The organism is Rhizorhapis sp., from assembly GCF_035276005.1.
GTDB lineage: Bacteria > Pseudomonadota > Alphaproteobacteria > Sphingomonadales > Sphingomonadaceae > Rhizorhapis.
In genome coordinates this window covers 57,672-115,342 of sequence record NZ_DATEMB010000011.1, presented here as the reverse complement: position 1 = coordinate 115,342, position 57,671 = coordinate 57,672, and the positions used below count along the sequence as shown (strand labels likewise).

Sequence of the window (57,671 nt, the reverse complement as noted above, 5' to 3'; positions counted from 1 at the left end):
CTTGGGGAGCAGGCGGGGGAGCCGATTTGCGCCGCCTCCTCGAAATTTCGTCACCTAATCACTACCTAAGATAAGTTCGGCGGCGGGAGGCAAATAGTGGCGGAAATGAGCATTGCGGATCAGCTTGTGCACACGACTGTCCGCATCGAGTGCCAAGATGCAGGTGGACAGACCTCCAGTGGCACTGGGTTCTTCTTCAACTTTTGCCAAGACAGCGATGGTCAACACGTACCGGCGCTGATTACGAACAAGCATGTCATCAAGGGCGCGCAGATAGGTGTATTTCACCTCAACACTACGGGCGATAATGGCGATCCCGCGCATGGTGAGCACATCCCTGTTCCGATCACAGATTTTGAGAAAGGTTGGATTCCACATCCTGAGGCGGACGTGGACTTGGCAGCGTTTCCATTGGCTCCGATCTTTGAATGGGTCTTTCAGACTCGCGGTAAGCGAGCTTATCTAAAGAGCGTCAATCGCGAGTTCATGGCTCTGGCAGATGATTTGAATGAATTGTCAGCCGTGGAAGACATTGTGATGGTCGGCTACCCCAACGGCTTGTGGGACGCGCGCAACAATTTCCCTATTGTTCGTCGGGGGATTACCGCCACGCCTCCCTACGTTGATTTTGAAGGCCGGAAGGAATTCATGATCGACTGCGCTTGCTTTCCAGGATCAAGCGGCTCGCCAGTTTTCTTGTATAACATCGGCTCCTACGCCAACAAGGGCGGTGGGATTTCTCTGGGCGGACGAGTGAAATTTCTTGGCGTGTTGTGGGGTGGCCCACAACACACCGCTCAAGGGGCGATTCGGGTTGTGCCGATCCCAACTCGTAATGAGCCGATAGCGTTTTCACGAATTCCCAACAATCTTGGCTACTGTATCAAGGCCGAAAAGCTACTCGCCTTCGAGGAGCACTTCGAGCGTCTACTTAAAGCTGAGAAGGCCGCGAAGGAAAGCGGAGACATCGGCAGCGGACCCGAAACAGCAGCCTAGCCTATGGGCCGCTTTTTGCCCTTCGTTCCAGCGCGCGAACGATCTCCTCATCCACTCTATGTCGAGCTCTCGATCCATTCCGCAATCTTCTTTTTCGTCTCATCACGTCGCACACGGGCGTCGGCGAGGCTCACCTGTGGCCATCCGCCGAGGTGAAGGGTCTTCTGCTTGTCCAGGAACCGGTATTTGAAGCGCCAGAGCTTCGAGCCATTGGGCTGAATTTGGAGAATGAGCCCTTGAGAATCGCTCAGGGTCCAAGCCTTTCCCCTTGGCTTGGCGGCATTGATCTGGATGTGGGTCAGCATGGTCGTTTTCCCAGCAAGGCCGGGTCGATCCGAGGGCAACAAAAACAGCAACATTTTGTGGTTGCTGCTGTTGCCCTTGCCAGATTTCGCCGGACGGTGTCTGGCGATTCTCGGTCAAGAAATGCTGTAGAACCAGCCGCTTACTGGACGTCTCTGGACGTCGCCAGAGACAGTAGTGGTGCCCAGGAGAGGACTCGAACCTCCACGGCCTTGCGACCGCCAGCACCTGAAGCTGGTGCGTCTACCAATTCCGCCACCTGGGCACGGGGTAGGCGGCGGCGATTAGCGGGGGGTGGGGGCGTTTGTCAATTGCTCTTCGTCCGAAATTTTGATTCATCGCTCGCCTTTGCGGTTGTCAAGATGATCGCTCCTGTTGCAAGGGGGCGCCACGGCCATGGAAGGTCAGGCCTATTCCTAGGGAGCGCGCGGCGGACATGCAGTATAAGCTGGTGACTATCTTTGGCGGTGGCGGATTTCTCGGCCGTTACGTGGCGCAGGAACTGCTTGGAAAGGGCGCGCGCATCCGCGTTGCGGAGCGTAATCCCTCAGACGCCATGCACATCCGTCCCTTAGGAGGGCTTGGCCAGGTGCAGTTCGTCGCGGCCGACGTTACAAAGCCGGCTACGCTTTCCCGCGCTGTGGAAGGGGCCGACGCCGTCATCAACCTGGTCGGAATATTGAAGGGCGACTTTTACCGCGTCCATGTCGAAGGCGCTGGCAATGTCGCGCGCGCGGCAGCTGCGGCAGGTGCATCGGGCCTTGTCCATATTTCGGCCATCGGCGCTGATCCCAAAAGCCATTCCGAATATGGCCGAACCAAGGGCCAGGGCGAGGAAGCCGTTCAGGCCGCCTTTCCGCGGGCCAGCATAATCCGGCCCTCGCTCATATTCGGGCGGGAGGACCAGTTCACCAACCGCTTTGCCGGCCTGATCCGCGCAGCGCCAATCGTTCCCATCATCGCCGGCAAGACGAAGTTCCAGCCGGTCTACGCGGCTGATGCCGGCAAGGCGATTGCCCTCGCTGCGCTGGAGCCGGAAAAATATGGCGGCAAGATCCATGAACTTGGCGGCCCGCAGGTGATGAGCATGGAGGAAATCCATCACTGGATCGCCAAGGAAACCGGGCGGCACCCCAATTTCCTGGCCGTGCCCGACGCGCTTGCCGATCCGCTGATTGGGCTTACCGGCTGGCTGCCTGGCGCGCCGATCACGTCCGACCAGTGGAAGATGCTGCAGCACGATAACATCATGTCGCCTGCTGCGAAGGGCCTCTCCGCCTTCGGTATCGATCCCACGCCCATGGCCGCCGTCGTGCCCGCTTGGCTGGTCCAGTACCGCAAGCACGGCCGGTTCTCGACACACGCCTCGGCCTGACCCCTCTCCGCTCGGGCTGAGCCTGTCCAAAGCCCCTGCCTCCAGATGAAAATAGCCCTGCGGCAGGCGCAGGGCCAAGGATGGGAAGCGTTTGCCGATGGACAATGACATCCTGACCGTCATTCTGCTTGGTATTGTCGAGGGACTTACCGAGTTCATCCCCGTGTCTTCGACCGGCCATCTGGTCTTGGCAGGCGAACTGCTGGGCTTTGAAAACAAGGCGTCGGGGACATTTGAGATCGTCATCCAGCTCGGCGCGATTCTCGCGGTCCTTGTGCTTTATTGGAAGCGTTTCTGGGACGTGCTGTTGGGCCTTGGCCGCGCCAATCCGGCGGCGATCGCCTTTACCCGCAATCTGGCGCTTGGTTTCCTGCCATCAGCCGTGATTGGCCTTATTATCTACAAAATGGTGAAGGCGATGCTGGAGACGCCCATCATCACGGCCATCGCGTTGATAGTGGGCGGCATTGCCATCCTGGCGATCGAGCGCGCTGTCAAAAAGCCCCACACCTTCCTTGTGGAAGGAATGGGCTGGAAGACCGCGCTTGGCATCGGCATCATTCAGTGCCTGTCGATGATCCCGGGCGTAAGCCGGTCGGGCGCGACGATCATGGGAGCGCTGAGCCTGGGCGTCGAGCGCAAGACGGCAGCGGAGTTCAGCTTCTTCCTTGCCGTGCCCACCATGCTCGCTGCTTCGGCCTATGACCTTTTGAAAACGGGCGCCTCGCTGGGCGAGGATGATTGGACGGCCATTGCCTGGGGCTTCATTGTGTCCTTCGTGGTCGCCGTGGCCGTTATCAAATGGTTCATCGCGGTCGTAAGCAAATTCGGCTTCGCACCCTTCGCCTGGTACAGGATCGTGGCGGGAAGCATTGCATTAGTGTGGCTTATGGCTAAATAGGCCCGATACGGACCTATATCTTTGAGCGAGATGAACAAACGGTTCAGAAAAGACGTTGGACCGTTCCATATAAGGTCAGTTTTGTTGACCTAATATCCAAATTTCCCGTGACTCCTGCGGCGCTTCAAGCTATAGGCCCGCGCAACAAGGAGTGACGAGACATGGCCGAAAACCCCATGCTGAAGTTCGTAGGCACCGGACAAGCTTATCCGGAAAAGCGCGCAGCTACTGAGCGCGCGGCGGATTTCAGCGAGATTTCCCGCAGCTTTGCACTGGAGAAGGCAGAGGAGCAATCCTCGCGCTGTTCCCAGTGCGGCGTGCCTTATTGCTCGACTCACTGCCCGCTCCACAATCATATCCCCGACTGGCTGCGGCTCACTGCTGAAGGCCGCCTGCGGGAAGCCTATGAACTCAGCAACGCCACCTCCACCATGCCGGAAATCTGCGGCCGTATCTGTCCGCAGGATCGCCTGTGCGAGGGCAATTGCGTCATCGAATTTTCGGGCCATGGCGCGGTCACCATTGGCTCGGTGGAAAAGTTCATCACGGACACTGCCTGGAAAGAAGGCTGGGTCGAGCCGCTGGTGCCTGGCGCGGACCGTGGGCAATCAATCGGCGTCATCGGCGCGGGTCCTGCCGGACTTTCCACTGCGGAATATCTGCGCAAGGCCGGCTATGAAGTGCATGTCTATGACCGGCACGACCGCATGGGCGGCTTGCTGACCTATGGCATTCCAGGCTTCAAGCTGGAGAAAGACGTCGTCCTGCGCCGCGTCGAGCGGCTCGCACAAAGCGGGATCGTCTTCCACGAGAATTTCGAAGTGGGCCGCGACGCGACCATGGACGAGCTGCGCAAGCGCCATGATGCGATCTTGATCGCGACCGGCGTCTACAAGGCACGCGACATCAAGGCTCCGGGCGTCGGCACTGCGGGCGTGGTGAAGGCGCTCGACTATCTCACCGCCTCCAACCGCAAGAGCTTTGGCGACGAAGTTCCTGCCTTTGAGGACGGCTCATTGAACGCCAAGGGCAAGAATGTCGTGGTCATCGGCGGCGGCGACACGGCGATGGATTGCGTCCGCACCGCCATCCGCCAAGGTGCGAAGTCAGTGAAGTGCCTTTACCGCCGCGACCGGGAGAACATGCCCGGCTCGCAGCGGGAGGTGGCGAATGCCGAGGAAGAAGGCGTCGAGTTCGTCTGGCTTTCCGCCCCGATCGCGTTCGAGGGCACGGAGCATGTGACTGGCGTCAAGGCCACCAAGATGCGCCTCGGCGCTGCCGACGCCAGCGGCCGCCGATCGCCAGAGCCTGATCCCGGCACGGAATTCACGATGGAGGCTGACCTGGTCATCAAGGCGCTGGGCTTTGATCCGGAAGAGCTGCCCAAGCTCTTCGGCTGCGACGACCTGGCCGTCACCCGCTGGGGCACGCTGCGCGTGGATCACCGCACGATGATGACCTCATTGGACGGCGTCTTCGCGGCAGGCGACATCGTGCGTGGCGCCTCGCTGGTGGTCTGGGCCATTCGCGACGGGCGCGATGTGACCGAGCACATGCATAAATATTTGAAACAAAAGGCAAGAGAAAAACGGGAAGAGCGAGTGGCCGCCTAAGCCGTTCCCCCGGGCGTCCCGAGTGTGTCGAGGGACGTTGTTGCCAAGCCAATGTGTCTCGACTTCGCTCGACACGAACGGCAGTTGAAATGTTTTTGACCGGAAGGGTCTTTAGGATGACCAACGAAACCGAACGCCTCCGTCTCGCCCAAGGGGGCATGTATCGTCCCGAGTTTGAATCCGACGCATGCGGCGTCGGCCTGGTGGCGGCGACGGATGGCAAAGCCAGCCGCCGGGTCGTGGCCTCGGCCATCGACGCGCTGAAGGCCGTATGGCATCGCGGTGCCGTGGACGCTGACGGCAAGACCGGCGACGGTGCGGGCCTCCATGTCGACCTGCCCGTCCGCTTCTTTGACGATGCCATTGCCGACAGTGGTCACAAGCCGCTGCCCAACCGCCTTGCGGTGGGTATGGTGTTCCTGCCCCGCACCGACCTCAGCGCGCAGGAAACCTGCCGCACTATCGTCGAAAGCGAGATCATCGATGCTGGCTACACCATCTATGGCTGGCGGCAGGTGCCCGTTGATGTCTCCGTCATCGGCGAGAAGGCGCAGCGCACGCGGCCTGAGATCGAACAGATCATGATCGCGGGTCCGATGCCCGAGGAGCAGGACCAGGCGGAGTTCGAAAAGGACCTCTATCTCATCCGCCGCCGGATAGAGAAGAAGGTGATCGCCGCGCAGATCAATGACTTCTATATCTGCTCCCTCTCCTGCCGCTCGATCATCTACAAGGGCCTATTCCTCGCGGAATCGCTGTCGGTCTTCTACCCGGACCTGCAGGACGAGCGCTTTGAAAGCCGCGTCGCGATCTTCCACCAGCGTTATTCGACCAACACCTTCCCGCAATGGTGGCTCGCGCAGCCCTTCCGCACACTGGCGCACAATGGCGAGATCAACACCATCCGGGGCAACAAGAACTGGATGAAGAGCCACGAGATCAAGATGGCCTCGCTGGCCTTTGGCGAGCATAGCGAGGACATCAAGCCGGTGATCCCGGCGGGTGCCTCCGATACCGCCGCGCTCGACGCCGTGTTCGAGGCGATCTGCCGCGCCGGGCGCGACGCACCGACGGCAAAGCTGATGCTGGTTCCTGAAGCATGGCAGGGCAACAGCGAACTTCCGGACAATCATCGTGCGATGTATCAGTACCTCTCCTCGGTGATGGAACCTTGGGACGGTCCCGCCGCGCTTGCCATGACGGACGGCCGCTGGGTTGTCGCTGGCATGGACCGCAACGCGCTGCGTCCGCTGCGCTACACGCAGACCGCCGATAATCTTCTGATCGTCGGTTCCGAGGCGGGCATGGTCGTGGTTCCGGAAAGCACCGTCATCTGCAAGGGCCGCCTTGGCCCGGGAGAAATGATCGCAGTCGACCTTTCCGAAGGCGAAATCTACACCGACCGGGAGATCAAGGACCGGGTGTCGGGCGAGCGGCCCTATGCCGAAATGGTGGGGAACTTCAAGACCTTCAACGACCTCGCTCCAGCTTCCTCTGATGCGACGCCGCGCTGGAGCAAGGAGGAACTGACACGGCGGCAGATCGCGGCCAACATGACGCTGGAGGATATGGAGCTGATCCTCGCGCCGATGGTCGAGGACGCCAAGGAAGCCGTAGGCTCGATGGGCGACGACACGCCGCTCGCGGTCATTTCCGACAAGCCGCGTACGGTCAGCCATTTCTTCCGGCAGAATTTCAGCCAGGTCACGAACCCGCCGATCGACAGCTTGCGTGAACGCTATGTGATGAGCCTCAACACGCGTTTCTCGAACCTGGCGAACATCCTGGAAGATCGCAGCCGGAACGAGGAAGTTCTGGTGCTTGACAGCCCGGTTCTCACCTGTGCCGACTGGCTGCGGCTGAAGGCCTATTTCGGCGACGCAGTGGCCGAAATCGACTGCACCTACCCCGCCGATGGCGGGGCGGAGCAGCTGCGCGGCGCGATCACCCGCATCCGTGAGGAAGCGGAGAAGGCCGTGCGCGAGGGACGGACCGAAATCTTCCTGTCTGACGAGAATGTCGGCGAGGAGCGCATAGGCATGGCGATGATCCTTGCCGCCGCGGCGGTCCACACGCATCTCGTCCGCAAGGGGCTGCGCAGCTATGCCTCGATCAACGTCCGCTCGGCCGAATGTCTCGACACGCATTATTATGCGGTGCTGATCGGTGTCGGCGCGACGACCGTGAACGCCTATCTCGCCGAGGCATGCATTGCCGACCGCCATGCGCGCGGCCTGTTCGGCAAGATGGACCTTGCGGCCTGCCTCGAGCGTCATCGCACGGCGATCAATGAGGGGCTCCTCAAGATCATGTCGAAGATGGGCATCGCCGTCATTTCGAGCTATCGCGGCGGCTATAATTTCGAAGCCGTCGGCCTCAGCCGCGCGCTCGTCAACGATCTCTTCCCCGGCATGCCGTCGAAGATTTCGGGCGAAGGATATGCCTCGCTGCATCTGAATGCGAAGCTGCGCCATGACACCGCCTATGACAGCGCGGTCGTGAACCTCCCCGTGGGCGGTTTCTACCGTCAGCGTGCAGGGGGCGAAGCTCATGCCTATTCGGCGCAGCTCATGCACCTGCTGCAGACAGCGGTCGCGACAGACAGCTACTCCACCTATCTGCAATTCTCGCGCGGCGTGCGCGACATGCCGCCTGTTTATCTGCGCGACCTGCTCGAGTTCAACTATGCGCAGGAATCGATCGCAATCGACGAGGTGGAGGCGATCACCGAAATCCGCAAGCGCTTTGTGACCCCCGGCATGTCCTTGGGCGCCCTCTCCCCAGAGGCGCATGAGACGCTTGCCATTGCGATGAACCGCATAGGCGCCAAGGCCGTCTCGGGCGAAGGCGGCGAGGACAAGTCGCGCTACACGCCCTATGACAATGGCGACAACGCCAACAGCTCGATCAAGCAGATCGCTTCGGGCCGCTTTGGCGTCACCGCCGAATATCTGGGCGCGTGCGAGGAAATCGAGATCAAGGTGGCCCAAGGCGCCAAGCCCGGCGAGGGCGGCCAGCTTCCCGGCTTCAAGGTGACGGAGTTTATCGCGAAGCTCCGCCATTCGACGCCGGGCGTCACCCTCATCTCGCCCCCGCCGCACCACGACATATATTCGATCGAGGATCTGGCGCAGCTCATCTATGACCTGAAGCAGATCAATCCGCGCGCGCGGGTCTGCGTCAAGCTGGTGAGCCAGGCGGGCATCGGCACCGTGGCGGCGGGCGTTGCCAAGGCGCATGCAGACGTCATCCTTGTCTCCGGCCATGTCGGCGGCACCGGCGCTTCCCCGCAGACGTCCGTCAAATATGCCGGGACCCCCTGGGAAATGGGCCTTTCCGAGGTCAATCAGGTGCTGACGCTCAACGGCCTTCGCCATCGGGTGAAGCTGCGGACGGACGGCGGCCTGAAGACCGGGCGCGACATCGTCATCGCTGCGATCCTGGGCGCTGAGGAGTTCGGCATCGGCACGCTCAGCCTCGTTGCGATGGGCTGCATCATGGTGCGCCAGTGCCATTCGAACACCTGCCCCGTGGGCGTGTGCGTGCAGGACGAGCGCCTGCGTGCCAAGTTCACGGGCACGCCGGAGAAGGTCATCAATCTGATGACCTTCATCGCCGAGGAAGTCCGCGAGATCCTGGCCCGCCTCGGCTGCCGGAGCCTCGACGAAGTGGTCGGTCGCACCGAGCTTCTGAAGCAGGTCAGCCGTGGCGCGGAGCATCTCGACGATCTCGATTTGAACCCCATCCTCGCCAAGGTGGACGCAAGCGAGGCGGAGCGCCGCTTCAGCCTGGCGACCTTCCGCAACGAGGTGCCTGACAGCCTCGACGCACAGATGATCTCGGACGCAAAGGCCGTCTTCGAGCGCGGCGAAAAGATGCAGCTTACCTACACGGTGCGCAACACGCACCGCGCCGTCGGCACGCGCCTCTCCTCGATGATCACGGAGAAGTTCGGCATGTCGAACCTTGCCGATGGCCATGTCCATGTCCGCCTGCGCGGTTCGGCGGGCCAGTCGCTCGGCGCATTCCTGTGCAAGGGTATCAGGCTCGAGGTTTTTGGCGACGCCAACGATTATGTCGGCAAGGGCCTGTCGGGCGGCGTGATCTCCGTCCGGCCGATGGTCTCCAGCCCATTGGAAAGCCAGAACAACACCATCATCGGCAACACCGTCCTTTATGGTGCGACCGCGGGCAAGCTGTTCGCGGCGGGCCAGGCGGGCGAGCGCTTCGCCGTCCGCAATTCGGGCGCGCAGGTGGTGGTCGAAGGCTGCGGCGCGAATGGCTGCGAATATATGACCGGCGGCACCGCCGTCATCCTTGGCCGCGTCGGCAGCAACTTCGGCGCGGGCATGACCGGCGGCATGGGCTTCGTGCTTGATGCCGACGGCAGCTTCGAACGCCACGCCAACCCCGAAAGCATTGTCTGGCAGCGGCTGGACAGCGCCCATTGGGAAGCTGTGCTAAGGTCCCTCATCGAGGAACATCACGCCCATACCGACAGCAAATGGTCGGGCGCGATCCTGCACGACTGGGACCGCCGCCGGAATGATTTCTGGCAGGTGTGCCCCAAGGAAATGGTCAACCGGCTGGCTCATCCGCTCAGCGACAAGGCAGAGGTAGTCGCGGCGGAGTAATCTGCCGGGCGCTGCTTGCCGGTTTTCTCAGAGGATTGTTGCTACATTCGATAGGAACTCGAAAATGCAACAATCCTCTGACGGGCGGACGCTTCTTCTATAACCAAGGCTTTACAGCCATTGCTGAATAGCCAAAGCCCTCCCCTCTTCTATGCTGCGCAAAAAGAGGGAGGGTTGCTACTTTGGCGGAGCTGTTTCATCCGGCCCTGCGCGTGTGGATCGCGCGGCGGCGCTATGTCTTGGCAGGCCGGAAGAGCCTGCGCAATTTCGACTGGGAAAAGGGTGTGTGGATCATTCCGGCGAAACGCACAGGGCGGTTGCCGCCCTGGCTGTTTGCGGGGCAGATGGCGACCGGTCTGGCGGGATTGATGCTGTTCAGCCTTTCCTTCGACAGTATGCGGCATGCGGCAAATGATCTTGCACGATCGGCAGCGGCAAGCATGGGCTTGGAAAGCCAAAGCTGCGCCCCCGGAAATCCCCTGCCCCTCCGCTTTTCATCGCCGTAGTAAGCCTGCGGGCATTCTCAGTACCCTCCGCCACCTGCAGTCTTTCGGCAAATCGAACAATAGCACCGCATGAACGGAGCTACAGCTACTTGCGCAAAACCGGAATCACCCGTTCGTCCCGAACGTGATCGATCGACGCCCCGCTTGACGCAAGCGTGTTTCGACTTCGTTCGACACGAAAAAACCGTGATGCAGGCTAAGAGCACGTCGCTTTAGGTAGGTCGCGTCCTGATTGGCCTGCGGTGCGAAGGGAACCAGGAACACAGCGACAACGGCTCAATTTCGCGGTTGACAGCGAAAACAGCCCCATTTATGCGACCGATTTGCAATAGCAAATATAAGGGGATCCATGTTCTTTTCAGCTGCCTCGCGCGCGTTCTGCGCCACCGTTTCCCTCGTCTCGATAGCGGCGTCGAACCAAGCCTCTGCTGCTGAAGCGGACGAACGGCCCGACATCGTCGTCAATGGGGCTTCCCGGGATTATGGGGTAAAGGAGGTCAGCGCGATCAAGATCGACGCGCCGTTGAAGGACATTCCGCAAACCATCGATGTCGTTACCGAAGCGGTGATCCGGGATCAACGCGCGCTGTCGATCCAGGACATTCTCAAAAATGTACCTGGCGTTGGCTTTTCCCATGGAGATGGCCAGCGTGACCAGGTGTCCATCCGTGGCTTTTCCGCCATCGCCGACCAGTTCGTCGACGGATTGCGCGATGACGCGCTCTATTTCCGCGATCTTTCCAACATTGAACGGGTGGAGGTGATCAAAGGGCCGGCGTCGGTGCTTTTCGGACGCGGCTCTTCCGGCGGTCTGATCAACCGCATCACCAAGAAGCCGGGCGTCAATATCGGCGAGGTTGCGGTCAGCTATGGTAGCTGGGACGACCGGCGCGCCGAGGCCGATCTCGGCCTGGCCCCCGAGGGCGGCTTTGCAGCCTTCCGCCTGACCGGCGCGATCGAACGCGCCGACAGCTTTCGGGACCAGCAGTTCCTGAAGCGCGAAGCAATCGCTCCATCCGCGTCGTTCAACCTTGGCGAAAGGACACAATTGCTTGTCCAGGGCGATTATCTGCGCGATCGCCGCGTTACCGACTTTGGGATCCCCGCCTTTCAGGGCCGTCCTGTCGATGTGCTGCGTTCAACCTATTATGGTTCGGCGAACGCAAAAAAGGACGATTACAGCCAATCGCGCGTCTATTCCGGGACAGCGACGCTCAGCCACCAGATCAATGACAACACCAGCATCCGGAATGCCTTCCGCTATTATGATTACCGCCTGGACCGGCAGAACACCCTCCCCGGCTCGGTGAATGAGACGGCACGGACGGTCTCACTCAATCGCTCGACCGTGGACCGTAACGAGCACGGTTGGTTCAACCAGCTTGAGCTCTCGCACAAGATCAGCTTTGCGGGAGCCGATCACCAACTGTTGTTCGGCGTCGAAGTCGGCCGGCAGGTCAAGGATGTGCTGACCTTTTCAGCAAGCGGCATTGCCACCGTCGATCTGTTCAACCCAGTGCTGCCCGTCATCACCACCAACGGCACGCTCGCCAACGACAACCGTGGCATCTTCAATACGCTTGGCTATTATGTCCAGGATCTGGTGTCGATCGGCGATCATCTGAAAGCGCTGGTCGGCGCGCGCTACGACAGGTTCAAGCAGTCGACAGACAACCACCTGCTGAACATAGTCCCTGGCCAAAAGCATCTGTCTCGAACCGACACCAATTGGAGCCCCCGCGCGGGACTGATCTGGCAGCCGACCGAAAGCCAGTCTTACTATGTCTCATGGAGCAAGTCGTTCCAGCCTTCAGGCGAGGCTTTCTCGATTGCTGCCAATAATGCCGATATTGCACCGGAGAAGACGACCAACACAGAAGCCGGGGCCAAGTTCAATTTCTTTGATGGCCGGCTTGGCGCTACCGTCTCCCTGTTCAACCTGCGGCGCTCCGGCATCAAGGCTGCCGACCCCGCGGTGCCGACAGTCCTGATCCCTATCGGCGTCCAACGCACCCGCGGCATAGAGCTGACGGGGACGCTCAATCTGGAGAATGGTTGGCGCGCGATCGCTGGTTACGCCTATCTGAATGCCAAGATCGTCGATTCGGCGGATTCCAGGCTGATCGGCAAGCGGGCGACGATTACGCCTCGCAACGCCGCAAACCTCTGGGTGACCAAAGATTTCGGTGATCGTTTCGGTCTGGGTGCCGGAGCGAATTATATCAGCGACCGCCGCGCCGACCCCCTTAACACGGTCACCCTGCCAAGCTATTTCACCATGGACGCGATGGCCTGGTATCGCCTCGGGCCGGTGACAGCGCAGGTCAACGTCACCAATGTCTTTGACAAGCACTATATTGTGTCCGGCCACGGTACGAGCCCCCACCTGAACCTTCCGGGCGCGCCGCGCGCAGCCATGCTGACGCTGCGCTACGCCTTCATGGGTCAGAAGCAGTAAACTGATACGGGCGCTGTCTCAGCAAGGCAGCGCCTGGGACGTCCAGAGCGACGGATGACTTATGAAATGGATATTTGAATCCTGTGACCTTGCCGCTCTACGGTGAGCTGGTTTCCATGTGCCTCCTTCATCATCCGATCGGCTTCGGTGACGCTTGCGGGCTGCCGGCCATTGATTGCTCCGATGATGTCGCCCACATGAGCGCCCGCACGTCTGGCTGCCCCAGAGTTGGAAACGCTTGTAATTAAGATGGCCGGAAGTTTCCGGACGTTATCTTTGGCGGTGCCGATTGTCATTCCCAACCGTGCTGAAGCAGGCCGGGAGTGCCTGTGCGGCTGTGTGGAACTCGCGACGAGCACGATAGCGAGCACGATCAGCACAGAGGAGGAACCCAGGAACCAGCCGGAAACGGGGAGACGAAGCGTCAAGAGCGATCGACGGCGGCACTTCATGACCCAAGTCTGCGCCATTTAGCGTAACCGGTTGGTGTAGCGGCGATGAAAATGCCGTAATGTGCATGCGCCAGCCAATCCAGATGGAAGAGACCTCCGCGTCATGCTCTGGTTTGGCGTGGGTGCTAAAGCAACGGCATGGCTGACGATATGGGAAAGAGGAAAGGAAGAGCCTCTGCCCATTGCTGCATTCGCCCAATGTCCGCAGCGTTGCGTTGCCAGGCGGGCATATGCTGCACCACGACTCCTCAGCAGTGCTGCGGGAGTTGCTGCCAGCGATCGGACGCAACATTACACAAGTTTCACGAAGCGCTCATATCCTGCACGGGTCAGCTGCCGCATAAACTTGCAAGGGACTAAGTGCGGAGATTTCATGGTGCTGAAAGCCGGGGCCGGATCGAGGGTTTTGCTCCGTTGGCTGGCCGCGCGCCGGATTGTGCTGATGCCGGTTGCCATGCTTGGTCTTGCTGCCCTGACGCTTTATGCCCTGCACGTGCTGATGGCGCATGTGCACCTGAAGGATGTGCGTGCCGCATTTCACGCGATCCCCCCCGGACGGATCGCAATGGCGCTGCTGCTGAGCGTGCTGAGCTATGGCACCCTCACCCTATATGACGTGATCGCATTGCGGATCATCCGCAGGCCCCTGCCCTACAGGATCGCGGCCCTCGCCTCCTTCTGCAGCTATACCCTCAGCCACAATCTAGGCCTTTCTCTCCTGACCGGGGGGTCTGTGAGATACCGCATCTATCGCGCGGCAGGGCTCGGGGCCGCCGATGTGGCCCGCATCATCGCTTCGGCCAGTGCAGCCTTCTGGAGCGGCGTGTTTATGCTCGCTGCAATGATGCTGCTCATCCATCCTTCGATCAGCCTGCCGCTCGGCCTTTCGCCGGATGTGGCGAAAGCGGCAGCTATCGCCGTGGTGCTGGCGTTGGCCGGGATGCTGTTCCTGATGCGCCGTTGCGTAAAGGAGCTACGGCTGCTGGGCTGGGCGGTGCCGATCCCCAAGAGCGGGCAAGCACTGGCGCAGATAGCTATTGCCTGCATCGATCTTGCCGCAGCCAGCGGCGCGCTGTTCGTGCTTGTTCCCCATGCTTCTCCTGCCCTATTCCCGTCGTTCTTCCTGGCCTATGCGCTGGCGATCATCGCCGGCCTTGTAAGCCATGTTCCGGGCGGCCTTGGTATATTCGAAGCCGTCATGGTGGCGACGCTGCCCGGATTGGACCGCCCGGCATTGCTGGCGGCTCTCATCGCCTATCGCGCGCTCTATTACCTGTTGCCGCTGCTGCTCGCGGTGGCGGCTATTGCCCTCCATGAAGGCCGGACCTGGCGAAAGCCCATGAGCCAGGCCTTGAGCGGCATTCAACTGCTGGCGTCCGGGATGGCGCCTGTCATGCTGTCCGCGCTCGTCTCCTTTGGCGGCCTTATCCTGCTCATTTCAGGATCGCTGCCCGCCGTTCATTGGCGGCTGAAGGCGCTTGCCCATGTGGTGCCGATGCCCTTCCTCGACGCGTCCCATTTTGCAGCGAGCATCATTGGTGCGGTGCTGATCTTGCTTGCGGCAGGCCTTTACCGCCGTCTCGATGGCGCTTTCTGGATGACGCGGCTGTTGCTGCTGGCAGGGGCGCTTTTCTCGTTCCTGAAGGGCCTCGATTATGAGGAGGCCGCCGCCCTACTTGTCATTGCGGGGCTCCTGCAATGGACGCGTCCTGCCTTTTACCGGCGCACGGCCTTCACGGTCGAGTTGCTTACCCCAGGCTGGCTGGTCACGGTGGCTGTCGCTGTGGGGCTGTCCATCTGGATCGGCTTTTTCGCCTACAAGCATGTCGCCTATCAGAATGAGCTGTGGTGGCATATCGGCCGTCGCGGCGATGCCGCCCGTTTCCTTCGGGCAAGCGTCGCCGCCAGCGTGGTGGTGATCGGGGCCGCGCTCTGGCGCCTGCTTCGCCCCGCCGTTCCGCGCCAGAGCCTGCCCGCCAGTTGCGAAGGCCCAAGCGAGGCGGCAATGGTCATGGCGGAGCGGGCGGAGGCCTTTCTGGCCTATACCGGCGACAAGCTGTTCATTACCTCGGCAAGCGGCAGGGCTTTCCTCATGTACCAGATCCAGGGCCATAGCTGGATCGTCATGGGAGACCCGGTGGGGGATCGAGCGGAATGGCCAGCCCTGCTCTGGCAATTGCGCGAGCGCGCGGATGCGGCGCAAGGCCGCATCCTGCTTTATCAGATCAGCCTCGACAGCCTTCCCATTGCCGTGGACCTTGGCCTTACCCTCATCAAATATGGAGAGGAAGCGCGCGTCGATCTAAGTCGCTTTTCGCTGGAAGGGAGCGCAGCGCGGAGTCTTCGCCACGCCGTGCGCCGCTCGGAACGCGAAGGCGCGCAGTTCAGTATCGTTCGAAAGGAAGACCTTCCGCCCCTCCTTGATGAGTTGGAGGCGCTGTCCGGCCGCTGGCTGGCCGCGAAGGGCCAGGGTGAAAAGGCTTTCAGCGTCGGCCGTTTCGACCGGCATTATCTCAGCCGCTTCGATTGCGCCCTCATCCGGCATCAGGACCGTATTGTCGCCTTTGCCAACATCTGGCCGACCCAGACGCTGTCCGAGCTGTCGGTCGATCTGATGCGGCACGAGGCCGACATGCCCTATGGGTCCATGGACCTGCTCTTCGTGCGGCTGATGCAATGGGGGCAATTGCGGCGCTACCGCTGGTTCGGCCTTGGCCTGGCGCCTCTTTCCGGCCTTGCAGCGCGGCGGCTCGCGCCCGTCTGGGTGAAGGCCGCCGCTCTGCTTTATCGCCATGGCGAGGCTTTCTACGGCTTTGAGGGGTTGCGGGCCTATAAGGAGAAATTCTCGCCCTGCTGGGAACCACGCTTCATTGCTGGCCTGCCGGGGATCGGGATGGCGCGGGCGCTGGTCGACCTGCAGCGCCTGGTATCGGGAAGCGGATCAAGCGCCGCCGCCCACGCGCGAGTCCGGCCGCCGCTGCGGCTTGTGGTCTGACGGGCGGCGGTGCAAGACTGGGGCACTGACCCTGGCAGGATTTGGGGACGGACATGAGTCAGAAAATATTGCTGATCGAAGATGATGCAGCGACGGCCGCCTATATTGCCAAAGGCCTCATGCAGGAGGGCTATGTCGTCGATCGCGCCGATAATGGCAGGGATGGCCTGTTCCTCGCGACCGAAGCGACCCACGACATCGTCATATTGGACCGCATGCTGCCTGGCCTGGATGGCATGGCGGTTCTGGGCGCCATACGAGCCGCAGGCATGGAAACGCCCGTCATTATTCTTTCCGCTCTCGGCACCGCCGACGATCGCGTCACAGGCCTCAATGGCGGGTCCGACGATTATCTGGTGAAGCCCTTCGCCTTTGCCGAGCTGCTGGCGCGGGTCCGCCTGCTCCTCCGCAGGAGGCAAGGTACGGGCGGACAGGAAACGGCGCTGCGCTGCGAAGATCTGGAAATGGACTTGCTTTCCCGCAAGGTGAAGCGAGCCGGCCGCGCCATCGACCTTCAGCCCCGCGAGTTCCGGCTGCTCGAATATATGCTGCGCCACAAGGACCAGGTAGTGACCCGGACGATGTTGCTGGAAGGCGTGTGGGACTATCATTTCGATCCCGGCACAAATGTGATCGACGTGCATATCAGCCGCCTGCGTAAAAAGGTGGATGAACGGCAGGACCGGCCGCTCATCCATACCGTGCGGGGCGCTGGCTACCGGCTTGGGCCGGTCGTCTGAGACATGAGGCGATTGGTCCTTACCCGTTCCGTCGTTCTGCGCTTTGCCGCTCTGGTGTTTCTTTTCCAGATCTGTTCGGCGCTGTTGGTGCTGGTGATCGTCCACCAGCTTACGGAGCGGGAAATGGCATCGGCCAGCCGCTCTGTCGCCTCTGAACTGCGGGAGGATCTGAACGCTGTCTACAGGGATAGCGGCGCGGCTGATCTTGCTGAGCGCGTCAAAGCGCATCTGGCAGAAGGCAGGAATCCCAACGCCGTCATCCTGCTGACCGGGCCGGGCGGACATGCCTGTGCCGGCAATCTCGCCGCCTGGCCGCCCAATATCGCTCCTGGCACCCCATGGAAGGAAACCGTTCTTTTCCGCTCGTCGAGGGAGAATCCCGAACGAATGGTGGTCAGCGCGGAGCGGCTGCCAGGCGGTCTCCAGTTGCTGACAGGCGAAGTGATCGAAAGCGACCTACGCTTTGGCGGCGTGATGGAGGAAGCCATTTTGAGCGCGCTGGTCCTTGCCTTGCCCTTGGCCCTGCTCGCCGCCTGGATCTCCGCGCGGCTCATCCAGGCGCGGATCGCCTCAGTCGTGCAAACGGCGCGTGCGGTCGAAACCGGCGATCTGGAGCGGCGGGTTCCGATCGACGGAGCGGGCGATGTGTTCGAAGAGCTGGGCCTTGCCATCAACGCCATGCTTGACCGCATCGACCGGCTGATGGGAGAGATGCGGCTCATTACGGACAGCCTCGCTCATGACCTGCGTTCGCCCCTGACGCGGCTCAAGGCCAGCCTGGAAAAAGGTCTGGCCGCAGATGCTGGCATGGCGCTGGGGCAAGCGATGGAGGAAGCCGACATTCTGCTTTCGATGCTGACCACCTCCCTCATCGTCAGCCGGGCGGAGGCTGGCATCGGGCGCGAACATTTCCGGCCTGCCGACATTGCGGAAATGCTCTCCGATCTTCAGGAAATGTATGGTCCCCTGGCCGAAGAAAATGAGGTCGAAATTGCCGCCAGGACGTCAGAGCCGCTGGTCCTGCCCATCCATCGTGAGTTGTTGGGGCAGGCGATCGCGAACCTCATCGACAACGCCATGAAATATGGCGGTCCGCACATCATGCTACGCGCCGAAGCCATCGAAGCGGGCGCGCGGATCATCGTCGCGGATGACGGTCCGGGTATCGCGCCGGAACAAAGAGCGCAGGCGCTGCGGCGTTTCGGCAGGCTGGACGCCTCGCGCCATTCGGCGGGCGCTGGTCTGGGCCTTTCCCTGGTGTCGGCGGTCGCGCGGCTTCACGACGGCAGCCTGACGCTCGAGGACAATCAGCCGGGATTGCGCGCCGTGCTGACGATCAAGGGCGTCATCGCTTCGCATGCATAGCGCGAGCGGCATGATAGCGCAGGTGGCTATGCGTTATGGACTTCCGTGCTGTGGGAACGGCCTGCGTGCATTCATCCTGCACCTTGGCCGAGCAGGGCGGATAATTCTGGGGCGGACTTGGCGGAGCGCCGGTCTGCGCGAGGGCCGGAACAGCCATCAGGACAAGGGCGGTCAGCGGCAAAATAGAGAGCTTCATACGAACCTCCTATGGCGAATATAGTCGCGGAAATGGTGCGCGTGCGGCCAGCGCCAGGGCATTTCGCGCCGGCCGCACGGCAGGACCGCATGGAAGCAGGCGGGGTCAGCCTGCGTTCGGAGCCTTGTCCGTCGAACTGGAGGACGTCGACGCCTTGGTCTTCCGGTGCTTGCTCACCTTCACTTGCTTGTGGTCCTTCGCCGCCGCAGTCGTCTTGCTCGATGCGGGGGCCATCGTAGCATTCGCCGGCACGGCAGCGAGGGACAGCGCTGCAAATGCGGCGAGGCTGGCGGCGGGAACGAGGGTACGAAGACGGATCATTTGCCATTACTCCTCTATGACGGCTCGAAACAGCCGCAGATCCTTTTTGCATCCAGGGGAATGACGGCAGCGTGGCTCTGTCGTGACATTTTATTCATGGTCGCTGCATCGCCGTTTCCAGCGGCACGAACTTGCTGCAAGGCCGACTGATCGCTCCAATTGCTCGGCGGACGGTTAGTTAACTCCGTCGATCACCGGCTCACATGCCATCCCATCGCCGTCGCCATCCAGTGTCGAATGATAACCGGGCTCCCCCCGAGGAATGGGCACTTCACGCGCCAATTGCGCATCGAAACAATTTTGGAACAAGCGGGATGCGGAAAGCACGAGGGAGCTTGTTCGCTCTTGTTTTTTGGGTTCAGCAAGAGTGGCCAACGCAAACGCGCTCAGTTGAAGTCCACCCAACAGCATCATTATAGCGATAAAGCCTTTGGTGCGCCGGGGCCGCTCGGTAGGGCGTTTTCGCTTCAGTACAAAGCGTTCATACTGAGAGGAATTCTCCATAATCAATAGCTTCGATGAAGCCGTGGCCTTAGTAAAGGCCACCTAACGAGACGCAATCAGGCTTTTATGCTCCCGTTTACGAAATTTATCGCTTCATAACGCCAAATGAGGCATATCTCGACCTATAACAAATGCTATAGACGCCCTCTGTAAGCAGTCGAGAGTTTTTAGATTCCTCGGCTCTGACGTCCGGGTAAAACCGCAGCGGCCCGGGCCCGATCTTGTCTCCCGAGCGAGCAAGCCCGATTATGCCTTGGGCGCACACACAGCCTCGCTGAGCTTGACCTTCTACCAGGGCCGGTGCTCCCCAAAACCTATTGGGGCGGGGCTTTCGTCGGTCAGCATGGCTCCTGACGAGTGACGCCCGCGGAGCGGCTTCCGTAGCTTTCGCGGCCCATCCCGGACAATTTTCGAGGTAAACCTAAAGATTAGCTCCAAAGAAAATTAGATATACACCTGTCATTTCACCTATTGATGTTCCTATTTTCCCTTGAGATTTCTAGATAATAGGGAATGGCTCCATCAGATTTCATATCGTTGTTGAAACAATGATTATATTTATACATCGGGCCATCAACCAGAAGCCGCTGGTAGCAAACAATGAACATGGCATAATGGAAAAAAATTGGAAGGGGTGCTTGTCATGAGTCGGCAGCGCATCGCGGCAACCATTTTGGTGACAGCTTCTTCTGCTCTGATCACCGAACCAGCATCAGCGCAACCTTATGGATCTGACACGCTCGTGCGTGATTGGACCGGTCCTTATATTGGCATCGTCGCGGGCGGCAATCGCACCAAGGCGGATGGAAGCTATACAGGCATCTACACTCCACCTCCGACTCCCACACCGACGCCGACGCCGACACCTACGCCAACGCCAACTCCAACTCCAACTCCAACTCCAACTCCAACCCCGACTCCCACACCGACGCCGACGCCGACGCCCGGCCTGGACCTTGGCAGCGCCGATACCATCACACAGCCGCATATCGGTGTGATCGCCGGTTACAATCTGCAATCAGGTAATTGGGTTTTCGGGATTCAGGGCGACATCGAATATCTGGGGGACAAGCGGATCCGGATCAACGACCTGGCTGGAACTGTCGTAGCGGATCATGTGAAGGTGGACTGGTCCGCCCATGCGCTTGTGCGGGTCGGATATGATTTTGAAGGCTGGCTGCCCTATCTGACCGGCGGCGCTGCCTTCGCCCGGGTGCGGGCGTCCCACACGGGCTTCATATCGCCAACCGAAACCTTTGTCTGGAAACAGAAAGACACGCGCCTGGGTTACACTCTGGGAGGCGGTGTGGAAAAGCAGCTCAGCAACGGATGGTCCATACGCGGCGAATATCTCTATGACTATTGGTCCGCCAAGCGATATGATTGGGTTCCGAATGAGCGCTACTCGAACATCGCCCTGACCATTCACACCCTGAGGATCGCGGTCGTCAAGGGCTTCTGACCGGCTCGGCTGACGGGTAGCTTCTGAAATAGTCATTCCGCCATAGGAAGTTGGGTCGATGCCCAGATCTTCCAGGTCCGGAATGTCACTGAAGACATGCAACCAGGTCCATATGAGGACTCGCCGCATAATTTCATACACTATAGGGTGAGCGCGGGTTTCTGTGCCAGCGCATTATCTTGGCAGAATGCAGGCAGCCGCCGCATTCTGCCAGGCAACGCAAAGGAGGCTAGCATCGCGATGATCACGCCGCTCCAAGCTCAGTCAGCCGATGCCGTACGCCGGCATTATGATGATCTGAGCGATGTGTACCGCGAGATCTGGGGCGATCATCTCCATCATGGCTATTGGCGCACAGGCAAGGAGAACCAGCGCGCCGCAGTTGAGGCGCTGGTCGATCTTGTCGCCGAACAGCTTCAAATATCTTCAGGGCAAGCGATTGGGGACATTGGCTGCGGTTATGGTGCGGCTGCACAACATCTTGCCGAACATCATGACATTGCCGTTACCGGGCTGACGATATCGCGGAAGCAAGCGCATGTGGCCGCTGCCATCCAGCCTACCGCCGGGTCGGTTAACATACTGGAGCGGGATTGGCTGGCCAATGGCTTGTCCGATGGCTGTTTCGATGGCGCCTATGCCATCGAAAGCACTGAACATATCGCCGACAAGCAGGCTTTTTTCGACGAAGCTTGGCGGACCCTTCGCCCCGAAGGACGCTTGGTCGTCTGTGCATGGCTGGCTAATAACGATCCCTCATCATTTTCCATCCGCCATCTGCTTGAACCGATCTGCCGGGAGGGCCGATTGCCGGGCATGGGCAACCGGAATGAATATGAGAAGATGGCCGGGACGGCAGGGTTTTCGCTGATCAGCTTCACCGACCTCAGCGGCAATGTTGCGCGGACCTGGCCGATCTGCATGCGCCGTCTGCTGGTCAAATTCCTGACCGACGGGCGCTACCGTGCCATGATCTTCGATCCGGCGCTTGAAGACCGGATATTCCTCCGGACCGTGCCAAGGCTGATGATTGCCCTGCAAACGGGCGCAATGCGCTATGGCATCTTCGCATGGCGCCGCGAGAGTGGAAGCATGGATATCAAGGTTCCCGCGTCCACCGCTTCGATCGGCACACGAACAGAATGCAACCCGTCACCTTGAGTGAACCATCCTCATTAAGCGCCAGTTTCGCACGATAGCTGTTCCCGGTCTTCGGATCATAAGCGCGTCCGCCGGTCCATTCGCGCCCATCGCGTTTGAAGCCGCTGAGAACGGGCAACCCAATAATGGGGCGGTTCCGCATATCGGGATTTGGATTGTTGATGTCGGTTTCAGGCACAGCCGGGACCTTATCAAGCACCTTGCTGATGCGCCCGCAAAGCGATGGCCCGCAAGCGCCGATGGTCACCACCGCCTTATGATCGTCTGTTTTCCACCTGCCATAAACCGAGGCCGTCGACTGAGCCTGCAGGACGGACTGGCTGACAAGCAGGGTGGCTGCTAAGAAATGGAGCATCGGTTTTTTTCGGGTCCTATCGAGATTTCGGGATTACTCGCAAGCTTTGCCCCAATGCTACTTTACACACTTAAGGCGAGCGGCATCGGCCTTATCGGTGGCAGGCCCGGCGTCGACGCACTCGAGCGGACCTCATGCTGATGTTGGGGACCGACTATCCCTATTCGGAATATCTGCCCAAAAAAAACGACCGTCGTGCAGATCGATGAACGCGCCTTCGCGCTCGGTCGCCGCACGGCTGTCGCGTTGGGCGTGGTCGGCTCAGTACGTCCGGCGCTGCGCATGCTGCTCGCCCGACGGTCCGACCATTCGACCGGCTGATCAGTGAATCAATTCTCCCGGAATGATCTCCATAGAGATTGGGTGAGCGGCTCGAACGCATATTGCAGCGCGGTGCGTTTCTTGAGCGGCACCAGGACCTGCACGGGCATGCCTGCCCGGAGGGCAAAGTCGCGTCCGCGCAGACCTTGGATAATCGCAAGCTCCGAGGGAGGCACCGTCACTTCGGCTGAATAATAGGACTCGCCGGTCCGTTCGTCCTGAAAGCTGTCAGCGGACAGGCGCGTCACCTTGCCGGAAAGAATGGGGAGTTCCCGCTCGTGAAGGCTTGCAAAGCGGATTTCCGCCTGCTGACCGATGGTCAGATCGTCCGCGTCATTAGGTGAAACCCTGGCTTCAATGACCAGCATCGCCTTGTCTGGCACCACGTCCATCAGCCTTTGACCCGGAGTAATGACGCCGCCCACCGTGAAAACATTCAGGCCCATGACCCTACCCGTAGCCGGAGCGCGAATGCGAGTGCGCTCCAGTTGGTCCTTGGCGGCATTATATTTGGGAAGCAGCTCCGCCAGCGCATATTCGACGTCGCGCAATTCCGACGCGCTTTTCTCGCGAAAACTCTTTTCCGCTTCAAGCTGCCGCAGGCGGTTTTCCCCTGCTTCGGCTGAAGATTGAGCGACACTCGCGACATATTGCCCCTTGCGGCCGACCAGATCCGCGCGCGCCCGCTCCAGCGCCCTCAGGCGGGTCTTGGAGACAAAGCCTTTGGCGGCGACCTCCTGAAGGCTGTCCAGTTCTTCGGTGATCAGCCGTTCCTGTTCGGCGGACGCATCGGCTTGCCGCCTATATCCTTCTGCGCCTTCCAGCGCTTGCGCTGCCTGTTGGCGAAACACTCCGGCCTGCGCCGAAAGTACAGCCATGCGGGCACGGAACTGCGCAGTCTGCAGACGCATGGCGGCCTCAGCCTTGTTACTGTCCTCACCTTTCATCTGGGCAAATTCGGCGGGCCAGCGAATGGCGCCCGCACCAAGCTGTTCGGCCTCGAGTCTAGCCCTCTGGGCCTGGAGCTCAATCAGCTGCGAACCAAGGGCGCGCTCTTGTGCCCGAACCTCCGCCGCGGCCAGTTCGACGAGTAGCTGGCCTTGCCGTACCCTTTGCCCTTCCCTCACATATATGGCGCCCACCACGCCGCCATCGCGATGCTGCACGGCCTGGCGCTGGCCGGAAACGGTGAGGCGGCCGGGCGCATAGGCCGCAGCGTCCAGGCGCGCGAAGGCGGCCCAGCCAAGAAAGAGGACAAAGAACAGCGCCGCAACGATTAGGCCCAAACGGATGTCCCTGTCGGGCCGGTCCTCAAGGTCCTGCCCGGAAGCGATCGGATTGGCGGGGATATCTATGGCGCGCCCATCGGCTGTGGTGACCACTTGGCTCATGGTTCAGGCCTCCGCCACCTGAGGGGGCTTGCCACGAGGCCCGACCGCCTTCAGCCGTCCCAGAACCTCATCGCGCGCGCCAAACGCGTCGATGCGTCCTTCGCGCAGCACCATTATCTTGTCGACTACGCCCAATATGCCCATGCGGTGCGCAACAAGGATGATTGAGGCGCCACGGATTTTGAGGGCCGCGATCGTCGCGACAAGCTGGGTTTCTCCCTCAGCGTCGAGATGGGCATTGGGCTCGTCGAGCAGCACGATGGGCGGTGCGCCGAAAAGAGCACGGGCAAGTCCGACGCGCTGGGCCTGGCCTGCCGACAGCCCGCGGCCGCCCCAGCCCAACAGGCAGTCATAGCCACCCGGCAAGCGCAGGATCATCTCATGCGCGCCGCATTGCCTGGCAGCCTGCACGGCGGCTTCATCGATGGCAGCGGCCTCGCCGGCCAAATGGTTCTGAAAGCGCGCGATATTTTCCTTGACCGTTCCGGCAAAAAGCGACGTGTCCTGCGGCAGATAGCCAACATGACGCGCAAGCCGCTCCGGATCCCAGTCACTTCTCTCCGCACCATCAAAGCGGACCGAGCCGCGATCCGGCCGCGCTGCGCCCGCCAGCATACGAATGAGCGTCGATTTTCCCGCGCCGCTTGGTCCCAGGACGGCAATCACCTCGCCAGGCGCAACGCCGAAACTGATGTCCGACAAGACCGTACCATCTTTGGCGGCGTTGAGAACCGTCAGATGCTCAACCGAAATACGGCCACTGGGCGCGGGCAGTTGCGTCAAGGCAATGTCGGGTTCCCGCGCATCCAACAGGTCGCTCAATTTCGCATAGGCCGTACGAGCCTGAACTACGCTGCGCCAGGCGCCCAGCAGCTGATCAAGGGGGGCAAGGGCCCGGCCGATAAGGAAGGAGGACGCGAAGATGGCGCCCGCCGAAATGGCGTTGCCGATGGCAAGCCATGCACCCAGCCCCAGAGCCAGGGACTGAAGCGCCATGCGAAGGAACTTGCTGAGCGTCATGTAGCGGCTGGCCACCAAACTCGCGCCCGTCTGCAGCCGCATCATCTCTTCACGTTCATGGAGGTGCCGCCGAACTAGCGGCCCGCGCATGCCGAGAGCCCGAATGACATCGGCGCCCGCGAGCGCCTGTTCCTGGCTCACATAGGCGCGGCTCGCCGCCTCATTGGCTTCCCGGAGCGGCCCATTGGTCAGCTTCTCATTGCGAAGGGCAATGAGAAGGAGGACCGTGCCCCCGGCAAGGGCAAGGGCCCCTATCGCCGGATGAATAATGAAGCAGATGAGGACGTAGACAGGGCTCCAAGGCGCATCAAAGAAGGCGAGGATGGCAAGACCGGTCAATGCTTGCCGCAGAGTATCGAACTCTCGCAGCGCCTGCTTGCGCATGGCATCGCCGGTGCGTGCGCTGGAGGCCAGCAGGGTGTCTAGCAAATGTCCCGACAGCTGGCGGTCGAGCCGAACGCTCGCCCGCACCAGCAGGCGCGCGCGCACGAAATCAAGCAGCGCCATGGTGATGAGCGCGAACAGGACCACAAGCGTCAGGAAGATCAGCGTCAGCTTTCCCTGCGTCGGCACCGCCCGGTCGTAGATCTGGAGCATGTACAGCATCGGGGCGAGGAACAGCAGGTTGAGTAACACGCTGAACCCGGCAGCCGCCAGGAAATGCCGCCGGCAGGCCTGCAGCGCGGCGGCGATAGGCCGGGATGGCTGTCGAAAATCAAGCATGGTCCCTCCAACAGCGCATGGTCTTATCAGAAGAGTCTGAATCTTTTCGAAAGCCCATCCCAATATTTAGAAATTGAAATCGACGCCAGCCTCCCCTGACAGGCTGGTGACGCCCAGAAGCTGGATCGCCATTTCCGCCGTTCCCACATCACCATCGGTATCGACATAGACGGTCGCATTGCCGCTGTTCACAGCATACCAGACACCGTTTGCGGTCGCCGTGGTACCCCCGAAGCTGAATGCCGGATCCCCGGCCGCGGCCCCGTTCGCGTCGATTGCGGACAGATCGATCAGGTCATTGCCGTTCTGGTTGAAGTCGGCAATGATATCCCCCGTGTCCAGCACCGACAGATAGCGGAACGTGTCGTTGTCAGCCCCGCCGTTCAGGCTATCGGCGCCATAGCCGCCCACGATGATGTCGTTACCGCCGCCCCCATTGATGCTGTCGTTCCCAGAGCCGCCATTGATGGTGTCATCGCCCAGGTCACCGAACAGGAAATCAACACCAGAGCCACCGAAAATCTGGTCAACGTGCTCATCACCATGGATGGTGTCGATGCCCGACTGGCCATAAAGACTATCGGCATGACTACCTCCATTTATGATGTCATTGCCAGTTCCACCATAGACTTGGTCAGTCGCATCGCCAGCGTTGATGATATCATCCCCACCGAACCCGTTAATGATGTCCTTGTCGTTAGAGGACGTGTCGCCGATCAGGGTCTCTCCCGCATTAGTGCCATTGACGAGTAGAACATTCTGCGCTGAGCTGCCGACATCAGCATCATGATCATCGGGACCAGCACCATCATACACTGGAGCCACAACAATAGCGTCCGAATGGCCCTGAATGGCAATGCTCACCACTTGCGAAGCCCCGTCAGTCGTAAACACGGTGAAGTTGTCAGCCAGGCTGCCACCATTGTTCAAAGCGTTGACAGTGGGATTGCTATTATCCAGTTGATAGGTCCAGTGGCCCGCCGCATCCACGGTATAGGAGCCATATGACGTCGACGAAGGCGCAGCCACTGCTACGAAAGCGTCATCAGGACCGTCAACATCGTCCGCGTCCAGATTGCCGCTGATGGCTGCGGGTGGTGCATCTTCCACTATGGTGCCGCTGCTGTCGCCCGTGATCACCGCCGCGTCATTGGTCCCGAAAATCTTGACCGATACGCTGGTTGGTGTCCCGTCCGCCGCCAGGACGGCGAAGCTGTCGGAATAGGTCTGGCCCGCAGCAAACTCATCATGCGCGCTGTCGGAGACATAGGTCCATGCGCCATCGGCGGCAATGCTGAACTTGCCATAGTTGCCCACGACATCTGCCTGCGCCTGGAAGGTTTCGGCGCTATCCACATCGCTGATCGCCAGCATGCCGGACGCGCCGACATCCGCCGCTGAATCCGTCTCGGTAAGCGTCACCGCTGCCGGAGACAGCAAGGCTGCATCATTGGTGCCCAGGATATTGATGGTTACGCTGGTAAAAGTGCCGTCCGATGACCGTACAGGGAAGTGTTCGGTATAGATTTGTCCAGCGACGAATTCATTATGCGCACTGTCGGCGACATAGGTCCAAGCGCCGTCGGCCGCGATGCTGAACCTGCCATAATTGCCTGGGGTGTCGGTTTGCGTCTTGAAGATCTCAGGACTGTCAACGTCGCTGATGGTCAAAACCCCCGACGCGCTGATGCTGATTGCTGCATCCGTTTCGGAGAGATTCTCCACGGCTGAAGACAGCAGGGCAGCATCGTTCACGCCGTTGATGGTGATTTGCACCTGCTGCGTCGTGCCGTCTGCGGTGGTTACAGTCACCATGTCAGACAGAGTGTCGCCATCATTGAGCGCCTGCACCGTCGCATTTTCATTGTCGACCGTATAGCTCCACGCCCCATCGGCATCGATTGAGAAATGACCATAGGTCTTCTCGGCATTGTTCTGCTCGACAAAGGCTGCGGAGCTATCCACATCGGCTGCATCGAGATCGCCAGTGGCGGTCGGCACACCAGGCACCGCATTCAGGAATCCGCTCGCCTCCGTCACTGATCCTGTCACATTCCCCGTGATCACCGCAGCATCGTTTGCACCGAGAATCTTGATCCCGATCTGCTGCTTTGTACCGTCGGCGGTCTCTACCGTCACCGTCTCTATAAGCTCACCGCCAATATTGAGCGCCTGCACGGCGGCGTTTTCATCGTCGACCGTGTAGCTCCATTCGCCATCCATATTGATCGAGAAATGGCCGTAGCTCGTCCCCACATCATTCTGCTCGGCAAAAGCGGCGGAGCTGTCGACGTCGGTAGCGTCCAGGTCGCCGACGGCGGTCAACACACCCGCCGTGCCGTTCGCAATCCCGCTCGCCTCGGTCACTGATCCAGTCACGTCGCCAGTGATAACCGCCGCATCATCGACGCCGTTCAGTGTGATCTTGACGACATTATCGGCGCGAGCCCCGTGCTCATCCGTCACGTAAACGTTGAAATTCAGCTCCAGGGGAGAAACCAGCGCATTGATGGCCGCGTCGTCCGGCACAAAGTTCCAGTTGCCCGCCGCATCAACAGTAAAAGTGCCATAGGGGCTTTCCCCATTCTGACCCTCGGCCAAGCCGTAGGTCAGTTTTGCTCCATGATCGACGTCATGGCCCGCCAACTGTCCGCCAACAGACGAAAAGTCGTCATACACCTGTGTATCTGTATAGGCCTGTGCGGTGGCGCTGAGTGTCGGGCCGTCATTTTCGCCTGTGATTTCCACCGTCACCTTGGCGGTGCTCAGCACGCCATTGGCCATGCGAGCGGTATAGTAAAAGGTGGTGCTGACGACCTCGCCTTCAGCCAGTTCGCCGATTACTCCGAGCATGCTGGTCAGGTCAAAACCCACCGTACCATCGGCATTCATGATCAATTTGCCGGTATAGCTCTGACCATTAAAATTGACGTTGAAACTATCCTCGCTGCCGGCAGCCTCCTGACCGATGTTTCCTGTACTTGTGGGTTCTGTGCTTGATACACTCCACAGCGATGCCGACCCAGGATCATTGCCCAGCACATTCAGGCTGCCCGCTAGGGAACCGTCTTCACTCAGCCAGTCCAGATTATCGCCGCTGAAGCTATCGTCCTTCGCCGCGCTGTTGGTGATCGCTACTTTAATGGTGGTTTTTGCAGCCATGTCCCGCCCCTAATCTCGGGACCTAGTCCCAAGAATTCCGTTAAATTCAAACCTTTGCGAATCGACGCCCCCGCGCATGAAGTTCGCTATAGATCAGCTTGGTTGGTGGTCCGATCATAGTAAATATGACGAAAGCTATATTTCCCGGCCCTGTCCCAATGTTGATCAACCTGAGCGACAAAAGTTAAGCGCCTGGAGCCGCCAAGCATTATCTGATTGTCTCGAAACTGGACTGGAGTGAATTTCTTGATTTCACTCCTTGTGCTTTGCTTCGCACAAGGCAACCATCGCGGTTCTGCGATTCGAGTGTAAGCATGTGAGGAGCGCGTCGCAGCGGGGGGAGATCAGATGGCCAAGGCACCCAAGCCTGCAGTAGGGAAGACGTTCAGCGGCAATAATCGCGATAATGTGATCGTGGGCACGAGCTATGATGACGTGATCTACGGGAATGGCGGGAACGACATTTTGACCGGCGGCGGGGGAGCCGACACGATCTCCGGAGGCAGCGGGGCGGACACGTTCCGTTATTTGGCTTACTCGGATTCCAGACCTGTGGGGGGGGTCGACCGGATCACAGATTTCGATCCTTCACAGGATCTCATCGACCTTACTTCACTCGGCGGCGCAGTGCTCGTGTCCAGCTATGACCCGGCTCTCGGCGGGCGCCAGGCGACGCTCACTTATGACGGCCAAATAACCATTCTTGCATGGTATGACGGCAGCTCCACGGCGGTGTTCGAGCTTCATCTGACCGGCCGCCATGACAATCTCGACGGCATTGCGGGAATAACCATGCCTCCCCCTCCACCGCAATTGCCTGAAGTGGCGATATCGGACGTCGAAGTGAACGAGTCCGACCGCACGGTGACATTCACGCTGGTACGCAGCGGAGAGGCAGCGGCCACATCCTCCTCGACGGTGGGTTTCACGAGCGCCGATGGAACCGCGACCGCGGGCCTCGACTATATTGCCGCATCGGGATCTGTCACTTTCGCGGCCGGTCAGACGGTCCAGACTGTTACCCTCTCTCTGCTTGGCGACTACGCCATCGAGGGCTCCGAGTCCTTCTCGCTCCTGCTGACGCCGCTCGCGAATGCGAACGTGATCGATGACAGCGCTGTCGCAACGATCATTGATGATGACCGGCCGTCCCAAGAATCCGACAATCTTACCGGCACCGAAGCGAATGACGTTGTCGATCTGCTTGGCGGCAACGACCTATTCGACGGCTTGGGCGGGGACGACCTGATCGGCGGTGGAGATGGGCATGACCGGCTACGTGGCGGCGACGGCAACGATATCCTAGACGGCGGCGCGGGCAACGACGTCCTTATCGGCGACGGCGGTTTCGACAGGCTTAGCGGCGGTTCGGGCGATGACGTGCTGAGCACATCCGGCGAAGGCCTCGACACGCTCGACGGCGGCCTCGACAATGACGTGCTCGACCTTGCCAATCTCGACTCAGGCGTCAGCGTCCACGGATTCGAGTTTGGCGGTTTCGAGGTACGCAAGGGGACGCTCATAGCCCAGGTCACCAACGTCGAGCAGATTCTTGCGACCAGCTTCGACGACATCGCCGATTTCCGGTTTTCTACCACCGGCATGTCCATCAATGGGGGTGGCGGCGCGGACATGCTCATCGGGGGCAGCGGCAACGATGAGCTTTTGGGCGGCGACGGTGACGATTTGCTCGATGGCCTTTCCGGCGCGGACAGCCTCTTGGGAGGCGCAGGCAACGACCTGCTGTTGCTCGCCGATCCGCAAGGAACGGGAACTGACTTTGTGGACGGCGGCGATGGGAAAGACACGCTCGACCTGCGAGACCTGCCGATTGGCGGTCTCTACATCGACAGCAGCTTCACCGGAGGCAATGTTTCGATCCACTCTATGGATCAATCGCGCCATGTAGCTGAGGTCACCGGCGTTGAAGCCTGGATCGGCTCAATGGAGGCGGACAGCTTTTACCTGAGCGCTTTGACTGACTCGCTTGTCATCGAGGGTCAGGCGGGCGACGACAACATCGCCGGGGGCAGCGGCGACGATCATATCTATGGCGGCAGTGGCAATGATTGGCTGAACGGCTATCTTGGCAACGATTATCTGGACGGCGGTGACGGTGTGGACGCGGTGTCGATCGCGTTCGGCAACTCGACTTCGGGGATCACATTCGCGTTCCAGGCAAACAGCCCTGACAATCCACTCATCATCACGGACAACTATGGTACTCAGACCATCGTCAATGTCGAGCAAATGACATTCGACGGTTCAATGTTCGCGGACGATGTCACCGGCGGTTCCGGTCACGACTTCATCGGGGGCTATGACGGCGACGATCGCCTCGACGGCGGCGGCGGCAATGACGTGATCTACGGCGATGCAGGAGCCGATGTACTGATCGGCGGGGCTGGCGCCGACCTGTTCATGGCCAATCACGACGGCGCCACGGACACTTACCTCTATCTCGGTCTCACGGACTCAAATGCCGCCGCCGGCATCGACACGATCGACTACGCGTCCGAGGACGTGATCGACGTCTCGCAAATCGACGTCGATACCGAAGCGGAGGGGCAGCAGCCTGGCAACTGGTTGTTCGTCGGCGAGACCTATCAGCCCGGAGCGGGCGCGCAGGCGACCCTCATTTGGGATGCCGAAGCGGAAGTCACCCGCCTCAGCCTATACCTCGACGATGGCAATACAGACGCCGACTTCGTGCTTCAACTCACCGGTCCGCAGGATCAAGTGACGATCCTCGGCGTCACCTACCCGGAGTTTAGCTTTTAGCTCGATTGCGCTGTGCGGAACCACTCCTGGCGCCCACGGCGAACATGCCTCATCTAGAGCCGACATTCGGAACATTGACGGTCCAAAATCATCAACGTGACGGTCCGCCACGTGGACAAGGCGGGCGCTGCTGTGACTGCGGTGACCGAAGCCGGCGCAAAATATTGTTAACGGGCCCAATCTCACGATGAGCGACCCGGAAACCACGGCAAACATTGCATATACCAACGCTTACAAAGCAGCGCGGCGCCGCGCAGAGGCCTATGCCGAAGCGGCCGGCATGAAAGTAAGCCGGATACTATACATTCGCGATGCCGGCGGATCGCAGGGTACGCGCTACTTGCCACCGGCCGAAGTTGCCGCACGCGTAGAGGCCGCGCCTCCCGCTGTTTCACTGCAAGCCGCGCCGCCGCCTACGCCGGAACAAGGTGGCGCAAGGATCATGGCCAGGCAGACAACCAGCGATGTGTCTATACAGGTGGACTTCGCACTACAGCCGCAATAGCCTTGGCAGCACCACAAAATATAACTGCATTTTTTGTAGCGAAGACCGGTGAATTGCATAACTGCACATGTATTATGTTCGCTACCTAGGCGTGTATTAAACGACGTGAGAGAAGAGTTATCCCTTTCATCTAATCAATCACCTTTCATTCCAGAATTTACGTAGAATACTCAGAACTTTCCTAGTACAATATCGTATTCCATTTCTCCAACCCACGCTCTAAATTTAATCTCCCTTTGCATATACAAACATTGAACCACGTATCTATAAACGCGCAAGTGGGCGGGATGGATAGCGCTGGAGCATGATGTGAACGGATTGCTAGAAGCAGACAGAGTAGCAATTGTGCAGTGGGCGGAGAGGCACGTTGAGATTGCGCGGGTGTACCTCTATGGCAGTCGCGCTCGTGGCGACCACCATGCAGCTAGCGACATTGACCTGGCTATTATGATGGACGCGCCCAACGCTGACAAAGCTTACGCAATATGGTCGGCGTTCAAATCAGATTTCGACGAAGCTCCCGACCTGCATCTCTCAGCGGAGGTACAGTTGGAGTGGTTTGCGAAGGACGCGGGTTTGGGGAAGGTCGGAAGAGGCGTCGAAACCGACGGCGTGCTGTTGTTTGAGCGCTAACGCCGAAAGGTGAAACAGAAGGTGGAATGAGGATTTCGAACTCACCCATAAAATCCAAGCATTTGAAATGCTTGGATTAAGTTCTGGTGCGGTCGAGAAGACTCGAACTTCCACGGCCTTTCGGCCACAACGACCTCAACGTTGCGCGTCTACCAGTTCCGCCACGACCGCACACAATGAACTGCCGGGCAAACCGGCATCTGGCAGGGGCGTGCCATTAGCAAAGCGGATCGGGCAGCGCAACTGATGAAACGTCCATGCGGCTGATTTTTCCTCAGGGCGGCCGGATCGCTGGATCAAGCGCCGCTATCGGCGAAGGTAAGAGTCAGATTTCGTGCCTTTTTGGGGATATCGATGCGGCTTTCATGAAAAGTCGCCTGATCGCCGGGGCCCAGTTCCTTGACCGGCGGCCTTATGGTCCAGCCGAACACCAGCCGATCCTGATCGTCGCGCATCTCCACGACGATGGGCGGCACGGCCAGTGACCGGTCGCTGGCGTTCACTATGCGGCCGGAAAAAGCGAAATATTCATCGCCCGAGGGAAGCTGCCGCCGCTCAGGCTTGCGTGGCATGTCGAGCAGAAGGTCAGGGTCCGTGCCTTCAGCCGTTAAACCCAGGTTCACAGCCCAGCCCGGCGTGCCGAGATAATAGAGCGCGCCGCCAAGCGCAGCCACGGCCATGGCGAAGGCGATAGCGGCCATGGTCCAGAGCTTGGCAGGGTTGCGGCGCGGGCGGAAAGGCGGCTCGTGCGCAAAGCTGCTCGCCTGCTGTTCCTCGACCGCCGGTTCCTCGCCGGCGTCCGGCTCAGGCCGGTCGAACTGCATGGAAGGGGGTGGGGCCGGGGCGGCCAGCTCGCTGACCGGAGGGATGGTTTCTGCCGCGGCCGCAGCAGTCACGCCTGCCGCCTCCGCCATCACCGGCACCGCCTCTTCGCGCGGCGGAAGCTGAGCACCTTCCTGGAACCAGCTATGCCTGCAAGCCGCGCATCTGACCGATCGCCCACCGGGGCCAATAGCACTGTCAGGCACGATATAGCGCGTGGCGCATTGCGGGCAGACAAGGATCATTCCGCTTCTAAACACAGCTTGGGCGTCAAGAGCAAGCGCTGAAGATGGGGCCGCCTTTTTTCATGACTTTACGGGCAAGGCGTGGCTGTGCGATGGCATGAATAGTTAAGGGGTGGAAGAAGGAGCGGGCGGACCCTTGTCCAGCATCGTCCAGTTTGAAAATGTCGGACTGCGCTATGGATTGGGCGCGGAAATCCTGTCCGACATCAATCTCGCCCTTGACAAAGGCGCCTTTTATTTCCTGACCGGCGCATCGGGCGCCGGGAAAACGTCGCTGCTCAAGCTGCTTTATCTGGCCCAGCGGCCGAGCCGGGGGCTTATCAGGATGTTCGGAGAAGATGTGGTGACGCTTCCCCGCAAGCGGTTGCCCGGTTTCCGGCGGCGTATCGGAGTGGTTTTCCAGGATTTCCGCCTGGTGCCGCACCTTTCCGCCTTTGACAATATCGCCCTGCCGCTCCGGGTGTCCGGCGTTTCGGAAAAGGAGCTTGAAACGCCGGTGAATGAACTGCTTGGCTGGGTCGGGCTTGCCGATCGCGCCAGCGCCCGCCCGGCGACACTTTCCGGCGGCGAACAACAGCGCGTAGCGATTGCCCGCGCCGTCATTGGCAGGCCGGAGATTTTGGTCGCCGACGAACCCACCGGCAATGTCGATCCCGAAATGGCGCAGCGGCTGATGCATTTGTTCGAAGCGCTGAACAAGCTTGGCACGACGGTGGTCGTCGCCACCCACGACGTCCATCTACTGAGCCGTCTGCCCGGCGCGCATATGATGCGCCTTGAAAAGGGGCGTCTTTCTGACCCGACAGGGGCGCTCCGCTATCCGCCGCGCCCAGTCCAGCCCGCGGCGCAGGAGGGGCGCTGAACATGCGCAGGGGACGAAGGAACGTTGCCATCCGGCGCGTGCTGCCCGAAGGCCGCTTGTCCGGCCCGATGCCGTGGGTCATCGCGATCATGATGTTCCTTGCCATCCTTGCGGCTGCGGCGGGCATCGGTCTTGATCATGCCGCCCGCTCGCTACGGGCGGACCTTGCGGGGCGCGCGACGATCCAGATCGTTGAGGCCGATGCCGAAATCCGCGAAGAGCAGGCTGGCCGCATCATGGCTGAGCTTCGCCGTTATCCGGCGGTCGCTGGCATCGCCCGCGTGAGCGATACGGAACTGAAGGCCGCGCTTCGTCCGTGGCTGGGCGACGACCTTGGCGATGCGGAACTGCCGATTCCCGCCATGATCGACATTGAGCTCGCTCCCGGAGCCCAAGGGATAGGCGCGTTGCGGGACGCGGTTACGGCCATCGCGCCTTCCGCACGGGTGGAGCCGCATGCCGCCTTCCTTGATCCCCTGGGGCAGCTTGTGCAGGCGCTCAAATGGCTCTCACTTGCGCTGGTGCTGCTCATGACGCTTGCCACCGCCGCGATTGTCGTGCTCGCGGCCCGCGCGGCGCATAACAGCCACCGCACCACGATAGACGTGCTGCACCTCATGGGGGCGACCGATCTTCAGATCGCGCGCCTGTTCCAGCGCCGCATCGCTCTTGATGCGCTGTTCGGCGGCTTGGTTGGGCTTGCCGGCGCTGGCGGGGTGCTCGCCTTGCTGGGTGTGCTGGGACGGAAGATCGGATCGGACCTTATCGGCGCCACTGCCCTTCCCGATTATGGCTGGGCCATACTCCTGCTCCTTCCCATGGGCGGCGTCCTGCTTTCGATGCTGACGGCGAGAACGACGGTACTTAAAGCCCTGAGACGTTCGCTATGATCCGCCGCCTTCTGTCCTTCCTGCTGCTCGCCTGGCTGCTGGGCTTTGCCTGGTTCGCCCTCCTGCTGCCGCAGCCCCTGGGGCCGGAGCGCAAGACGGATGCCATTGTCGTGCTGACCGGCGGGTCGGGCCGGATCGGCCGGGGGTTGGAGCTGCTGAAAGCGAGCACAGCGGATGCAATGCTCATCTCCGGCGTCGACCGCGACGTTCGCCCTTCCGAACTCGCCCTTGCCTATGAGGCGCCCGAAAGCCTGTTCGAATGCTGCGTCACGCTGGGACATGAGGCGGTCGACACCCGGTCCAACGGCATCGAGACGGCACATTGGATCGAGCGGCGCAAATACCGCTCCGTGCGCCTCATCACCACGGACTGGCACATGCGCCGCGCCCGTTTCGAGCTGGAACAGGCCTTGCCGGGCTCGGTGGATATCGAGGCAGACGCCGTCAGCAGTCGCCCCAGCCTCAGCATATTGTTCAAGGAGTATAATAAATATCTGCTCCGCCGGGCGGCAGGGCTGCTTGGAATTTGAAATGGTACTGCTGCGCTCGCTCCTTTACACCGCCATCTTCTATCCGATGAGCTTGCTCTATGTCCTGGCGGCAACCGCCATGCTGCCCCTTGGGCAGCCTGCGATGATCCGGGCGGCACGAAGCTGGGCATGGCTGCATCGTTTCTGCGTGACAAGGCTGCTCGGCCAACGGGTGCGGGTGGAGGGCGAAATGCCCGAAGGTCCATTTCTCTATGTCTTCAAACATGAAGCCATGTTCGAAACCATCGAGATATTAGGCCTGTTCGAAAAGCCTGCGATCCTCGCCAAGGCGGAACTCACCCGAATGCCCTTGTGGGGAAGGTTGGCCCTTGCCCATGGCGTCATTCCCGTGGAACGCGACGCCGGGGCCACGGCATTGCGGGCGATGATGAGAGCCGCCACTCGCGCCTTGGCCGACGAACGCCCGCTCTGCCTGTTCCCGGAGGGCACGCGCGTGCCCCATGGGGAAAGACCACCGCTCCGGTCAGGTTTTGCAGGCCTCTACAAGATGCTGAAAGTGCCGGTCGTTCCCGTTGCCCTCGACAGCGGACGGGTATCTCCCAGGAACAGCTTTCTGAAGCGGCCAGGGGTAGTCACTTTCCGCGTGGGAGAGATCATCCCTCCCGGTCTGCCGCGCGCGGAGGCCGAGCAACGGGTCCACAGGGCGATCAATGCGCTCAATGCGTGAGAGGATCTGCGCCGGGCCAAAAGTCCCTTCAGACCCCCTCCTGCTTGGCGGTCCTGTTGATCGTGGCTTCCGCAAGCTCCGTCAGATCATGGTCCAGCTTTCCTTCGGCGTCCGACCATTCCGCAAATTCGCTGGCTTCGGCATTGCGGCCAAGTAGCTGGGCATAAGCGGCGATCGTTCCCAGCGTCGCGATCCGGTAGTGGACGATCCGCTGAAAGGAAGCGATGATGGCTGCGTCGCGCAGCGATGCATCGCCCCTTATCTTCAACATCTTGTGCGCTTCGGCCTCCAGGGCCCGCATCGCGTCATCCTTGTGTGTCCTGGCCGAGGCGCCGCATTGCTGGATGATCTCCGAGATCCGTCTGCGCTGAACCTCGATTTTGCCTTCGTGCCGCCGCAGCCGCTTGGCCAGCTCGTCATTGTGCGCTGCTTTGGCGAGGCGCGAAAGCAAGGCAGTCAATTCTCCATCCGCATGACGCAATTCCTGCAGTTCAGCCACATAAAGCGCCTCCAGGCTGTCGATGCGGGAAGCTTCGCTCATATGGGGCAGCAAATTCTGCCACCAACGGCCGCTGCTGGAGGTCTGGCTTCCCTGAGCAGGTTGCTTCGTCTCACCTTCCTCGCTCTTTCCGGATGCCATGCGCCAGACGAGATAACCAAGTCCCGCCACTCCGATGGTCCCTGCCAAAGACAGCAGGGATATACGCGGATAGTTCCGGCTTCCGCGACCCCTGCGGCTCCATTGGCTGCGGCTACGCAATCTGTCGGCAAAGTGCATGTTCATGGCTACTGCTCCCGCGGGCGGCGGAAGGCCGCCCTTTTCCTGAATCAAAAAGGAAGCGTAACGCGGGTGGGCCGCCCACGAATTAACCTGGATTAGGGGATTGTGAAACCTATCCCTCGAACAGCACCCATAACCCGGCAATTGCCGCTAAAGCGCGCATCCGGGGCCAAAGCTCTTCACGGTATATTTGCCGCCAATGAAGAATTTGGTTCCAACCGGAACGTCAAGCTCGCAGGAATTGACGGTGACGCTCTTCGCATCAGGTTCGATATACAGCACCGGCGCCGTCGTCGTGGAGGTCGCGACCAGCTTGTCGATGACCACGTCGGCGCCGGTATTGACCCACACATGCGCGGCTTCGGCATTGACCAGCGGCGTCCCGCTGTAAATCGTGCCGGTCCGCACCGTCGCCCAGAGGCGGTAGTTCCGCTTGTTACGCTCTGCATGGGTGTCGTTGAGCACCGTGTTGCTGGACTTCAGGTCAAAGCCCGCATCGCTGTTGTCGTTGGAAGTCACTCGCTCGATGAGGATGCTGTTCACCGGCCGCTCAGTCGCGATCCCGTCTCCATTGGTATAGGTGCCCGGCACGGTCACCATCTGGAAGCCGCCGATATAGCCATCGGAGATGGTGATGTTGCTGCCTTCATAAATGGAGATGCCGATCGGCAGGTCGGGCGACACCTGTTGCTGCGCGCGCATGCGGATGTTGAAGTTCCTGATCGTCACTCCGTTGACATCGCCCCGCAGGCGAATGCCCTCGCGCTGCAGTTCCACGGCCTCGAAATCATGGACATTGAGGTTCCGGATAATCGCGCCCGTTTCGGTATAAAGCGCATATTTCGGGCCCTCGATACGCACCGGGCCCACGGTCGCGCTTTCCACCGTGCCCTTGATCCGGATCGCCACGCCACCCGCCATTTGGATCAGCGCGGCCGTCCATGTGTTGAACGACTTCAGGAGCGTTTCCGTGGTGACCGCAGTGTCGCTGGTCGTGGTCGTGGTGGTTGCTGCCGTTCCCGCCGTCTGCTCCGCCGATCCGCCGGTCAGCGCCAGCGTCTCCGTCTGCAAGGTGGACGATGGGGAGGCACTTGCCGGGGAGGACGACTCACCGCCGCCGCAGGCCGTCAGAGCCGGAATACAGGCCGCAAGCAATAACGACATGGGCTTGTTAAAGCACATCATACTGAATTCCTTCAATAAACTGGATTAGTAATCGGGAATTCAGCGTTCATTTACATGTCGTAACGACTTAGCTGCCGCAGATATTCTCGACCCGTTCGAGAATGGATTTGCCGCAATTTGGATAAGTTGAAGTTAATGGCAAAGCTGTGGTGTAATTTTTTCATTGCGATCCCGTTATATATTTATGGCGCTAGGCCGTTCCGACCACGAAACAGCCCAGGAACATTAGCAGGCCGGCAAATTGATTGGACCGGAACTTGTAAAGGGGGTCCATCCCATCTTCTTTCAATGCGGCCACTTGCCAGGCGAGATGCACTGCCATCGGCAACAGCGCGAGCAGGGCCAGCGCCTGCGGCCGCACCTGCCAGATCGCCGCCGCCCAGAACAGCAGGGCCGCAGCGTAGAAGATTGCCACCCCCATCCGCACATGCCGGCCCATGCGGAGCGCGCTCGACTTGATGCCGATCAGGGCATCATCCTCCTTGTCCTGCAAAGCATAGATGCTGTCATAGCCGATCACCCAGCAGATGCAGCCGGCGTAGAGCGTGAGACCTGGCAAGCTGAGCATCCCTGCCACCTCGCTCCACCCCACCAACGCCGCCCAACTGAACACCAGCCCCAGCCAAGCCTGCGGCCACCAGGTGATCCGCTTCATGAAAGGATAGGCCGCGACGGGCGCAAGGCTCGCCAGCGCCACCACCGCTGCATAGGGCGACAGTTGGACCAGCACCACCAGGCCGGCAAGGCACAAGGCAAGCAGCCACACAAGAGCGGCCTTCAACGACACGGCCCCGCTTGCAAGCGGGCGGCTTCGCGTCCGCTCCACTCGCGCGTCCAGGTCGCGATCCACCATGTCATTATACACGCATCCTGCCCCGCGCATGACGATACTGCCCAGCATCAACCACAGGATCAGGTCCCATTGCTCGACCGCGCCCCCCGCCAACGCCACGGCCCATGGCCCAGGCCAGAATAGCAGCACCCAGCCGACCGGCCGGTCGAAACGTGCCAGCAATGCGAATGGGCGGGCGGCGCTTGGCAGCATCGCCACCAGGCCGCGCGCTTGGGTGTCGGGGACTATGGTATCGCTCAAATCATCCTCCGTCTGCCTCAAGCCAAGCCGAAGGACACTGAGCTGTTTCAACATGTCTCGACTTCGCCCGATACGAACGGCAATAGGAGGATCGCCCAGAAGTGGAAAGACAGAAGACCGACATGCCCGCAACTCCCGCCTGGCCTCCTCAGAGCGCCCCCCGGCTTTTTGTCGATGCGCCGCTGGGTCAGGGCGTGGCTGTTCCCCTGGACGGCAACCCTGCCCATTATCTTCTCTCCGTCATGCGGGTGAAGGAGGGCGACATCGTCCTCCTCTTTGACAATCGCACCGGAGAATGGGCCGCAGAGGCGCATGACATCCGCAAACGCGACGTGACCCTCCGCGTCGTCCAGCAGACAAGGCCGCTGGAAAAGGTTCCCGACTTCTGGCTCTGCGCCGCTCCCATCAAGAAGGGCCGCATTGATCTGGTCGCAGAGAAAGCCTGCGAGTTGGGCGTCGCGAGACTTCAGCCGGTCCTTACGCGCAGAGCCGTGGTCGACAGGCTCAACCTCTCCCGCCTGCAATCGCATCTGGTCGAAGCGGCTGAACAATGCGGCCGCACCGCCCTGCCGGAGCTGCCGGAGATGGTGAAACTTTCCGGGCTTCTCACAAACTGGCCCAAGGGCCGCCACCTCTTTTTCGCCGATGAACAGGGCGGCACGCCAATGGCCCAAGCGCTGGCTTCCCGCCCCGGCCCAGCCGCCTTCCTGATCGGCCCGGAGGGCGGCTTCGATGATGAGGAACGCGCCCTCATCCGCGCTCATCCCGCTGCTGTGGCGGTCTCGCTTGGCCCGCGCATCCTGCGCGCGGAAACCGCCGCAATCGCCGCCACCTCTATTTGGATGGCTCTATCGGGCGACTGGAATTGATAGGCAATCTCTATCGATTTCTAGTTACAATTGAAAACTTTTCTATTGGCCGGAGTGCGGCGAACCGTTAAAGGCCCGACATGAGCACGCGCACAGAGTCCGGCGGAGAAGATCCTGCCATCGAATCCCGCGATCAACTGGTCGCCCTGTTCGCGAGCGGCGAAAAACCGCCGGAAAAATGGAAAATCGGGACGGAACATGAAAAGTTCGTCTACTCGCTAAAGGATCATCACGCCCCCTCCTATGAGGAGGAAGGCGGCATTCAGAGCCTCCTCTGCGGTCTTACCCGCTATGGCTGGAAGCCAGTGTTCGAGGGGGAGACCGTCATTGCCCTTTCCGGCCCTGACGGCACGATCAGCCTGGAGCCCGCCGGTCAGCTTGAATTGTCGGGCGCGCCGCTCGACAATCTTCACCAAACCTGCGCGGAGACCGGCCGGCATCTGGAGCAGGTTAAACATGTCGGCGACCTGCTGGGCGTTGGTTTCCTGGGCCTTGGCATGTGGCCTGACAAGACCCGCGAAGAGCTGCCCATCATGCCCAAGGGGCGCTACGGCATCATGCTGCGCCACATGCCGCGCGTTGGAACAATGGGTCTGGACATGATGCTGCGCACTTGCACCATTCAGGTCAATCTCGACTATTGCAGCGAAGCGATGATGGCGAAGATGTTCCGCACCTCGCTCGCGCTTCAGCCGCTCGCGACCGCGCTTTTCGCCAACAGCCCCTTTACCGAAGGCAAGCCCAACGGCTTTCTTTCCTATCGCAGCCACATCTGGTCGGATACCGATCCCGCGCGCACCGGCATGCTGCCTTTCGTGTTCGAGGATGGCTTTGGCTATGAACGCTATGCTGACTATGCGCTCGATGTGCCGATGTATTTCGTCTATCGCGACGGCCGCTATATCGATGCCGCGGGGCAGAGCTTCCGCGATTTCCTGAGAGGTGAACTTCCCGCGCTTCCCGGCGAAAAGCCGCGGCTCAGCGACTGGAGCGATCATCTCTCGACCGCCTTCCCCGAAGTGCGCCTGAAGACCTTCCTTGAAATGCGCGGCGCGGACGGCGGGCCCTGGAACCGGATTTGCGCCCTTCCTGCCTTCTGGGTCGGGCTGCTCTACGACGGTGCAGCCCTCGATGCCGCCTGGGATGTAGTAAAGGGCTGGACCATGGAGGAACGCCAGGCTCTGCGCGACAGTGTTCCCCGTCTTGCTCTCGATGCACCCATTCCGGGGGGACGCAAGCTGCGTGACATCGCGCGGCAGATAGTCGAGATTTCTTCAGCGGGCCTTACCGCGCGTAACCGCCTCAACGGCTCGGGCGACAATGAAACAGGCTATCTCGACGCGCTTCAGGAGATTGTCAGCACCGGCAAAGTCCCCGCCCAGCGCCTGCTCGACCATTATCACGGCGCCTGGAAAGGCGACCTCAGCCGGATCTATGAGGAAGAGAGTTTCTGATTTTCAATCTCCCGCGCCTATAGTGGCCGGCAAATGGCGATCACTCCTCCCTGCGTTGGGGCTGAGCCTGTCAGCCCAGTATTTTCCGTTCGTGTCGAGCGAAGTCGAGATACGCTTAGGCCGGGTCAGGGCCCCTCGGTATAAGGCTTAGATAAGCACCGCCCGCGATTTGATTTCAGGCTCGCCGCTGCAATGCCCGGTACACCAGTTCCGCGTCTGCATGCACCTACTCCGCTGCTGCCAACTCGCGCTTCCGCCCCGTCAGCCAGGCGACCAATTTCGGCACGGGGCCGTTCCGCTCCATCCATTCGGCATAGGCGACATAGTCGGGATCGGCCGACAGATGAGCCTCCTCCGTGCGTGCGCGCCAATAATAGACTCCGCTCACAACAGCCAGCAGGGCGGTGTTCCGCACCATGTCCGTCAGGCTTCCATTGGTGACCAGGAAAGGCAGCGTTGAAAGCCACCAGAACAAATTCTTCGACAGATAGGCCGGATGCTTGCTCCAGCGATAGGGCCCATGGGTCAGAATTCCCCGATGCGTCAGGTTGGAAAAGCGCAAGCCGAACGCCACGGTCGCCCAGGCATAGATGGCCGTCAGCGCCACCAGCACCGCGCCCGCCACCCACAGCAGCACCGGGTGCCCAGCAAACCAGACGCTCCAATCCTGTGTGCCGGAATGATAGTCGAGCGGACCGCCATTGTTCATAAGCACGAAGGGCGGGTAGCAGATGAGCGCAGCCACCCAGCCCGCCATGGTCGGCTCGGCTGTTCGGATATGCGCATCCAGCGGCTTCATTGTCAGCAAATAACCGACGGTCGCAAAGGCGACGTCAACGACAAACATCAGCGCGATCAGGAACCGGGCAAGCTCCACGGGACCCGCAAAAATGCCGGCGCTCCCCACATGTATCATGTCGGCAAAATTTCCCGGCACGATGGACAGCATGAACGCCAGGAAAAAGCCCTTCACCAGCCAGCTTCGCAGATGGTTCTTCACAGCGCCCCGGTCCGGCCGCCCGGCTCCTCCCACCACGAGCTGCCCAAAGGCATAGGCGCCGTCGCGCGGCTCTATCATGCGGCGGTCGAGCCAGATCACATAGGGAATGGACAATATGAACAGCCATGGCGCGGCGGCGGCGAACATGTCCATCGCGAACCGGTAACCGCCATCCCAGTACCAGCGTGCGAGGCAGTAAAGGATCGCAATCCCCGCCCATGTCGCCCATAAGCCCGCAATCTTTACCAGGCTGATGTCCAGCGTCTCCCTGAGCGGCTTGGGGTTCTTCCAATCGATTCCAGTCGAGGGCCGCAAATGCACCTTGTCCATAAGAAGCGACCACAGCACCATCGGCACGCCGCAGGCCAAAACCCCGGCCATGCCTGCATAGGATCCGTCCATCCCGAAATGCAGCGCCACGGCCACCCAGAGCATGAGACCGACAAGACCGGCAATGCCCACTCCATGGCTCACCGCAGAAGGGGGGCAGAGATCGGATTTCAGATGATGGTTTGGCGCGTCCATGACGCAGGGATGTAACAGAAAAGGGTAAGCAAGGAGTGAATGAAGACACCGATCATATTGACAGCATAACTTTTGCTAAATAGCCTTTTGGACAATGTTCAAAAGAATTTCCTGCCATGAATGATCTGAATGATGTCACGACATTCATAGAAAAATCTAGCCGTGTTACACATTATAGAGAACTTGAATCCCTGATGGTCGATGTGACGAAGGAACTCGGGTTCAACTATTATGCGCTTATCCACCATGTGGATCTGTCCAGATACTCCATGGACCTTCAGCATATGGCCGATGGCGGGCTTCTGGCCCTGTCCAATTATCCTGAAAGCTGGATCGAAACCTATGTGGAACGCAACATTGTCGCCAATGACCCGGTTCTTCTTGCCAGTCAGCGCACCAGCGTGGGCTTCGTCTGGGAAGATATGGGGCAGCTCATAAAGGTAACGCCGGTACATCATGCCATTATGGAAGACTCGCGGCGAGCGGGAGTTGCTCAGGGATTCACCATTCCTGTGAATATCCCCGGAGAAGCGAACGGATCGTGCGCCTTTGCCGTAAGAACCGGCCGCGCTTTGCCTGTCCGTAATCTGCCGCTGGCGCAGCTTGTCGGCTCCTTCGCCTTCCAGGCGGCACGCAAGCTGGTCCTCTCTGCCCAGTCTTCGTCCCTTGGGCAGCAGCGGCCGCTCAGCGAAAGGCAGCTTCAATGCGTAACGCTAGTGGCCCGAGGCAAATCCGATTGGGAAATCGGCCGAATCCTGGGTATTTCCGAAGAAACCGTGAAAAGGCACCTTGCTCTAGCACGGGCTCATTATGACGTACCCAAGCGCATTCAATTGGTGACGAGAGCCATTTTTGAGGGGCAAATCGCCCTCGCGGATGTGCTGAAATGAATGTCAATTCCCCCAAAACGGGCAATGCAGCGGTTACGCGATCCGCATAAGTCTGACCCCGAAGGGAAAGAAAGTGGTGACGAATACAGCGGACAGCCCGGGCCTGGCCTGGGCCGAACAGATGCTGCGGATGCGCCGCGAGCGCGAAAAAATCTTCGGCAAACATCTCTTTGCCGACCCTTGCTGGGACATGCTGCTCGATCTCTATGTAGCGCTCAGAAAGGGCCGGGTGATTTCGGTCTCCAGCTTGTGCGTGGCCGCCGCTGTGCCGGCAAGCACGGCGCTCCGCTGGATCGACATTCTGGTTAAGCAGGACCTTGTGTTGCGGGAACCGGATCCAAAGGACAAAAGGCGGATACTCGTGCTTCTGACCCGAAAGGCAGAAACACAGCTCGACCACCTTTTCGAGAAATTGTTCCAGGGCAGCCCGGCATCGTCCGAGGATGCGCCATCCTCGGAAAATGGCTCAAGAGCAGGAAAGCATGAAGCCCAGCTTGCGTTGGGAGCCAATGCATGCGCGGCCCTGCAGGCCCTCGCCCCAACTTTATGCCTTTTGCTCGATTCTGCCCGGGCTGAACTCACAGAAGCCCTTCGGCTGACTGCTCACAGCAATGTGCAGGACAGCCTCGGCACAAAAAGCGGCACAGGTCGCCGTGGCTCTTTTCTCGCCTGAAGCCTATTCAGGGCCCCGCATCGCCTGAAATCCGCCAGACCAGCAGGAACCGCGGGATCGCGGGTGACGCTATTCCGCAGGCTGCTGTTGCGCCCGCCTTTCCATGGCAGCCAACTCCCGCCGATGCCGGAATCGGTAGTAAAGCACCAGCAAAGTCGGCAGAAACAGCGTGTTGACCAGGTCGTGCAAGGATTCCGCCGCATTATTCTCAGTGCTGCCGAATTTTTGATTGAGGTCGATGATCTCGTTGATCCCCTCTAGCAGGAACACCGCCATCCACGGCCGCCAGTCGTGCAGCGGCTTGCGGAAAATGAATGCGAAAAAGAAGAGAAGGCCGACGCCAACATGGATATGCACGGCGTCGGGGGACAGGTGGATGCTCTTTTCAAAAGCCTGCTTGATCGGCCCCCAAATGGTCGCGATTTCGGACAGGATCATGCCTCATACTTTCGTCCTGAAGGGTGTAAAATCTGTGCCTCTGTCGAACACATCGACACCCTCCCGGCGTTTCAACGCGCCCACCACTGCATAGGTGACAGGCGTCAGCGCCGCTTCCCAGCCGGTCTTCAGGATGAACTGGCTTGCCATGACCATCAGGATCTGGTCAGCTGGCCAGTCCGGCGCACCATAAAAGGCGAGCGGATAGAAGATCAGACTGTCAAAGCCCTGGCCTACAATCGTTGACCCAATGGTCCGGGTCCATAGATATTTTCCATTAGTCCATAATTTCATCCGGGCCATCACGAAACTGTTCGCAAATTCGCCTACCCAGAAGGCCGTGATGGAGGCGAACACGATCCGCGGCACCTGGCCGAAGACGGATTCATAGGCGCTCTGCCCCTCCCAGCCCGGCGCCGGGGGAAGCGCCACCACGACATAGCTCATGGCCGCCATGAACAGTGTCGCGCCAAAGCCTGCCCAGATGCAACGCCGGGCCCTTGCAAAGCCATAGACCTCCGTCAGCACGTCCCCGATGATGTAGCTGACCGGAAAGAAAAGGATCCCCGCCCCGAAGGGCCATGGTCCAATTGCCGGCAAGTCGACAATCGCCCGCTTGCCTGCCCCCAGCACATTGGAAAGCAGCAACACCGTGACGAACGCCGCCATGACAAAGTCATAATAGCGGAAATGCCGCCCCCCGATGGCAGCAGCATCAAGGGCTTGGAGCGAGGGAGAGGGATTTTCGGCCATGGCCGATCAATATCCCGGTTTCCACGCTTTGCAATCCGCGCTATGCCGCGCCTGACCATTTAACCGGGGCCCCGTAGCTCAGCTGGATAGAGCATTCGCCTTCTAAGCGAATGGTCGCAGGTTCGAATCCTGCCGGGGTCGCCATACTTTCCGATGTCCGGCCCGGAGACATAGGTAACGGATTGTACCTAAGACATGGGTGACAATCTTGTGCCGAACGGATTGTCGATAGTCTGCAATGTTTTCTGCTCCAGGTCGATATATCCCAGGTCGTATTGCATGAAGCTTATGAGCCAGACGCCATCGTCGACCTCCTTGATTTCTGAGTTTTTGACCGGCGAGCACGGTTGAGATGTTGCATGCAGATGCGGCCGCAGGCGGTGACGAGGATGTCGCGGTCACAGAAGGGGTATTCCAGCTCGGGTAGGCTCTCATAGGTCCGTGGAGAGGGGACATAGGCTTCGGCGGGGCAGCGCATGCGATCCTGCTGCAATGTCCGGCCCGGATACCCCGCCGCTTTCCTGCAAGAGCGCGCGATATGCCATGGGATGCGACGCCCCAAATCACTGATAATCGACAGCATATTTTTTACGGGTGAGCAACGATCCCAGCTTGACTGATAATTTCTATCATTTTAGTAGACAATTTCCTTTGACCACTTTCCCCGGAAATTCCGATGAAAAATCTAAAGAAGAAAACGGCACAGTATTGTTCCCTGTCCCCTCTGTTTGCCCTGATCGCGGCGACGCCAGCGACAGCCAACGACGCCAATTATGCTCCACCCCAGCAGGGCGAGCAGGTCGCACAGGATGAAGGCTATGGCGATATCACGGTGACCGCGCAGAAGCGTGAAACGCGTTTGCAGGAGACCCCGGCCAGCATCAACGCTCTGACCGGATCGACGCTCGAAAACGCCGCCATATACGGCCTCAACGACCTGGCGAAAGTCGTGCCGGGCCTTGTGATCACGGATAATGGTCCGGGACAGCGCCGCGTGTCGCTGCGCGGGATCCGTTCTCCTGGCGAGGCGCAGGTCGCAATCTATTATGACGAAGCGCCGCTTGCCGGCGCACCGGGCACGACCAGCGATTCTGGAGGCAATCAGGGCGACCTACAACTGTTCGACGTCGAACGCATTGAGGTTCTGCGCGGACCGCAGGGGACGCTCTACGGCGCCAGCTCGATGGGCGGTACCGTTCGCGTCATCTATAAAAAGCCCGACGGTCAGTTCGCTGCGGGCGCCGATCTCGTCGGTTCAACGACCCATTATGCAGGCGAAAATTACCAGGTAAACGCAATGGTCAACGTGCCGGTGGTCGACGACCGGCTGGCCCTGCGCGCCGTCTATTTCCGCCGGAAGAATGCAGGCTGGATCGACAATCCGGGCCTTGGCAACGAAAACATCAACCGGGAAGAAACCGAAGGCACGCGTCTGCTCCTGCGGGCCAAGCCCACCGATTGGCTGACCCTTGATTTTGGGTTCCATTATTATGATGCTACAGGGGCGAACCCGGTTTGGGCGCCGGCTTCAGGACGGTTCGTCTCGGCCAGCCTTGCCAAGCTCAATTTCCAGGATAAGAACCGTCTTTATACCGGGACGGCCAACGCCGATCTGGGATTTGCCGATCTGGTCATCACGGGATCCTATCAGGACCGGGACAGTTCGTTTCGCCGGGACCCCAATCATTTCCTGCTGACTGCCTTTGATAACCCGGCCTTTTGCAGGCGCCACTTCACGGCGGCGGCCTGCGACACGCCGCAGGGCATGCAAGACTTCAACGCCTATGTCGATTCGGTGACGCCGCTAGCCTATGTTTCCCCGCAAACGATGAAGAACGGCAGCGGCGAGGTGCGCCTGCAATCCAAAGGAAATGGTTTCCTAAGCTGGACAGTGGGCGCCTATTGGTCGCGGCGCAGTTCCTGGGTGGGATCCAGCGGCATTCTGGTCGATGACTCGGGTGATCTGCGCGAAGATGCTCCCCTGGATTTCAAGCGGCAGGTACGCGACCGGCTGAAACAGGTGGCGGGCTTTGGGGAAATGTCCGTCCGTCCGCTCGATGGCCTTACCGTGACCGGCGGCATCCGATATTATGATTATCGCCGGACCGTGGCCGGTGAAATCATGAAGGGCTTTGACCTCATCAATTTCGCCGTTCAGCCTTGGACGGTTCGCGGAACGAAGGAGAACGGCCTGCTCTACAAGGCCAATGTGGCCTATCAGCCCTCTCCCGGCATTCTCGTTTATGCGCAGGCAGCATCAGGTTTCCGACCGGGCGGCGCCAATCAGGTCATCGGCCTGCCCAGTTCTTTCACGCCCTATCAGTCTGATAAGCTGTGGACTTATGAGGCGGGCGCGAAGACCACACTTCTGAACGGCCGGCTCCTGTTCAACCTGACCGGCTATGTCACGGACTGGAAAAATCTTCAGGTCACCGGCAACAGCGGCACCTTCCTCTTCCTGACCAATGCCGGCGATGCGCGGGTCAAGGGCGTCGAAATCGAAGCGGTCGCGCTGCCAGTTCGGGGCGTGCAGTTGTCCGCCAATGTCAACCTGTTGTCGGCCAAGCTGACCTCCGATCAGATCAACGACCTGGTGATCGCCAGCGGACGCAAGGGCGACCGCATTCCGCAGATTGCCAAGACCGGCTTTTCCGCCGCAGCCCAATATGAATGGGATGCCGGTGGACTGAAGGCGCTGGTCCGGAGCGACATTAGCTATGTCGGCCGCTCCTATGGAGACTTCCGCCCGAACTCGCCCTCCTATCGGCGCATGGGCGACTATGCCGAGGTCGGCGCGCGCGCGGGCGTCAGCAAAGATAATTGGGGCGTCTATCTTTTTGCGACAAATCTGTTCGACGTTCGCGGCCGGACGACCGCCGGCGTCGCGGTGGGCAGCAATGTCGAGGAAGTCACGACAATCTCCCCGCGCACTATCGGCATCAATCTAAAATTCGGCATCTAAGGTACATTGCAATGATCCATCCAGGAACTTCCATTCTAGCGCTGCTGTTGGCAGGACTGACCAGTCCGGTGCTGGCGCAGGAGCCAGTTTCCCCCAGTGCGCAAGCCGCCGTTGCCAGTGAAGCGGCCCAACTGCGGGCGGCCACCGTCCTGCCGATCATCTCCGCGCTCGAACCCAAGCTCGGCAAAATGTCACGAGATGTCTGGTCGCTGGCCGAAATCGGTTTCAAGGAAACAAAGAGCAGCGCACTCCTGCAGCAGGAACTGAAGGCGGCGGGCTTCCGTGTGACACCCGGTGTCGATGGCATGCCGACGGCCTTCATCGCCGAGGCGGGGTCGGGCGGGCCGGTCATTGCCCTCCTGGCCGAATATGACGCCTTGCCCGGGATCGCGCAGGCGGCGGTTCCCTATGAAAGTCCGGTCGAGGGGAAAAATGTGGGCCATGCCTGCGGGCATAATCTGCTCGGTGCGGCGTCGGTGACGGCGGCGATCGCTGTCAAGCAGTGGCTGCAGAAAAACGGCGTGTCCGGCACCATCCGCCTGTACGGGACCCCGGCCGAAGAGGGCGGCTTTTCTAAGGTTTACCTGGCCCGCGACGGGTTTTTCAAGGATGTCGACCTGACGCTGACCTGGCATCCTGCCGATCGCAACAACGCGACCCCTAGCCGGTTCCTGGCGATGATCTCCGGGAAATTCCGGTTCCAGGGCGTCGCGTCCCACGCCGCCGCCGCGCCCGAACGCGGCCGTTCCGCGCTCGACGGCGTGGAGGTGATGGACGTTGCGACCAACTTCATGCGCGAACACATCCCGCAGGAAGCGCGTATTCATTATGTCATTACCAAGGGCGGCGGCCAGCCCAACATCGTACCAGCCAACGCCGAGAGCTTCTATTATGTCCGTCATTACGACACTGCCGTGGTGAAGGACATTTGGGAACGGGTCGTCAAGGCGGCGGAGGGCGCGGCGCTCGCCACCGGTACGAAGGTGGATGTAGAGATCGTTTCGGGGACCTACGGCACGCTGCCCAACTACAAGTTGAACGGGATAGTCCAGCGGAACCTGGAGCGAGTGGGCGGCTATGCGTACTCGCCGGAGGAAGCGGCTTTCGCCCGGCAAATACTGGGGACCTATCCCAATCTTGGGATCAAGGAAAGCAACCCCTCTCAAATCGATCCGATGGGCCCCGAACGCAAGGATTCCGGGTCATCGGATGTCGGCGATGTCAGCTGGGTGACGCCCACCGCCACGTTGTTCACCGCCAGCTTTGTGCGCGGAACCATGCCTCATAGCTGGCAGGCTGCGGCGGCAAGCGGCACTCCCATCGGTGAAAAGGGCGCGCTGGTGGCGGCGAAGACGATGGCGCTGACCGCCGCCGAACTGTTCCTGAGCCCCGCTGAGATCACCGCCGCCAAGGCCGAATTCCACGAACGGCGTGGCCCCGATTTCAAATATGTCTCGCTGATCGGCGATCGGAAGCCAGCGCTCGACTATACGGACCATTAAGAAAGGAAGATCATGACGCATTTTTCGCGGCGCGATATGTCGCGCATCGTTGGGCTGGGCCTGGGGGCGGGATTGCTGGGCGGCTCCTCGCTTGCCAAGGCTGCGGCTGCAGCGCCGGTCCTGCCGCTCGACCATATCGTATGGGCAGTGCCTGACCTGGACGAAGGGATCAGGGTCATTGCCGACCTCACCGGCATCGAACCTGTCTCCGGCGGCAAGGCGCCAGGCCGCGCGCAAAGTCACAATGCGCTCATCAGCCTGGGCGGCGGATCCTATTTCGAGATATTGTCGCCCTCACGCGCCGGCATCGGCGGCCCATGGGAAAAGCTGATAGCAGACGGCAAGCCCCACATCGTCAGCCATGCTCTGCGAAGCCGGGATCGCTTCGCCCTGCTGCGCGGCGCCATCGCCGCGCAAGGCTATGGCTTCAGCGGGCCGCACGCCATGGGCCGGGTCCGTCCCGATGGCGGTGCAGTAAACTGGGAATTGCTGACCGTCTCCGGCACGCCGCTCGACGATGACCTGCCTTTCTTCATCGACTGGCTGGATTCATCGCCCCACCCGTCGGAAAGCTCGCCCAAGGGGGCCAGCATCGACTCCTTCGTCGTCACGCATCCGCGGCCGGCGGAACTGGGCGCTATATTCAGGAAACTGGGAGTACAGACGCCAGTGCTCGGCAGTGACAGGCACAGCATCAATCTGGTCCTCAATGGCCCGCGCGGGAAGATTTGGCTGAGCTGAACGGTCAGCTTTATCTGGTGTGCCGTCGACTTTTCAGTCAAGCCGAAAGCAGTTGTTCCGCCAGCGCCACATGCCAGTTCATCCCTGTGGCAAGCACGTCATCGTTGAAGTCATAGCGCGGATGGTGCAGCGGCGCGCCCTTGCCCTCCTGTCCCTGGCCCAACCAGGAATAGGCGCCCTTCCGCGCGTGAAGCATGAACGCGAAATCTTCCGACGTGAGCGCAGGCGCGGGCGCGACATGGGCGTGGCCGCAGACGCGGGCTGCCGCCGCGAGCGCCTTTTCCGCGGCATCCGGATCGTTGATAGTGGCGGGATAGGAGCGGTCATAGGTCACTTTGGCCTTCGTGCCGCTGGCGAGCGCAACGCCTTCGGCCACCTGCCGCAAAGCCGCCTCTATGCCGTCCTGCACCACGGGGTCGAAGCTGCGCACCGTGCCGCTGACCGACACGCAGGGCGGCAGAACATTATGAGCATGGCCGCCATGGATCTGCGTGATTGACAGCACCGCGAGGTCGGTGGGCGCAATGCGGCGGGAAACGATCGTGTTGAGCTGACCCACCAGATCGCTTGCCGCAAGTATGGCGTCGGGCGTGTGATGCGGTATTGCGGCATGCCCGCCCTTGCCTTCCAACACGATCTCAAACCTGTCGGCCGCCGCCATGATGGGGCCAGGCCGCGTGGCCGCCGTGCCCGCGGGAAGGTCGGGCCAGTTGTGAAGCGCATAGACCTCGTCAGCCGGAAAGCGGTCGAACAGCCCCGCTTCGATCATTGCCCGGGCACCGCCCTGCCCCTCTTCGGCGGGTTGAAAGATGAAATAGACGGTGCCGTCAAATCGCTTCGTCCGGGCCAGATGCTGCGCGGCTCCCAGCAGCATCGCTACATGCCCGTCATGCCCGCAGCCATGGAAGATTCCGGGCGTACAGCTCGCATAGGACAGGCCCGTCTCCTCCTGGATCGGCAGCGCGTCCATGTCGGCCCGCAGGCCAATGGACCGGTCCGAACTCCCCGCCTTCAGCACAGCGACAAGGCCCGTTCCGCCTATGCCGGTGAAAACGTCCATTCCCTCGATATCCCGCAGCGCTGCCGCAATCCGGGCGGCGGTGCGGTGTTCTTCAAATCCAAGCTCCGGATGGGCATGCAGATCGTGGCGGAAGGCCACCAAGGGCATAATCAGGTCGTCAAATACGGGTTCAGTGATGGACATGCGGAAAGCTTAGCTTTTCTGCTGGCCGCCGAACAGTCCCTTGGGCTACCGTCCCCGATTTTTAGGGTCCCGCTGCTGGGGGCGAAAGCATGCCAAGCCAGGCCACAAGAGCGAGGATCAGCACCGCAAGACTAGTCTCCGCCAGCAAACTGCACCGCAATGCTGCGACGGCAGCCGAAATGTCTCTTCGGCGAATGGCGAGTTCCGCCCCAGGCGTCAGGCGGAAGCGGTTCAAGGCCGCAAGCCCAAGCATGGCTAAAAACAGGACAAGCTTGGCGGCAAGCAGTTGGCCGTAAAGGGCAGAGACCATCTGGCCGATATTGGAGATTCCGATCAGAAACCAACTGTTCACCAGCCCGGTTATTACCAATATGGCAACCGCCCAGCTCCCCAGCGGCGAAAAATCCTCCAACGCGCGGCGGGTGAGCTCCGCATGGGCAAGATCCGTGCCGCGCCTGAAGGCCAGCATGCCGAGAGCCGCCAATGCGCCTAGCCAAATGCCGGAGGCGAACAGATGGGCGATGTCCGCGATCAGATGGAGCCAAGCGCCCGCCCCCTCACCCGCAGCGCCATGCCCCGTCCAGGCTAATGTGCCAAGCGCGGTGGCCCCGGCTGCGCTAGTGCCCGTCAGCGCTGAAAATGGCCGCCGCCAGACCAGCAAGGGTAAAAGGAAGGCGATCGCCAGCGCCACAACCCGCGCTGTCCAGGCAGCCCCCGCGCTGGTTCCAGAGAGAAGCATCGTCACCGATTCGGCATCAACCTCTGTAAGCGGAAGGCCCGCCATTGAGGCAGTGAGCAAAAACAGCGCAACGGCCGACAGAAAAATCCCCAGCACCGCCAAGAGGACAAGGCCAAAGCGCAGCTTCAATATCGAACGGTCGGAGCGTTCCGGCCCATGAAGGCCGTAAAGGCCAAACATGGACAATCCGAACAGCAGCATCAGGTCCAGATAGAGCAGAAATCTGATGCCGACGCTGGCCGGATCCTCCATGCGTCAACGCACCTTGAAGGTGTGCGTGCCCGTGATCCGATGCGTATCGTCCGCCACGACACGCCAATTTACGCGATAGTCACCGCGGGGAAGAGGCTTTGCCAGAACGATCAGGAGAGTCTTGCCGTCCTTCGAAACGCTGCTCTTGGCACCCATCTTCATCCGGCCGTGATTGGGCGTTCCCGGCATTCCGGTCATCACCACGTCAGCGCCGGAGAAGGCCGGAACCAGCTTTTCATTGAATTGCAGCTCTATGCTCCCGGTGGATTTCACCGTCGCATTTGCCGCGGGCGTGGCGTTGACCAATTTGGGATGAGCAAAGGCCGGAGCGGAAACCAGCATTCCTGCAGTCGCGGCGAAACTCAGGATCTTCTTCATTGGGGCACCTTTGCGAAAAAACAGGCCGGGATGCGCCCGTTTAGTGACATGGAACGGATGAACCTGCTCTTTACCCTTCAACGCGGGGCGTTTCAAAACAGCAAATCGCCGGCCCCCCTTCCGCTGTCTTTCTTTTGCAAGTTCAGTATCTAAGGTCTTGCCCGCAAAGCGTCGAAATTGTAGCACCACATGGGTCGCTGGATAAAAGAAATATGAGGACGCCGTAAGGGCGGACGTCCGCAGCGATGGGGGGACATTTGTGCGATTGCGCCTGATTTTTCCAGTCTTGATGGCTGCCACCGCCTTTAGCAGCGGAACGCTGCCAGCGCAGGAATTAAGGCCCAGCCTGGCGGACAGCTTCCGCCTGGGCAGCGGCGGAGGCGCGCTGTGTCAGGCCCAAAGCCGCGCTACCGATCCGGCAGTCCAAGGCATGTTCGACCGGGCCTGGACGCTGGTCTGCCGCGACGCGGCCCAGCCAGTCGGCCAGCTTTACGCCCTGCGCGATGGTGGGGGCGGGCTGGAGGCGAGATTGGCCGCCGCCCGCCGCCAGGATCTAAGCTGCGGCGCCCCGGCAAATGTACAGGTCGCGGATGTTGGCGCGGTCACGTCTCGCCAATGTCAGTTGACAGCCGCAAGGCTTGGCTATGTGATCCACCAATATCATGCAGGCAAGGTGACCTATGTCGCCCAGGGCCTTGCCAGCTATGACAGCGCCTTGCAACTGGCGCTCCGCACCATCGTGGCGGACAAACCTGTCGATGGACAGATCGCCATCGCCATCAGTGGAACCGACGATCCGGCGGCTTTTGCACGCCTTCAGGCGGGAACATTGGACCCGGAGACATCGTTGGCGGAAGGCTATCGCCGCAACAATAGCGGCAATTATGCCGAAGCCGCCGAATTTTTCGACAGCTTGCAGGAGCAATTTGACGAGAGTGACGCAGCGAAACTCTCACCCGCCGAGCGGGAAGCGCGTCAGCATGAATATCTTGTCAACCGGGCACTTCAGCTTTCCAATCTGAGCGAATTCGGCCAGGCCGATGCGCTCTTTGCCCAGGCGGGGAAAATCGCCACGCGGGACCGGGTCCAGCTTCGCCTGCGCCGCAATTTCCAAGCGATGCACAAGCTTAACCAGCGCGAATATGGCGAAGCCGCAGCTATTCTGGACCGGTCGGTTCTGCCCACAGGCGTTAATAGGCTAGCCTCGAGCGATACAATCGAACTCAGTCCGCAACTGGCAGCAGAGATCAACAGCAGTGCCACCGGTGCGACGGCGCTGGGCGTCTCCCAGGATACACGCCTTACCCCGAATGAACGGGCGGCAATCATCGACGCTCAGGCAAGCCAGCTCAGGGGTACATTGCTGCGCCTGAAGGGCCAGCCGCGCGAGGCGCGGGCGATGCTGGAGAAGGCTCTTTCGGATGCCATGGTCATTCGCAGCGGACGGGTGACTTCGATCACGCGTCTTCGCGCCCAGTTGCTGGCGGAAATGGCACTGACCCATGAGGCGGAGGGCAATGCCGGAGCGGCCGAAAACATGCTCCGGGAAGCATTGAAGCTGCTGTCGACGCAATATCCTGAAACCGCAGCGATGAACGGGGCGCGGGCGCGTCTGGCCGCTTTCCTCGTTCGGCGGCAGCGCAAGGACGAGGCGTTGGCCCTTTATCGCGAGATCGTAGGCAGCACCGCCGCCAATCGCGCCAGCGTCACTGGCCTTGCCAACCAGCTCCAACCCTATTTCGAACTGCTCGCCGCTGACATTCCAGCTCATCCCGAGAGCAGCGGCAGCCTGTTCCTCGCAAGCCAGCTTCTTGTTCGTCCGGGGGCCGCCGACACGATGGAAGTTCTGTCGCGCGAACTGCAGGCAGGCGACGGGGAGGCCGCACGCCTCTTCCGGCAATCGGTTTCCCTTTCGCGCGACATTGAGCGCCGGCGCATCGAGTTGGCCCAGCTCATCCAGACCGGGCAACAGGATGCGAGCGCAGCGCCGCTCATCGAGGCTGCGCGAAACGAGATCGAGGATCTCGGCAGGCAGCAGGTGGAGACGCAGGCGGCCCTTGCGGCCTATCCGCAGTATCGCGCCGTATCGCGCGAGGCGGTTACATTGGACGAACTCCGCTCCGCGCTGAAGCCGGGCGAAGCCTATCTGAAGATGGTGCGGGCGGGCAATGCGCTGTTCGCGGTCTATGCCGATGGCGCAGGCGCGACCGGCTATCGCCTTCCCATTTCCAGCACGGAACTGGAGCGCAAGGTCAATGCGCTGCGGGAGACAATCTCCACCGTCGTTGGCGGCGTGCAGACGACCTATCCTTTTGACGTGGAGCTGGCCCGCTCTATCTATCTTGACCTGTTCGGGCCAGTCGGCGAGCGGCTTGAAGCCGTGACGCACCTGATCTTCGAGCCTGACGGAGCGATGCTGCGCCTGCCGGCGAACCTGCTTGTGACCGAGCAGGCGGGCGTGGATGCCTATCTGCAGCGTCTCGAGGACCCTAATGCGGATGAGTTCGATTTTCGCGGCATAAAATGGCTTGGCCGTGGCCGGGCGATCAGCACCGCGCTTTCGGTGCGCGGTTTTCGCGACGCACGCCTTGCCAGTTCTTCGCGGGGCACGCGGAGCTATTTGGGGCTGGGACAGAATGCGCCGGTCGCAAAGGTCACGACTGCCGCCCTTACCCGGTCCGCGGCCGGTGCGCCGGATGAGCAATGCCAATGGCCGCTGGATGAATGGAACCGGCCCATTGCCGCAACAGAACTTCGCCAAGCCGCCAGCATATTGGGACCCTCCGGCACCGAAATAGTGACTGGCACTGCCTTCACCGACAGCGCGATCATGGCGCGGAGCGACCTTCGCGACTATCGCGTATTGCATTTCGCCACCCATGGCCTTGTCACGCCGCCACGCAGCGGATGCCCGGCACGGCCAGCACTGCTCACTTCCTTCGGCACAGGCAATTCCGATGGCTTGCTGAACTTTGCCGAAATCTTCGACCTGAAGCTGGATGCCGATCTCGTCATCCTCTCCGCCTGCGACACTGCGGGCCAGGCCAGCAAGGAAGCAACGCGTGCGGCGGGCCTTGGCACCGGCGGCGGAACCGCGCTTGATGGTCTGGTGCGCGCTTTCATCGGCGCAGGCGGCCGGGCAATCATCGCAAGCCACTGGCCAGCGCCGGACGATTATAATGCCACGGAACGGCTGATCGGCGGCCTCTTCGGCCAGGGGACGGCGGACAGCATCGGGACAGCACTGCAAAAGGCGCAGGTGCCGCTGATGGACAGTGCGGAAACCTCGCATCCCTTTTACTGGTCAGGGTTTGCGATTGTA

Annotated in this window: 46 protein-coding genes and 3 tRNA genes (1 of these 49 only partly in view); 28 read left to right on the top strand and 21 right to left on the bottom strand. The window is 60.6% G+C overall.

The features are described from left to right. The first annotated feature begins 105 nt into the window (after positions 1-105). Positions 106-996 (top strand): serine protease, encoded by an 891-nt coding sequence (locus VJS46_RS03930; RefSeq protein ID WP_324058080.1) that lies wholly within the window; start codon positions 106-108, stop codon positions 994-996. Between the two features lie 56 nt (positions 997-1,052). On the opposite strand, the gene VJS46_RS03925 is transcribed toward VJS46_RS03930, so the two are convergent. Together VJS46_RS03925 and VJS46_RS03920 are read right to left on the bottom strand one after the other, a co-directional pair. Then, positions 1,053-1,301 carry an Arm DNA-binding domain-containing protein gene (locus VJS46_RS03925; RefSeq protein ID WP_324058034.1) on the bottom strand — a complete coding sequence of 83 codons (249 nt, stop codon included), beginning with the start codon at positions 1,299-1,301 and terminating at the stop codon, positions 1,053-1,055. A gap of 176 nt (positions 1,302-1,477) precedes the next feature. Further along, positions 1,478-1,564, bottom strand: a tRNA-Leu gene (locus VJS46_RS03920). A 171-nt stretch (positions 1,565-1,735) separates the two neighbouring features. Here VJS46_RS03920 and VJS46_RS03915 point away from each other — a divergent pair. The 6 genes from VJS46_RS03915 (at position 1,736) to VJS46_RS03890 (ending at position 12,786) form a co-directional block, all read left to right on the top strand. Then, on the top strand, positions 1,736-2,674 hold the full coding sequence (locus VJS46_RS03915; protein ID WP_324058033.1) for a complex I NDUFA9 subunit family protein: 939 nt from the start codon (positions 1,736-1,738) through the stop codon (positions 2,672-2,674). A gap of 97 nt (positions 2,675-2,771) precedes the next feature. Next, complete coding sequence (locus VJS46_RS03910) at positions 2,772-3,575, top strand: undecaprenyl-diphosphate phosphatase (RefSeq protein ID WP_324058032.1); 804 nt, start codon at positions 2,772-2,774, stop codon at positions 3,573-3,575. A gap of 161 nt (positions 3,576-3,736) precedes the next feature. Further along, complete coding sequence (locus tag VJS46_RS03905) at positions 3,737-5,188, top strand: NAD(P)-dependent oxidoreductase (protein ID WP_324058031.1); 1,452 nt, start codon at positions 3,737-3,739, stop codon at positions 5,186-5,188. A 116-nt stretch (positions 5,189-5,304) separates the two neighbouring features. Continuing rightward, positions 5,305-9,822 (top strand): glutamate synthase large subunit, encoded by a 4,518-nt coding sequence (gene gltB, locus VJS46_RS03900; RefSeq protein WP_324058030.1) that lies wholly within the window; start codon positions 5,305-5,307, stop codon positions 9,820-9,822. Positions 9,823-10,004: 182 nt separating this feature from the next. Further along, positions 10,005-10,328 (top strand): hypothetical protein, encoded by a 324-nt coding sequence (locus VJS46_RS03895; RefSeq protein WP_324058029.1) that lies wholly within the window; start codon positions 10,005-10,007, stop codon positions 10,326-10,328. A 349-nt stretch (positions 10,329-10,677) separates the two neighbouring features. After that, on the top strand, positions 10,678-12,786 hold the full coding sequence (locus VJS46_RS03890) for a TonB-dependent siderophore receptor (RefSeq protein WP_324058028.1): 2,109 nt from the start codon (positions 10,678-10,680) through the stop codon (positions 12,784-12,786). Positions 12,787-12,845: 59 nt separating this feature from the next. Here the strand turns inward: VJS46_RS03890 and VJS46_RS03885 are convergent, their stop codons facing one another. Beyond that, positions 12,846-13,238 (bottom strand): PDZ domain-containing protein, encoded by a 393-nt coding sequence (locus VJS46_RS03885; RefSeq protein WP_324058079.1) that lies wholly within the window; start codon positions 13,236-13,238, stop codon positions 12,846-12,848. 373 nt (positions 13,239-13,611) lie between these two features. Between VJS46_RS03885 and mprF the strand changes: the two genes are divergently transcribed. The 3 genes from mprF to VJS46_RS03865 are packed head-to-tail and all read left to right on the top strand — an operon-like array spanning position 13,612 to position 18,338. Beyond that, positions 13,612-16,233 (top strand): bifunctional lysylphosphatidylglycerol flippase/synthetase MprF, encoded by a 2,622-nt coding sequence (mprF, locus tag VJS46_RS03875; RefSeq protein WP_324058027.1) that lies wholly within the window; start codon positions 13,612-13,614, stop codon positions 16,231-16,233. A 53-nt stretch (positions 16,234-16,286) separates the two neighbouring features. Beyond that, positions 16,287-16,973 (top strand): response regulator transcription factor, encoded by a 687-nt coding sequence (locus VJS46_RS03870; RefSeq protein WP_324058026.1) that lies wholly within the window; start codon positions 16,287-16,289, stop codon positions 16,971-16,973. A gap of 3 nt (positions 16,974-16,976) precedes the next feature. Further along, positions 16,977-18,338: a HAMP domain-containing sensor histidine kinase gene (locus VJS46_RS03865; protein WP_324058025.1), complete on the top strand. Its 1,362-nt coding sequence runs from the start codon at positions 16,977-16,979 to the stop codon at positions 18,336-18,338. On the opposite strand, the gene VJS46_RS03860 is transcribed toward VJS46_RS03865, so the two are convergent. The 3 genes from VJS46_RS03860 to VJS46_RS03850 all read right to left on the bottom strand — a co-directional run bounded on the left by VJS46_RS03860 (position 18,319) and on the right by VJS46_RS03850 (position 19,401). Further along, entirely contained in the window at positions 18,319-18,534 is a 216-nt protein-coding gene (locus tag VJS46_RS03860) for a hypothetical protein (protein WP_324058024.1), read from the bottom strand. The genes VJS46_RS03865 and VJS46_RS03860 overlap by 20 nt on opposite strands. 105 nt (positions 18,535-18,639) lie before the next feature. After that, positions 18,640-18,855: a hypothetical protein gene (locus VJS46_RS03855; RefSeq protein ID WP_324058023.1), complete on the bottom strand. Its 216-nt coding sequence runs from the start codon at positions 18,853-18,855 to the stop codon at positions 18,640-18,642. Between the two features lie 174 nt (positions 18,856-19,029). Further along, a complete protein-coding gene (locus VJS46_RS03850; protein ID WP_324058022.1) occupies positions 19,030-19,401 on the bottom strand; it encodes an excalibur calcium-binding domain-containing protein in 372 nt (123 codons plus the stop codon). Positions 19,402-20,002: 601 nt separating this feature from the next. Here VJS46_RS03850 and VJS46_RS03845 point away from each other — a divergent pair. Together VJS46_RS03845 and VJS46_RS03840 are read left to right on the top strand one after the other, a co-directional pair. Continuing rightward, positions 20,003-20,821, top strand: coding sequence for an outer membrane protein (locus VJS46_RS03845; protein WP_324058021.1), 819 nt, complete (start codon positions 20,003-20,005; stop codon positions 20,819-20,821). A gap of 240 nt (positions 20,822-21,061) precedes the next feature. Next, the gene (locus VJS46_RS03840; RefSeq protein WP_324058020.1) at positions 21,062-21,982 is read left to right on the top strand and encodes a class I SAM-dependent methyltransferase; all 921 of its coding nucleotides are present in this window, start codon (positions 21,062-21,064) and stop codon (positions 21,980-21,982) included. Here the strand turns inward: VJS46_RS03840 and VJS46_RS03835 are convergent. The 4 genes from VJS46_RS03835 to VJS46_RS03820 form a co-directional block, all read right to left on the bottom strand. Beyond that, on the bottom strand, positions 21,921-22,337 hold the full coding sequence (locus VJS46_RS03835) for a DUF2147 domain-containing protein (protein WP_324058019.1): 417 nt from the start codon (positions 22,335-22,337) through the stop codon (positions 21,921-21,923). The genes VJS46_RS03840 and VJS46_RS03835 overlap by 62 nt on opposite strands. A gap of 329 nt (positions 22,338-22,666) precedes the next feature. Continuing rightward, positions 22,667-24,049: an HlyD family type I secretion periplasmic adaptor subunit gene (locus tag VJS46_RS03830; RefSeq protein ID WP_324058018.1), complete on the bottom strand. Its 1,383-nt coding sequence runs from the start codon at positions 24,047-24,049 to the stop codon at positions 22,667-22,669. A 3-nt stretch (positions 24,050-24,052) separates the two neighbouring features. After that, positions 24,053-25,792, bottom strand: a complete 1,740-nt coding sequence (locus VJS46_RS03825) for a type I secretion system permease/ATPase (RefSeq protein ID WP_324058017.1) — start codon at positions 25,790-25,792, stop codon at positions 24,053-24,055. A gap of 66 nt (positions 25,793-25,858) precedes the next feature. After that, the gene (locus VJS46_RS03820) at positions 25,859-28,954 is read right to left on the bottom strand and encodes a VCBS domain-containing protein (RefSeq protein ID WP_324058016.1); all 3,096 of its coding nucleotides are present in this window, start codon (positions 28,952-28,954) and stop codon (positions 25,859-25,861) included. 348 nt (positions 28,955-29,302) lie between these two features. Here VJS46_RS03820 and VJS46_RS03815 point away from each other — a divergent pair, with 348 nt between their 5' ends. The 3 genes from VJS46_RS03815 to VJS46_RS03805 all read left to right on the top strand — a co-directional run bounded on the left by VJS46_RS03815 (position 29,303) and on the right by VJS46_RS03805 (position 32,873). After that, positions 29,303-31,735, top strand: coding sequence for a Calx-beta domain-containing protein (locus VJS46_RS03815; RefSeq protein ID WP_324058015.1), 2,433 nt, complete (start codon positions 29,303-29,305; stop codon positions 31,733-31,735). A 187-nt stretch (positions 31,736-31,922) separates the two neighbouring features. Continuing rightward, positions 31,923-32,240 carry an SIMPL domain-containing protein gene (locus VJS46_RS03810; RefSeq protein ID WP_324058014.1) on the top strand — a complete coding sequence of 106 codons (318 nt, stop codon included), beginning with the start codon at positions 31,923-31,925 and terminating at the stop codon, positions 32,238-32,240. A gap of 309 nt (positions 32,241-32,549) precedes the next feature. Beyond that, a complete protein-coding gene (locus tag VJS46_RS03805; RefSeq protein ID WP_324058013.1) occupies positions 32,550-32,873 on the top strand; it encodes a nucleotidyltransferase domain-containing protein in 324 nt (107 codons plus the stop codon). Positions 32,874-32,957: 84 nt separating this feature from the next. On the opposite strand, the gene VJS46_RS03800 is transcribed toward VJS46_RS03805, so the two are convergent. Both VJS46_RS03800 and VJS46_RS03795 read right to left on the bottom strand, forming a co-directional pair. Next, positions 32,958-33,044, bottom strand: a tRNA-Leu gene (locus VJS46_RS03800). Between the two features lie 125 nt (positions 33,045-33,169). Continuing rightward, positions 33,170-33,940: a zinc-ribbon domain-containing protein gene (locus VJS46_RS03795; RefSeq protein ID WP_324058012.1), complete on the bottom strand. Its 771-nt coding sequence runs from the start codon at positions 33,938-33,940 to the stop codon at positions 33,170-33,172. Positions 33,941-34,076: 136 nt separating this feature from the next. On the opposite strand from VJS46_RS03795, the gene ftsE reads away from it, so the two are divergent. Genes ftsE through VJS46_RS03775 form a run of 4 tightly spaced genes read left to right on the top strand, consistent with a single transcriptional unit; the run spans position 34,077 to position 36,910 of the window. Further along, entirely contained in the window at positions 34,077-34,802 is a 726-nt protein-coding gene (ftsE, locus tag VJS46_RS03790; protein WP_324058011.1) for a cell division ATP-binding protein FtsE, read from the top strand. Positions 34,803-34,804: 2 nt separating this feature from the next. Further along, on the top strand, positions 34,805-35,692 hold the full coding sequence (locus tag VJS46_RS03785; RefSeq protein WP_324058010.1) for a cell division protein FtsX: 888 nt from the start codon (positions 34,805-34,807) through the stop codon (positions 35,690-35,692). Continuing rightward, positions 35,689-36,222 carry a YdcF family protein gene (locus VJS46_RS03780; RefSeq protein ID WP_324058009.1) on the top strand — a complete coding sequence of 178 codons (534 nt, stop codon included), beginning with the start codon at positions 35,689-35,691 and terminating at the stop codon, positions 36,220-36,222. Before VJS46_RS03785 ends, VJS46_RS03780 begins: the two co-directional genes overlap by 4 nt. Before the next feature lies 1 nt (position 36,223). After that, positions 36,224-36,910 carry a lysophospholipid acyltransferase family protein gene (locus tag VJS46_RS03775; protein WP_324058008.1) on the top strand — a complete coding sequence of 229 codons (687 nt, stop codon included), beginning with the start codon at positions 36,224-36,226 and terminating at the stop codon, positions 36,908-36,910. A 28-nt stretch (positions 36,911-36,938) separates the two neighbouring features. Here VJS46_RS03775 and VJS46_RS03770 read toward each other — a convergent pair whose 3' ends face one another. The 3 genes from VJS46_RS03770 to ubiA form a co-directional block, all read right to left on the bottom strand. Then, positions 36,939-37,580 carry a ferritin-like domain-containing protein gene (locus tag VJS46_RS03770; RefSeq protein WP_324058007.1) on the bottom strand — a complete coding sequence of 214 codons (642 nt, stop codon included), beginning with the start codon at positions 37,578-37,580 and terminating at the stop codon, positions 36,939-36,941. A gap of 261 nt (positions 37,581-37,841) precedes the next feature. Next, positions 37,842-38,876, bottom strand: coding sequence for a right-handed parallel beta-helix repeat-containing protein (locus VJS46_RS03765; RefSeq protein ID WP_324058006.1), 1,035 nt, complete (start codon positions 38,874-38,876; stop codon positions 37,842-37,844). A 190-nt stretch (positions 38,877-39,066) separates the two neighbouring features. Continuing rightward, positions 39,067-39,969, bottom strand: a complete 903-nt coding sequence (gene ubiA, locus VJS46_RS03760) for a 4-hydroxybenzoate octaprenyltransferase (RefSeq protein WP_324058078.1) — start codon at positions 39,967-39,969, stop codon at positions 39,067-39,069. A gap of 122 nt (positions 39,970-40,091) precedes the next feature. Here ubiA and VJS46_RS03755 point away from each other — a divergent pair, with 122 nt between their 5' ends. Both VJS46_RS03755 and VJS46_RS03750 read left to right on the top strand, forming a co-directional pair. Further along, complete coding sequence (locus tag VJS46_RS03755) at positions 40,092-40,838, top strand: 16S rRNA (uracil(1498)-N(3))-methyltransferase (RefSeq protein WP_324058077.1); 747 nt, start codon at positions 40,092-40,094, stop codon at positions 40,836-40,838. A gap of 80 nt (positions 40,839-40,918) precedes the next feature. Next, complete coding sequence (locus tag VJS46_RS03750) at positions 40,919-42,292, top strand: glutamate--cysteine ligase (protein WP_324058005.1); 1,374 nt, start codon at positions 40,919-40,921, stop codon at positions 42,290-42,292. Between the two features lie 226 nt (positions 42,293-42,518). Here VJS46_RS03750 and VJS46_RS03745 read toward each other — a convergent pair whose 3' ends face one another. Then, on the bottom strand, positions 42,519-43,817 hold the full coding sequence (locus VJS46_RS03745) for a methyltransferase family protein (protein WP_324058004.1): 1,299 nt from the start codon (positions 43,815-43,817) through the stop codon (positions 42,519-42,521). Between the two features lie 116 nt (positions 43,818-43,933). On the opposite strand from VJS46_RS03745, the gene VJS46_RS03740 reads away from it, so the two are divergent. After that, positions 43,934-44,707 (top strand): LuxR family transcriptional regulator, encoded by a 774-nt coding sequence (locus VJS46_RS03740; protein ID WP_324058003.1) that lies wholly within the window; start codon positions 43,934-43,936, stop codon positions 44,705-44,707. Positions 44,708-44,783: 76 nt separating this feature from the next. Next, entirely contained in the window at positions 44,784-45,380 is a 597-nt protein-coding gene (locus VJS46_RS03735) for a hypothetical protein (RefSeq protein WP_324058002.1), read from the top strand. Between the two features lie 69 nt (positions 45,381-45,449). On the opposite strand, the gene VJS46_RS03730 is transcribed toward VJS46_RS03735, so the two are convergent. Continuing rightward, positions 45,450-45,818: a hypothetical protein gene (locus tag VJS46_RS03730; protein WP_324058001.1), complete on the bottom strand. Its 369-nt coding sequence runs from the start codon at positions 45,816-45,818 to the stop codon at positions 45,450-45,452. A gap of 3 nt (positions 45,819-45,821) precedes the next feature. Further along, positions 45,822-46,571, bottom strand: coding sequence for a queuosine precursor transporter (locus tag VJS46_RS03725; protein ID WP_324058000.1), 750 nt, complete (start codon positions 46,569-46,571; stop codon positions 45,822-45,824). 67 nt (positions 46,572-46,638) lie between these two features. On the opposite strand from VJS46_RS03725, the gene VJS46_RS03720 reads away from it, so the two are divergent. The 4 genes from VJS46_RS03720 to VJS46_RS03705 all read left to right on the top strand — a co-directional run bounded on the left by VJS46_RS03720 (position 46,639) and on the right by VJS46_RS03705 (position 51,776). Then, positions 46,639-46,715 (top strand) — tRNA-Arg (locus VJS46_RS03720). A gap of 532 nt (positions 46,716-47,247) precedes the next feature. Continuing rightward, positions 47,248-49,533, top strand: coding sequence for a TonB-dependent receptor (locus VJS46_RS03715; protein WP_324057999.1), 2,286 nt, complete (start codon positions 47,248-47,250; stop codon positions 49,531-49,533). 56 nt (positions 49,534-49,589) lie between these two features. After that, positions 49,590-51,035 carry an amidohydrolase gene (locus tag VJS46_RS03710; RefSeq protein ID WP_414707963.1) on the top strand — a complete coding sequence of 482 codons (1,446 nt, stop codon included), beginning with the start codon at positions 49,590-49,592 and terminating at the stop codon, positions 51,033-51,035. Positions 51,036-51,047: 12 nt separating this feature from the next. Continuing rightward, the gene (locus tag VJS46_RS03705; protein ID WP_324057997.1) at positions 51,048-51,776 is read left to right on the top strand and encodes a VOC family protein; all 729 of its coding nucleotides are present in this window, start codon (positions 51,048-51,050) and stop codon (positions 51,774-51,776) included. Positions 51,777-51,813: 37 nt separating this feature from the next. Here the strand turns inward: VJS46_RS03705 and VJS46_RS03700 are convergent, their stop codons facing one another. From VJS46_RS03700 to copC, 3 genes are all read right to left on the bottom strand, one after another. Then, complete coding sequence (locus VJS46_RS03700; RefSeq protein WP_324057996.1) at positions 51,814-52,944, bottom strand: M20 aminoacylase family protein; 1,131 nt, start codon at positions 52,942-52,944, stop codon at positions 51,814-51,816. Positions 52,945-53,041: 97 nt separating this feature from the next. Next, positions 53,042-53,971, bottom strand: coding sequence for a copper homeostasis membrane protein CopD (gene copD / locus VJS46_RS03695; RefSeq protein ID WP_324057995.1), 930 nt, complete (start codon positions 53,969-53,971; stop codon positions 53,042-53,044). 3 nt (positions 53,972-53,974) lie between these two features. Beyond that, the gene (copC, locus tag VJS46_RS03690; RefSeq protein WP_324057994.1) at positions 53,975-54,349 is read right to left on the bottom strand and encodes a copper homeostasis periplasmic binding protein CopC; all 375 of its coding nucleotides are present in this window, start codon (positions 54,347-54,349) and stop codon (positions 53,975-53,977) included. 289 nt (positions 54,350-54,638) lie between these two features. On the opposite strand from copC, the gene VJS46_RS03685 reads away from it, so the two are divergent. Continuing rightward, positions 54,639-57,671, top strand: the 5' portion of a protein-coding gene (locus VJS46_RS03685) for a CHAT domain-containing protein (RefSeq protein ID WP_324057993.1). The gene runs 33 nt beyond the window's last position; only the first 3,033 of its 3,066 coding nucleotides appear in the window; it begins with the start codon at positions 54,639-54,641; its stop codon lies beyond the right edge, outside the window.

What these genes read in the sequence shown, in the direction of transcription:
- VJS46_RS03930 (WP_324058080.1), top strand. Translation starts at nt 106, where the DNA reads ATGAGCATTGCGGATCAGCTTGTGCACACGACTGTCCGCATCGAGTGC.
- VJS46_RS03925 (WP_324058034.1), bottom strand. Translation starts at nt 1,301, where the DNA reads ATGCTGACCCACATCCAGATCAATGCCGCCAAGCCAAGGGGAAAGGCT.
- VJS46_RS03915 (WP_324058033.1), top strand. Translation starts at nt 1,736, where the DNA reads ATGCAGTATAAGCTGGTGACTATCTTTGGCGGTGGCGGATTTCTCGGC.
- VJS46_RS03910 (WP_324058032.1), top strand. Translation starts at nt 2,772, where the DNA reads ATGGACAATGACATCCTGACCGTCATTCTGCTTGGTATTGTCGAGGGA.
- VJS46_RS03905 (WP_324058031.1), top strand. Translation starts at nt 3,737, where the DNA reads ATGGCCGAAAACCCCATGCTGAAGTTCGTAGGCACCGGACAAGCTTAT.
- gltB (WP_324058030.1), top strand. Translation starts at nt 5,305, where the DNA reads ATGACCAACGAAACCGAACGCCTCCGTCTCGCCCAAGGGGGCATGTAT.
- VJS46_RS03890 (WP_324058028.1), top strand. Translation starts at nt 10,678, where the DNA reads ATGTTCTTTTCAGCTGCCTCGCGCGCGTTCTGCGCCACCGTTTCCCTC.
- VJS46_RS03885 (WP_324058079.1), bottom strand. Translation starts at nt 13,238, where the DNA reads ATGAAGTGCCGCCGTCGATCGCTCTTGACGCTTCGTCTCCCCGTTTCC.
- mprF (WP_324058027.1), top strand. Translation starts at nt 13,612, where the DNA reads ATGGTGCTGAAAGCCGGGGCCGGATCGAGGGTTTTGCTCCGTTGGCTG.
- VJS46_RS03870 (WP_324058026.1), top strand. Translation starts at nt 16,287, where the DNA reads ATGAGTCAGAAAATATTGCTGATCGAAGATGATGCAGCGACGGCCGCC.
- VJS46_RS03865 (WP_324058025.1), top strand. Translation starts at nt 16,977, where the DNA reads ATGAGGCGATTGGTCCTTACCCGTTCCGTCGTTCTGCGCTTTGCCGCT.
- VJS46_RS03860 (WP_324058024.1), bottom strand. Translation starts at nt 18,534, where the DNA reads ATGAAGCTCTCTATTTTGCCGCTGACCGCCCTTGTCCTGATGGCTGTT.
- VJS46_RS03855 (WP_324058023.1), bottom strand. Translation starts at nt 18,855, where the DNA reads ATGATCCGTCTTCGTACCCTCGTTCCCGCCGCCAGCCTCGCCGCATTT.
- VJS46_RS03845 (WP_324058021.1), top strand. Translation starts at nt 20,003, where the DNA reads ATGAGTCGGCAGCGCATCGCGGCAACCATTTTGGTGACAGCTTCTTCT.
- VJS46_RS03840 (WP_324058020.1), top strand. Translation starts at nt 21,062, where the DNA reads ATGATCACGCCGCTCCAAGCTCAGTCAGCCGATGCCGTACGCCGGCAT.
- VJS46_RS03835 (WP_324058019.1), bottom strand. Translation starts at nt 22,337, where the DNA reads ATGCTCCATTTCTTAGCAGCCACCCTGCTTGTCAGCCAGTCCGTCCTG.
- VJS46_RS03830 (WP_324058018.1), bottom strand. Translation starts at nt 24,049, where the DNA reads ATGAGCCAAGTGGTCACCACAGCCGATGGGCGCGCCATAGATATCCCC.
- VJS46_RS03825 (WP_324058017.1), bottom strand. Translation starts at nt 25,792, where the DNA reads ATGCTTGATTTTCGACAGCCATCCCGGCCTATCGCCGCCGCGCTGCAG.
- VJS46_RS03820 (WP_324058016.1), bottom strand. Translation starts at nt 28,954, where the DNA reads ATGGCTGCAAAAACCACCATTAAAGTAGCGATCACCAACAGCGCGGCG.
- VJS46_RS03815 (WP_324058015.1), top strand. Translation starts at nt 29,303, where the DNA reads ATGGCCAAGGCACCCAAGCCTGCAGTAGGGAAGACGTTCAGCGGCAAT.
- VJS46_RS03810 (WP_324058014.1), top strand. Translation starts at nt 31,923, where the DNA reads ATGAGCGACCCGGAAACCACGGCAAACATTGCATATACCAACGCTTAC.
- VJS46_RS03795 (WP_324058012.1), bottom strand. Translation starts at nt 33,940, where the DNA reads ATGATCCTTGTCTGCCCGCAATGCGCCACGCGCTATATCGTGCCTGAC.
- VJS46_RS03785 (WP_324058010.1), top strand. Translation starts at nt 34,805, where the DNA reads ATGCGCAGGGGACGAAGGAACGTTGCCATCCGGCGCGTGCTGCCCGAA.
- VJS46_RS03780 (WP_324058009.1), top strand. Translation starts at nt 35,689, where the DNA reads ATGATCCGCCGCCTTCTGTCCTTCCTGCTGCTCGCCTGGCTGCTGGGC.
- VJS46_RS03775 (WP_324058008.1), top strand. Translation starts at nt 36,224, where the DNA reads ATGGTACTGCTGCGCTCGCTCCTTTACACCGCCATCTTCTATCCGATG.
- VJS46_RS03765 (WP_324058006.1), bottom strand. Translation starts at nt 38,876, where the DNA reads ATGATGTGCTTTAACAAGCCCATGTCGTTATTGCTTGCGGCCTGTATT.
- VJS46_RS03755 (WP_324058077.1), top strand. Translation starts at nt 40,092, where the DNA reads ATGCCCGCAACTCCCGCCTGGCCTCCTCAGAGCGCCCCCCGGCTTTTT.
- VJS46_RS03750 (WP_324058005.1), top strand. Translation starts at nt 40,919, where the DNA reads ATGAGCACGCGCACAGAGTCCGGCGGAGAAGATCCTGCCATCGAATCC.
- VJS46_RS03745 (WP_324058004.1), bottom strand. Translation starts at nt 43,817, where the DNA reads ATGGACGCGCCAAACCATCATCTGAAATCCGATCTCTGCCCCCCTTCT.
- VJS46_RS03740 (WP_324058003.1), top strand. Translation starts at nt 43,934, where the DNA reads ATGAATGATCTGAATGATGTCACGACATTCATAGAAAAATCTAGCCGT.
- VJS46_RS03730 (WP_324058001.1), bottom strand. Translation starts at nt 45,818, where the DNA reads ATGATCCTGTCCGAAATCGCGACCATTTGGGGGCCGATCAAGCAGGCT.
- VJS46_RS03725 (WP_324058000.1), bottom strand. Translation starts at nt 46,571, where the DNA reads ATGGCCGAAAATCCCTCTCCCTCGCTCCAAGCCCTTGATGCTGCTGCC.
- VJS46_RS03715 (WP_324057999.1), top strand. Translation starts at nt 47,248, where the DNA reads ATGAAAAATCTAAAGAAGAAAACGGCACAGTATTGTTCCCTGTCCCCT.
- VJS46_RS03705 (WP_324057997.1), top strand. Translation starts at nt 51,048, where the DNA reads ATGACGCATTTTTCGCGGCGCGATATGTCGCGCATCGTTGGGCTGGGC.
- VJS46_RS03700 (WP_324057996.1), bottom strand. Translation starts at nt 52,944, where the DNA reads ATGCCCTTGGTGGCCTTCCGCCACGATCTGCATGCCCATCCGGAGCTT.
- copD (WP_324057995.1), bottom strand. Translation starts at nt 53,971, where the DNA reads ATGGAGGATCCGGCCAGCGTCGGCATCAGATTTCTGCTCTATCTGGAC.
- copC (WP_324057994.1), bottom strand. Translation starts at nt 54,349, where the DNA reads ATGAAGAAGATCCTGAGTTTCGCCGCGACTGCAGGAATGCTGGTTTCC.